Source organism: Haemophilus parainfluenzae (assembly GCF_003252755.1).
Lineage (GTDB): Bacteria > Pseudomonadota > Gammaproteobacteria > Enterobacterales > Pasteurellaceae > Haemophilus_D > Haemophilus_D parainfluenzae_N.
Map to the genome: position 1 here is coordinate 286,083 of NZ_QEPT01000002.1, position 54,458 is coordinate 340,540.

The window sequence follows — 54,458 nt, forward strand, 5'->3', positions numbered from 1 at the left end:
ATGTGCGTGGTGTTGTGAAATTTATTCAGGAACGTTGCCCGCAATTTAAACAAGGCGCTGATTTGGTGATTTCCGGAAATGTGCCCCACTCTTCTGGTTTAAGCTCTTCCGCCGCCCTTGAAGTGGCGACTGGAAAATTCTGCCAACAACTCAGTGATTTACCTTTAACTCATACAGAAATTGCTTTAATTGGTCAAAAAGCTGAAAACAAATTTGTAGGTGCGAATTGCGGGAATATGGATCAATTAATTTCGGCTTTAGGACAAAAAGATCATCTCTTAATGATTGATTGCCGTAGCTTAGAAACACAGCCAACGCCTGTGCCGAAAGATGTTGCTGTCATTATTGTGAACTCAAATGTACCCCATGATTTGGTCACGGGCGAATATAACACACGCCGTTGGCAATGTGAAAAAGCTGCAGAATTCTTTGGCGTAAAAGCGTTACGTGATGTGTCAGTAGAAGAATTCCAAAAAAGAGAAGCAGAATTGACCGCACTTAATGCTTTAGTGGCTAAACGTGCACGCCATGTGGTGACCGAAAACCAACGCGTACTTGATGCTGTTAAAGCATTAAAACATAACGATTTAACAAAATTAGGCGAATTAATGGGGCAATCTCACGTGTCAATGCGTGATGATTTCGAGATTACCGTGCCACAAATCGATTATCTTGTTGAACTCGCTCAATTAGTCATTGGTAAAACCGGTGGCGCGAGAATGACTGGCGGTGGTTTTGGTGGCTGCATTGTTGCCCTTGCTCCTCATGATAAAGTTGAAGAAGTGCGTAAAATTATTGCCGATAATTATGAAAAACAAACGGGCTTAAAAGAAGATTTCTACGTTTGCACAGCCTCACAAGGAGTGAGCCTATGCTAGAAAAAACGGCGTTCAATGCACCAGATGGACAGCCTTATCAACTTGTTCAACTCACCAATTCAAATGGCATGACAGTGCAATTTATGGATTGGGGCGCCACTTGGCTTTCTTGTAAAGTCCCTGTGAATGGTGAGGTGCGAGAAGTGTTACTCGGCTGCAAAGTGGAGGATTATCCTCATCAAACTGCTTATTTGGGTGCAAGCGTAGGACGCTATGCAAATCGTATTGCTAACGCCCAATTTGAATTAGGTGAGCGAACAATCCAGCTAGTCGCTAATCAAGGCAAACATCAATTACATGGTGGTAAAGAAGGCTTTGATAAACGCCGTTGGAAAGTCGAAGAGTGCGGTCAGAATTTTGTGCGTTTTTCCCTTGTGTCTCCCGATGGTGATCAAGGTTTTGAAGGTAATGTACAAGTCAATGTGATTTATACATTAAACGATGAAAATAGCGTAAAAATTGAATATGAAGCAGAAAGCGATAAAGATACCGCACTTAACTTAACGAACCACGCTTATTTCAATTTGGAAAATGCTGAGCAGGGTAGTGATGTGAGAAATCATACATTACGCCTCAATGCGGATTTCTATTTACCGGTTGATGGTGAAGGCATCCCAAATTCACCACTTAAGCATGTGGTGAATACCAGCTTTGATTTTCGTGTTGCAAAACCAATCGCACAAGATTTTCAGCAAGGCGATCAAGCGGTGATAAAAGGTTACGATCATTCCTTTATTGTCAATAAAGCATGGCAAAAGCCTTGTGTATTATTGACTTCCCCTAATGAAGATTTAAGCCTTGAAGTGCTCACATCCCAAGCGGCATTACAGGTTTATACGGGAAACTATCTTGTCGGCACTCCAACTCGTAAAGGTGGTACTTATCAAGATTTCAGCGGCATAGCCCTTGAAACCCAATGCCTTCCCGATACCCCTAACCACCCAGAATGGCAAAATTATGGCGGTATTCAAAAAGCTGGTGAACGCTATTACCAGTGGACAGCGTTTAGGTTTAAATAGGTAATCTTTGAAAGTGCGGTTAAAAACTATTGTGTTTTTAACCGCATTTTTTATTCTTATGAATAGAGTATTTAATGTATATTTGAATGTATTAGGTAATAGCTTATCGATAATCTCAGCATACTAATGCTCATTCGTTGATATGTTAGTTTAATTGGGAAATAAAAATGATCAGATATAGTGAACAAGACTTTATAAATGAAATTAGAACCATGGTAAGTAATAATGCATCAGAACAGGAGATTTCTTATAGAGCCTTAGAATTGATGAATTCATCAATTGATTGGAGAGAGGAGTTTCGTGATTTTGCATTAGATTTGATTAGTATAATAGAACCAGGTTTCTATATGACAAATGATGAAATATTAGAAAATATTAATTTGTTGGGTAAAAAATATTATCCATAAAATGAATATTGGAAAACATCCCACCCTATGTAGAAGTAAAAGGATACAAAGAACCTAAAACTGCAATTTATCCAGTTATGGGAGACAAGTAAGTAGCATATGATAAATGTTAAGTTTAGTTGGATAGATATGTGGAAAGATGGATCTTTAGAACCACATTGCTCTATTCTAAATATAAATGAAGATTTAAATATAACTCATTTTTTAATTGATGATGAGGGATTAGGTATAGGTCATTTGCAAAAGTGGATAAAAAATGGTCTTGAAGAGATTGATAAAATATCTAAAAAAGAAATTTCTGAATATGATATGTGGGGACAAACTTTAGGTGCGCTAATCTCGTTAGATAAAGTAACTATTTATTGGGGGGATGAAGAATATCCGGATGATTATCTTGAGTTTGACCAATTTAAGATCATTTTATCTAATTAGTATGACTTCTTATTATCTGAACCCAATATAAGCAATGAAGTTTATTTTTCAGTTTAGAGTAGAGGTATTTTGTGGCAGTCATGATCGGTGGACATTCTCCCCCAGCGCGCGTCTCCTGACGCGTGCTTGTATCTATCAAAAAATAAACAAACTGAAGCTGTTAATAAAAATAGTGAAAATTTGAATTAAACGAAATTGATGTTTTAGGCACGCGTCAGGAGACGCAGGCCATCACGGGAGAGACAAAAAATGGAAATAAATGAAATAAGAACAATCTTTTTAAAATATTGGGATCCTATTCTAATAGGTGATAATGAATTGTTAATTGATGAATATGATAATTATGTTAATAGTATGTTTGGTTACTTAAAGAGAGATAATATTGATATTGATGATATTGTAGATTTATTAATTTTATTTGAAAATGAGATGGGAGTGGAAACAGATCTATATACCAAGAGAAATGTTGCTAGTAAATTGATTAAATAGTAAAGCATATGAATACTAATTCTTAAAGGTAATTTTTTAAAGGGGACATACTCATACTACACTCGGAAATGTAAAATTGGAAAAAGTAATTAAAGAATATGCAAACGGTGTTTATGAGACTAAAGTTTCTATTCCAAATCCTAGGGCTTTAAAAGACCCGAATGCGAAACCATTCTTAGAAAAAGCAGGTAGGGAAAAAGACCGTGTATCAACAATGTTTCCAAGATCTTGGACTCAGGATAGATTGAGGGTTGAATTGGAGCATGCATTTAAAAATGCTAGCAAAGTTCCTAGTACTAAGTCTAAGTGGAAAGGAGTGACAAAATCAGGAGTTGAAGTTCGTTGGTATGTTAAGGAAAATGGAAAAATCGACACTATTAATCCTAAGGCTCCTAGTTATAATTAGGAAAAGTATATGAAATTATTATTTAAGTTTGATGATTCAAGTTTTTATAAATCAACTTGTGTGTTTTTAAATGATGAAAATCACTCCTGGAGAGATGAATATGTACGTATATATTTAGATACTTTAAAATTTGATAGTAGTATCAAATTAGCTGATTTATCTATAAATAAAGATTATGTTAGTACGGATGTGATGGATGCAGTAATAGATAAAGATAAGGTATATTTGGGATTTTCCTTGTATTTACCCGAAGATAGACCAGCAGATTATAATCCTAGTGAGGAAAAGTATTATATTGTAGATAGAGAGGAATTAACGTATTTAGCTAGACGGTGGTATCGTTTCATTCAAAGACCTGTAGAGTTAAAGCAGCCAGATTACCAAGAAATTATTGATTCAGAGGATGCTTATAAATAAGCGTGAGTTATGGAAGCTCCTTCTACCTGCAGAAGGAATCATAACAACAGTTAAAATTGAAGTACGGTTAAAAATTGTTATGTTTTTAACCGCACTTTATTTTCAGCCATTTAGCTTAAGTTTTTTGCGATTTTTGTCAAAATATGCTACTTTTTACACAGTCAATCCGACAGTAACACATTTAATTTTATGAACGAAGAACATTCGAGTAATCAAACTGAAACAACTAAAAAATCTTTTTTTCAATCGCTTATTGGCCGCTTTTTCCAAGGTGAGCTGAAAAACCGTGAAGAACTCGTGGAAGTGATTCGCGATTCAGAACAAAACGATTTAATTGATCAAAACACTCGCGAGATGATTGAAGGGGTAATGGAAATCGCCGAGCTTCGTGTGCGCGATATCATGATTCCTCGCTCGCAAATCGTATTTATTGAATCGAATCAAGATCTCGATGCCTGTTTGAATACGATTATTGAATCCGCTCACTCTCGTTTTCCTGTGATTGCAGATACGGATGACCGCGATAATATTGAAGGGATTTTGCACGCGAAAGATTTGCTTAAGTTTTTACGTGAAGATGCAGAAGAATTCGAGCTTTCCAAGTTGTTACGTCCAGTTGTGATTGTGCCGGAAAGTAAACGTGTCGATCGTATGTTAAAAGAGTTTCGTTCTGAACGTTTCCACATGGCGATTGTGGTGGATGAGTTTGGAGCTGTATCAGGTTTGGTGACCATTGAAGACATTCTCGAACAAATTGTGGGTGATATTGAAGACGAATTTGATGAGGAAGATGTCGCAGATATTCGTCAGCTTTCTCGTCATACTTATGCGGTGCGTGCACTAACAGATATTGATGATTTTAATGCGCAATTCAACACGCATTTTGATGATGAAGAAGTGGATACTATTGGCGGTTTAATCATGCAAGCCTTTGGGTATTTGCCTAAGCGTGGTGAAGAAATCACGTTAGAAAATATTCAATTTAAAGTGACCTCTGCCGATAGCCGTCGTTTAATTCAGGTGCGTGTAACTGTGCAGGATGAACATTTATCGGATATGGAAGGCGTGGAAGAACAAGCTGAATAAGGCATATCGTTTCGCTGTATTCTAAGCCCCCTCTTTGCTAAAGAGGGGGAATATTTTTTTATAGTATGGATAAAATGAATAAATTAGTGATTTATCTTATTGCCCTGATTTCTGGTGTGATTGGCGTATTTGCCTTTTCACCGTTTGATTATTGGGGATTGGCCTATGTATCCTTAGGCGGATTGCTGTTTGTGGCGAAAAATGCCCAAAAATCAACCGCACTTTTGGCCACTTTTTTGTGGTCGATGGGCTTTTTCTGTTTTGGTGTCAGTTGGTTAAATGTCAGTATTCATCAATTTGGTGGGGCATCCCTTGGCGTGAGCTATCTCTTGGTGGGCTTACTTTCTGCTTACCTTGCACTTTATCCAATGCTTTTCACTTATTTAGTGCAATGTTTTAAGGTGCAAAGTGCGGTCATTTTTGCCGCGATTTGGACATTGACTGAATTCTTGCGTGGATGGGTGTTTACCGGTTTTCCGTGGCTACAATTTGGTTATACCCAAATCGACAGTCCATTTTTCGGCATCGCCCCGATCTTTGGTGTCACGGGGCTAACATTTTTTACCGTTTGGGCAAGTGCGGTCATTTTTAATCTTGTTTTTTCACTATCGAAAAAACAATGGAATTTAGTCGGTGTTAATGTATTGCTATTATTGGTTGTGGGTGGATTAAGTGCTTATGCCGGTAAGGTGAATTTTGTCCAACCAAAAGAAGAGAAAGGTCTCACCGTTACACTTGCACAAGGTAACATTGAGCAAAATTTAAAATGGGATCCTGAATATCTTTATGCCACGGTAGATATCTATCAAAAACAAATTTTGGCACATTTAGGCAAGTCTGATTTGATTATTTTGCCTGAGTCGGCATTGCCAACTTTGGAAAATGCGATTACGCCATTTTTTGAAGCCTTAGATAAAGTCGCAAAAGAGAAAAACACGGAAGTGATGATTGGCACCGTGTATCGTGATGAGCAAAGCGGTAAATTATTAAATTCCATTGTGACAGCAGGGAATCCTGATTTTCCTTATGAGTTGATGACAAAAAATCGTTATAGCAAATATCATCTCGTGCCATTTGGTGAGTACGTGCCATTAGAAAGTTTGTTGCGTCCACTTAATTCTGTATTTAATTTGCCAATGTCTGCGTTCCAAAGTGGCGATGCGGTACAGCCATCATTTATGGCAAAACAACATGCTTTTGCACCGGCTATTTGTTATGAAATTATTTTCGGTGAGCAACTTCGTGAAAATCTGAAAAAAGAGACGGATTATTTGCTGACTATTTCCAATGATGCGTGGTTTGGCGACAGCATCGGCCCTTGGCAGCATTTACAAATGGCTAGAATGCGGGCGCTTGAATTAGGCAAACCATTAATTCGGGCAACTAATACAGGTATTTCAGTGTTTATTGATGCAAAAGGCAAGATTGAAGCGCAAGCACCGCAATTTGAGGAAACTACACTGACACATAAAATGGTGCCAACAGAAGGCAAAACGCCTTATGCGGCACTGGGTAATTTACCTATTTATGTGTTGTCATTGATTTTTGTGTTATTACGTGGCTTCACGACGTTATTAAAACGCCACTTGAACCTTTCACAAAAATAGCAGTCAAAACGACCGCACTTTTTTAACGTGAGAGGAAAATAAATTTCCTCTTGTAAAACCAATGAGATTTTAATGAATAAAAATCTAATCGAAGTCAAAAACCTGACCTTTAAACGAGGTGAGCGTGTGATTTACGATAACCTGAATTTGAAAGTCCAACAGGGTAAAATTACGGCCATTATGGGGCCATCAGGGATCGGGAAAACCACGTTACTGAAATTAATCGGTGGTCAGTTATATCCTGAACAAGGCGAGATTTTGTTTGATGGACAAGATATTTGTCATCTTTCAAATCGCGAGCTTTACGAAGTGCGTAAACGCATGGGAATGTTATTCCAATCAGGCGCATTATTTACGGATATTTCCACGTTTGATAACGTGGCATTTCCGATTCGCGAGCATACCCGTTTGCCGGATAGTCTAATTCGTCAAATTGTGTTGATGAAATTAGAAGCAGTGGGCTTACGCGGTGCGGCAGATTTAATGCCTTCTGAGCTTTCTGGTGGGATGGCGCGTCGTGCCGCATTGGCGCGAGCGATTGCACTTGATCCGGATTTAATTATGTTTGATGAGCCGTTTACGGGGCAAGATCCAATCAGCATGGGCGTGATCGTGAGCTTAATTAAACGTTTGAATGAAGCACTGAATTTAACCTCTATTGTGGTTTCCCATGATGTGAATGAAATATTAAGCATTGCAGATTATGCCTATATCATTGCGGATAAACATGTGATTGCCGAAGGAACATCAGAACAACTGCTCGCGAGCCAAGATCCTCAAGTTGTGCAGTTCTTGAAAGGTGAAGCAGATGGTCCGGTAAAATTCCATTATCCGGCAGGTGATTATGTGGAGGAATTATTTAAATGATTGTTGATATGATTTCTTCACTTGGACGAAGCGTAATCAAATTTTTCCGCGCATTAGGCCGCTCAGGCTTTATGTTGTTCGGTGCGCTCGTAGGTAAACCGCAAGTTCGTAAACATTTTCCTTTATTAGTGAAACAGTTACACGTATTAGGTGTACAGTCTTTATTAATTATCCTGCTTTCAGGTTTATTTATTGGAATGGTGTTGGGCTTACAAGGTTATGTGGTCTTAGTTGATTTTTCAGCAGAAACCAGCCTTGGACAACTTGTAGCGCTGTCTTTATTACGTGAATTAGGCCCAGTAGTGACCGCACTTTTATTTGCGGGTCGTGCAGGTTCAGCGTTAACGGCTGAAATTGGCTTAATGAAAGCCACAGAACAACTTTCCAGCCTTGAAATGATGGCAGTCGACCCATTACGTCGAGTGATTGCACCGCGTTTTTGGGCGGGCTTGATTGCAATGCCAATTCTTGCGCTTCTCTTTACCGCGATTGGTATTTGGGGCGGTGCGCTTGTTGGTGTAGATTGGAAAGGTGTCGATGCAGGTAGCTTCTGGTCAGTGATGCAAAATGCCGTCAGCTGGAGCTATGACATTTTAAATGGATTTATTAAAAGCGTATTTTTCGCCATTGCAGTGGTGTGGATTGCGTTATTCAATGGTTATGATTGTATTCCAACATCTGAAGGTATCAGTCAAGCCACAACCAGAACGGTTGTCCACGCATCACTTGTGGTACTTGGGCTCGATTTCATCTTAACTGCTATTATGTTTGGGGCAGGTTAATAGGGTATTTTTATGAGACAAACAATTAAATATGAATTTTGGGTAGGCTTATTTTTACTACTCGGTATCGCAGCGTTAGTATTTCTAGGCTTACGTGTAGCAAATGTGCAAGGTTTTGGTGAAACAAAATCTTACACAGTCACTGCAACTTTTGACAATATTGGTGGACTAAAGATCCGTGCGCCACTTAAGCTAGGAGGAGTGGTAATCGGTCGTGTTTCTGATATTACGTTAGATGAAAAATCTTACTTGCCAAAAGTAAGCATTGCGATTAATGAAGAATATAAAGAAATTCCGGAAAACAGTTCGTTATCGATCAAAACATCGGGATTATTGGGCGAGCAATATATCGCCTTAACAATGGGCTTTGATGATGGTGAAACCGCGATGTTAAAAAACGGTAGCCAAATTCAAGACACAAAATCCGCAATGGTATTGGAAGATTTAATCGGCCAGTTCCTTTACGGTGATAAAAAAGCAGACGGTAATGCTGACAAAGCAGAATTAGATGTAAAATAATAATCTTTATTTAGGAGATTTATGATGAAATTTACTCAGTTTAAAAAATGGTTTAGCGTAATGGCATTTGCAGTGACAGCACTTTTTGTGACTCAAACTGTACGTGCAGAAACGAGCCCTTATGTGTTGATGCAACAAGCATCAGATAAGTTATTTGCCGATATCAAAAACAATCAGGCAAAAATTAAAAAGGATCCAAACTATTTACGTACTATCGTGCGTAACGATTTATTACCTTACGTGCAAGTAAACTATGCAGGTTCTTTGGTGTTAGGTTCACACTTTAAATCAACCACACCAGAACAACGTGAAAAATTCTTTAAAGCATTCAGCGATTTTATCGAACAAGCTTATGCACAAGTATTAACCGCTTATACCGATCAAAATATTCAAATTGAACCGGCTAAAGAAGTGGGCGACAAAAACCTTGTAAGCATTCGTGTAAACATCATGCAAAATAGTGGACAAGCGCCAATCAAATTAGATTTCAAATGGCGTAAAAACAGCAAAACCGGTGAATGGCAAGCTTATGACATGGTTGCAGAAGGCGTGAGCATGGTTGTCACCAAACAAAACGAATGGAGTGGCATCTTACGTCAACAAGGTATTGAGGCATTAACAGCTCAAATTCAAAAATCTGCCGCAGCACCTGTGACATTGAGCAAATAAGCGAATGACTGCGTTAAAGTGGGATTTAATCCAAAATAATGATAAGATAGCTCTCCAATTATCGGGGGAGCTATCCCGCAACACGTTGTTACCATTATGGCAGCAACGTGCTTCTTTTTTATCAGAAAAGCTAGCGAATCAAAGTATCATTGAATTTGATTTAACGAATATTAAACGAATTGATTCTGCTGGTTTTGCATTATTGTGCGATTTTCTACATGATAGTGAGCAGTTACCAAATAAAAAAGTGCGGTTGATAAATCCGCCGGAACAGTTATTAACCCTTGCTGATTTAGTGAATTTATCTCATTGGATTGGCACTTTTATTGATCATCATTAAAACGGAAATCCTAATGGAACTGCAAGAAATTGAACGTATTTTAAAAGAAAGCCTGAATGTAGATGAGGTTTATGCTCAAGGCGAAAATGCACACTTTGGTGTGATTGTAGTGAGCGATGAGATCTCGGCACTTTCTAAATTAAAACAGCAACAAACCATCTACGCGCCATTAATGCCTTACTTTCAAACTGGCGAAATTCACGCTTTAACTATTAAAACCTATACCACTGAAAAGTGGAAAATGGATCGTTTATTACATCAAGCTAGCTAGGATTTTCTATGGAAAAATTTCGTGTTTATGGCGAGCAATCTCGCTTAAGTGGTACTGTAACCATCTCTGGTGCAAAAAATGCTGCACTTCCCATTCTTTTTGCCGCAATTTTGGCCACTGAGCCGGTTAAATTAACAAATGTACCGGAACTCAAAGATATTGATACCACCTTAAAGATCTTACGTAAACTTGGCGTGGTAGTAGAGCGTGATGCTGAAGGTGCAGTATTACTAGATTGCTCTAAAATTGATCACTTCGTTGCGCCGTATGAATTAGTAAAAACCATGCGTGCCTCTATTTGGGCATTAGCACCGTTGGTGGCTCGTTTTCATCAAGGTCAAGTTTCTTTACCAGGTGGTTGTTCAATTGGTGCACGTCCGGTTGATCTTCATATTAGTGGCTTAGAAAAACTCGGCGCAACTATTGAGCTTGACGAAGGTTATGTAAAAGCAGTTGTCGCAGAGCGTCTTGTAGGTACACGTATTGTGATGGAAAAAGTGAGCGTTGGTGCGACTTTATCTATCATGATGGCGGCAACGCTTGCTGAAGGTACAACAACCATTGAAAATGCCGCACGTGAGCCTGAAATTGTCGATACAGCTGATTTTCTCAACAAAATGGGGGCAAAAATTACAGGTGCAGGTACCGATCACATTGTGGTTGAAGGTGTTGACCGCTTAACAGGTTGCGAGCACAGCATTGTGCCAGATCGTATTGAAACTGGTACATTCTTAATTGCAGGTGCTATTTCTGGTGGTCGCGTGGTATGTAAAAATACCAAAGCGGATACCATGGATGCGGTAATTGATAAACTTCGTGAAGCAGGCGCGGAAGTTGAAGTCACAGAAGATAGCATTACATTAGATATGCATGGCAATCGTCCGAAAGCTGTCAATATTCGTACTGCACCACATCCAGGTTTCCCAACAGATATGCAAGCGCAGTTCACTTTGTTAAACATGGTGGCAGAAGGCACAAGTATTATCACTGAAACCATCTTTGAAAACCGCTTTATGCACATTCCAGAATTAATTCGTATGGGTGGTAAAGCTGAAATCGAAGGTAACACCGCGGTTTGTCATGGTGTTGAGCATCTTTCTGGTGCAGAAGTGATGGCAACAGATTTACGTGCATCAATCAGCCTTGTATTAGCGGGTTGTATCGCAAGTGGTGAAACCATCGTAGATCGTATTTATCATATCGATCGTGGTTATGAGCACGTTGAAGATAAACTTCGTTGCTTAGGTGCGAAGATTGAACGTTTCTCTGAAAAGAGCGAAGAAGTTTAGTTAAATCCAGATAAAAAAGAGCGGTCAATTTTGACCGCTTTTTTATTTTCTATTCATTATTTTTTCGAATAATCTCTCGCCCCAAAAATGGCTGTGCCAATACGCACCATGGTCGAGCCACATTTAATGGCAGTTTGCATGTCATCGGTCATCCCCATAGAAAGCGTATCAATTTGCTGATGAGGGAAAGCGACTTTAAGCTGCTCAAATAATTGTTCCATTTGGCTAAAGGCCGCTTCTTGTTCAGCAACATTATCTGTTGGAGCAGGGATCGCCATTAATCCACGCAAACGTAAGTGCGGTAGATTTTCGATGTGTTTTGCAAGCTCAATCATTTCACTCGGTTGAATACCTGATTTACTCGCTTCATCACTGATATTAATTTGAATCAAAACATTCAAAGAGGCTTTATTCGCAGGACGTTGTTCGTTTAAACGATCAGCAATTTTGGCACGTTCTAACGTTTGCATCCAATCGAAATGTTCTGCTACAAGACGGGTTTTATTAGATTGCAATGGGCCAATAAAATGCCATTCAAGTTGAATATTCTGTGCTTCGAAATACTGAATTTTATCTACGCCCTCTTGAACATAGTTTTCCCCAAATGCTTTTTGTCCGGCTTGATAGGCTTCTAAAATCGCTTCATTGGGTTTAGTTTTAGAAACGGCTAATAAAGTGACCGCACTTTCAGGACGATGAGCAAGTTGAGTGGAGACTTGAATTTTTTGATGGATGGTTTCGAGTGCTTGTTGAATTGTCATCATTTCCTTCCTGACCAATATGAAACTCTCTTCATTCTACACCAAAGCGATGATTTTTAGAAAAAATCTTCACTTTTTTGATTTTGTGTTTGACAAGCCCGCGCTTTTTCGGTATTTCTAATCACATCTTTTTTTCAAGCTTAAAACACCATGAAAAATAACCGCACTTTCACGATTACCACCATTATTATGACCATTACGACAATTAATGGGGCGGGTTAGTGCGTAGCAAACAGGATCAGGAAAACCCGCATTCAGTCTAGTGCGGGTTTTTTAATATTTAAAAATCACAACATCTGAGGATATTATCATGCGCGTATTAAAATTTGGTGGCACTTCATTAGCCAACCCAGAGCGTTTCTCGCAAGCAGCTCAATTAATCGAAAAAGCTCATTTAGAAGAACAAGCAGCCGGTGTGTTATCCGCTCCTGCTAAAATTACTAATCATCTTGTCGCCCTCTCTGAAAAAGCCGCATTAAACCAACCAACCGATACCCACTTTAACGAAGCCATTGAAATTTTCTATAACATCATTAATGGTTTACACGCTGAAAATAATAAATTTGATCTTGCGGGGACTAAAGCCCTCATTGATGCAGAATTTGCTCAAATTAAAGGATTACTAGAAGAAATCCGCCAAGCTGGCAAAGTAGAAGATAAAGTTAAGGCGACCATTGACTGCCGTGGTGAGAAATTATCGATTGCCATGATGAAAGCGTGGTTTGAAGCACGTGGATACAGTGTTCACATTGTTGATCCGGTTAAGCAATTATTAGCACAAGGCGGTTACTTAGAATCTTCAGTTGATATTGATGAATCGACAAAACGCGTTGATGCGAAAAGTATCGGTAAAGATAAGGTTGTTTTAATGGCAGGTTTTACCGCATGTAATGATAAAGGTGAATTAGTACTATTAGGTCGCAACGGTTCTGACTATTCAGCGGCCTGTTTAGCGGCTTGTTTAGATGCGTCTGTTTGTGAAATTTGGACTGATGTGGATGGCGTTTATACGTGTGACCCTCGTTTAGTGCCAGATGCTCGTTTATTACCAAGCCTTTCTTATCGTGAAGCAATGGAGCTTTCTTATTTTGGTGCGAAAGTGATCCATCCACGTACAATTGGTCCATTATTACCAAAACAAATCCCTTGTGTGATTAAAAACACTGGTAATTCATCTGCGCCTGGTTCAATAATTGATGGTCATGTGAAATCTGAAGGGTTACAAGTGAAAGGGATCACTAACCTTGATAACGTAGCAATGTTCAATGTTTCAGGGCCTGGTATGCAAGGTATGGTAGGGATGGCTGCTCGTGTCTTCTCAGCTATGTCAAAAGCAGGGATTTCAGTTATTTTAATCACTCAATCTTCTTCTGAATACAGCATTAGTTTCTGTGTGCCAGTGAAATCCGCAGATGCAGCGAAAGCGATTTTAGAACAAGAATTTGCGACAGAATTAAAAGCCCATGACTTAGAGCCTATTGAAGTAGCAAAAGATCTTTCCATTATCTCTGTTGTGGGTGATGGTATGAAACAAGCTAAGGGTATCGCAGCTCGTTTCTTCTCTGCATTGGCTCAAGCGAATATTAGCTTAGTGGCAATTGCACAAGGTTCTTCTGAGCGTTCAATTTCAGCGGTAGTGGCGCAAAATAAAGCGATTGAAGCCGTGAAAGCCACTCACCAAGCGCTTTTTAATAACAAAAAAGTTGTTGATATGTTTCTAGTAGGCGTCGGTGGTGTTGGTGGTGAGCTAATTGAACAAATTAAACACCAAAAAGAATACCTCGCAAAGAAGGACATTGAAATCCGTGTTTGTGCCTTAGCGAATTCAACAAAAATGCTTTTGGATGAAAACGGGTTGAATTTAGATAATTGGAAAGCGGATCTTGAAAATGCAACCCAACCTTCTGATTTCGATGTTTTGTTATCTTTCATTAAGTTGCATCACGTAGTGAACCCAGTCTTTGTTGATTGTACAACGGCTGAATCGGTCGCAGGGCTTTATGCACGAGCGTTAAAAGAAGGTTTCCACGTAGTAACCCCAAACAAAAAAGCGAATACTCGTGAATTAGCCTATTACCACGAATTACGTCGTAATGCCCAAGCAAGCCAACATAAATTCTTATATGAAACCAACGTAGGGGCAGGCTTACCGGTTATTGAAAATTTACAGAACTTATTGGCAGCAGGTGATGAGCTTGAGTATTTTGAAGGCATTTTATCCGGCTCACTTTCTTTCATTTTTGGTAAATTAGAAGAGGGACTTTCTCTTTCAGAAGTGACCGCACTTGCACGTGAAAAAGGGTTTACAGAACCAGATCCTCGTGATGATTTATCAGGACAAGATGTGGCACGTAAATTGCTTATTTTAGCGCGTGAAGCAGGGTTAGAACTTGAGCTTTCCGATGTAGAAGTTGAAGGAGTATTACTGAAAGGCTTCTCTGAAGGTAAATCTGCTGATGAATTTATGGCAATGTTGCCACAATTAGATGCGGAATTTAAAGCACGCGTTGAAGCTGCGAAAGCAGAAGGCAAAGTATTGCGTTACGTAGGACAAATTAAAGATGGTCACTGCAAAGTATCAATCATCGCTGTGGATCAAAATAATCCATTGTATAAGGTGAAAGATGGTGAAAATGCACTTGCATTCTACACTCGTTATTATCAACCAATTCCGTTGTTATTACGTGGTTATGGTGCGGGTAACGCAGTGACAGCAGCCGGTATCTTTGCTGATATTTTAAGAACATTACACCACTAAAAGGGACATAATATGTTAAGAATTTATGCGCCAGCATCGAGTGCCAATATTAGTGTAGGGTTTGACACATTAGGTGCAGCCATTTCACCGATTGATGGTTCATTATTAGGTGATGTCGTACAGATTGAGTCTATTCCAAGTGGTTTTGAGCTAGAAAGTGCGGGCTATTTTGTGCGTAAATTGCCAAAAGAGCCACAAAAAAATATCGTGTATCAGGCCTATGTACTGTTTAGTGAGCAATTAAAATTACGCAATGTGAGAGTTAAACCATTGCGTTTGACCCTTGAGAAAAATATGCCGATTGGTTCGGGATTGGGTTCAAGTGCGTGCTCTATCGTGGCTGCATTAGTGGCATTAAATAAATTCCACGATGAACCATTTTCAAAAATGGAACTGTTAGAAATGATGGGGGAGTTGGAAGGTCGTATTTCAGGTTCAATCCATTATGATAATGTGGCACCTTGTTACCTAGGCGGTGTGCAATTTATGGTACAATCCCTCGGTAACATTTGCCAAAAACTGCCATTTTTTGATAATTGGTATTGGGTCTTAGCTTATCCAGGCATTGAGGTTTCAACCGCTGAAGCGCGTGCAATTTTACCGAAAAGCTATACGCGTCAGGATGTAATTTCTCATGGTCGTCATTTAGGTGGCTTTGTGCACGCATGTCACACGCATCAAGAAAACCTTGCAGCGATGATGATGAAAGATGTGATTGCAGAACCTTATCGTGAGGCTTTATTACCAAACTTCGCAGAAGTGAAACAAGCTACTCGTGATTTAGGCGCGTTAGCGACGGGTATTTCAGGCTCTGGCCCAACGATTTTTTCCATTGCACCTGATTTACAAACCGCAACAAAACTGGCGACTTATTTAGAAAATCATTATTTACAAAACAATGAAGGTTTTGTGCACGTTTGTAAGGTCGATAATGATGGCGCGAGAGAGCTAGGTTAAACAACAAATCACTTTTATCCCCTCTTTTGTAAGAGGGGAATAACATTTTATTAAAACTCTATAATTAACGGATATACAATGAATTTGTACAATATCAAACACCCTGAAGAACAAGTGAATTTTGCGCAGGCAGTACGTCAAGGGCTTGGCAAAGATCAAGGTTTGTTCTTTCCAGAAACGATCCCCGCTTTAACTAATATTGATGAGTTATTAGCCTTGCCATTGGTGGAACGTAGCCAAAAGATTCTTGGCGCCTTAATCGGTGAAGAATTGCCGAAAGCCACTTTGGATGCGATGGTGAAAAATGCATTTACTTTTCCAGCACCATTAGAAAAAGTAGAAGACAATATTTATGCCCTTGAATTATTCCACGGTCCAACTTTAGCATTTAAAGACTTTGGTGGTCGTTTTATGGCGCAAGCGCTTGCTGCAGTGCGTGGTGATGGAAAAATTACTATTTTAACAGCGACATCTGGTGATACCGGTGCAGCAGTTGCTCATGCATTTTACGGGTTGGAAAATATCAATGTCGTGATTTTATATCCGAAAGGCAAAATCAGCCCATTACAAGAAAAGTTATTCTGTACTTTAGGTGGGAATATTCGCACTGTTGCGATTAATGGTGATTTCGATGCGTGCCAAGCATTAGTTAAACAAGCGTTTGATGATGCAGAGCTACGTCAAGCGATTGGTTTAAATTCAGCAAACTCTATCAATATTAGCCGTTTATTGGCGCAAGTTTGTTATTACTTTGAAGCCGTAGCTCAATTACCAAAAGAAAAGCGTGATAATGTCGTGGTTTCTGTACCAAGTGGTAACTTTGGTAACTTAACCGCTGGTTTAATTGCAAAAACATTAGGTTTGCCAATTAAACGCTTTATTGCTTCAACCAATGCGAATGATACTGTGCCACGTTATTTAGAATCAGGTAACTGGGCACCTAAAGCGACTGTAGCCACGCTTTCTAATGCGATGGATGTCAGTCGCCCAAACAACTGGCCGCGTGTAGAAGAGTTATTTAAACGCAATGGCTGGAATTTAAGTGATTTAGGTTCAGGTATGTTAAGCGATGGCGAAACAGAAGAAACCTTAAAAGCGATGTACGCAAAAGGTTATTTATGTGAACCACACGGTGCGATCGCCTATCAAGTATTGAAAGACCAACTTAAAGCGGATGAAACCGGTATTTTCTTATGTACGGCACATCCTGCGAAATTTAAAGAGTCTGTGGAGCGCATTCTTTCGTTCGATCTTCCATTGCCAGAAGCGTTAGATAAACACAACAAATTGCCATTACTTTCTGATGAAATGGATGACGATTTTGCACAATTACGTGCATATTTGTTGAAATAATAAAAAAGTGCGGTTGATTTTGACCGCACTTTTGTTTTGTCATTCAAAAGGGCGGGATAAACGCCCTTTATTTTTTTGGGGCATTGGTGCGTGGCGGATTTCCTTTTATAATGCAATTAAAGTGATATGTTTATTTATTATTTGTATGACAACTTTTATTGCCTACGCCAATATTCAACAACCTTTTCCTTTTGATGAAATTCCTAGGGAACTAATCCCTGAGAATTTGCATACGGAACCGCAGGGAAATTCTCGGATAACGCAACGACGTCAATGTCGTCGATTGGCACATTTTTTGCTTTGGCAGTTGTTAAAAACAGCGGGAACATCAACCGCACTTTTAGGACAAATTTATCGTACACAAAGTGACAGACCACAATTTCCTGTCGAGAATATTGATTTTAATATTAGTCACTCTGGTGATTGGGTCGCCGTATTGCTGCATATTAATGAATCAGAAAAAAGTGCGGTCGGTATTGATATTGAATTTTCGAAAAAACGGAATTTTTCTGCACTCATGGCTCATTTTGCGCCACAAGCAGAACAAGATTGGTTTGCTAAACAACCTGACGAAGAGCAGGCTTTTTATCGTTGTTGGTGTTTGCGTGAAGCCGTGTTGAAATCACAAGGCGTAGGAATAGTGAAGTTATCAAGTGTGATGCACTTGCCAAAACAACTGCAGATCTTTTCAGATTATTGCCCGAAAGGTGAGTTGATCTTTACGGATGAATTGCCTTTTTACTTTGCAGCATTTATAAATCAGTCAAAAATCCAACCGCACTTTTATCACTGGGATAGAAAAAAATTACTCGAAAAAAATATAAAAAAATCCTTGATTTACCAAGTAAATGAATAAAAGAAAATCCTTGAAAATATTCAAGGATTTTTTATTTTGTAATAATTTGCATTGTCACTTGTATTTTCATAGACTAACCCCATTTATTTCGTTAAACTCACTAAAAATTTTAGACAAATGGAGAACGTAATGTCGCAAAACGGTTCAGATCAAGATCCTTGGGGTAAACCGGGACAGAGTAGCGGTCCAAAACAGTCAGATAATTCATCAGATAAGCAAAATGAAAATGGCTGGGGCGCGAGAGACAATAAGAATCAGGAGCAATCACCGCCAGATATTGAAGAGGTATTCAATAATCTGTTGAAAAAATTAGGTGGAGGGAATAAAAAAGGCGGTTCAAATAATACTTCGCCTAATGTGCCTTCATTTAATTTAGGTAAAATTTTACCGATCGCCGCAATAATCGGAGGGATTATTTGGGGCGCAAGCGGTTTTTACACCATTAAAGAAGCAGAACGTGGCGTGACGTTACGTTTTGGTGAGTTTCATTCTATTGTTCAACCAGGTTTAAACTGGAAACCAACCTTTATTGATAAAGTGATTCCAGTAAATGTGGAACAAGTTCGTGAGCTTAAAACACAAGGTGCGATGTTAACCAAAGATGAAAACATGGTTAAAGTGGAAATGACCGTGCAATATCGCGTGCAAAATCCTGAAAAATACCTGTTTAGCGTGAGTAATGCGGATAATAGCCTTGGACAAGCGACGGACAGTGCACTTCGTTATGTGATTGGTCATATGACTATGAATGATGTGCTGACAACCGGTCGTGCTGTGGTGCGTGAAGATACTTGGAAAGCGTTGAACGATATTATCAAACCTTATGATATGGGACTTGAAGTGATTGACGTGAACTTCCAATCCGCGCGTCCGCCAGAAGAAGTGAAAGATGCTTTCGATGATGCGATTAAAGCACAGGAAGACGAACAACGTTACATTCGTGAAGCAGAGGCTTATGCGCGCGAGAAAGAGCCAATCGCTCGTGGTGATGCGCAGCGTATCGTGGAAGAAGCAACGGCTTATAAAGATCGTGTTGTGCTTGATGCGCAAGGGGAAGTGGAACGTTTACAACGTCTTCTACCTGAATTTAAAGCGGCACCTGATTTGTTAAAAGAGCGTCTTTATATTCAAACCATGGAAAAAGTGATGGCAAACACACCTAAAGTGATGCTAGATAGCAATAATGGTAACAATTTAACCGTATTGCCATTAGAGCAATTGATGGGTAAAAAGACGACTAAGCCAGTGACCACTACTTCAGAAAGTGCGGTCAGTTCTGTGCCTGTTTCAACACAGGAACGTCGTGTAGAAACACAAGCGGCTCAACCGGTTCAATCAAATGAAGGCATTCGCCAAGGGAGATTTAACTAATGCGTAAATTTTTACTTCCGATTATTGTGGTGATTGCTGCGGTGCTATATTCCAGCGTCGTGGTTGTAACTGAGGGCACGCGTGGCATTATGTTGAGTTTTAACAAAGTGCAACGTGATGCAGAAAATAAAGTGGTGGTGTATGAGCCAGGTTTGCATTTCAAATTGCCTTTAATTGATAGCATTAAAGTGCTTGATGCGCGTATTCGTACCCTTGATGGTTCAGCTACTCGTTTTGTGACAGTCGAGAAAAAAGACTTGTTGGTGGATTCCTATGTAAAATGGAAAATCAGCGATTTCGGTCGTTTCTATACTGCAACGGGTGGTGGCGATTATAACCAAGCTGCAAGCTTATTAAGCCGTAAAGTGAATGACCGTCTGCGTTCAGAAATTGGTACACGTACGATTAAAGATATCGTTTCAGGTACACGTGGTGAATTAATGGCGGGGGCGAAAAAAGCGTTAAATTCAGGGCAGGATAGTACCTCTGAATTAGGGATTGAAGTCGTCGATGTTCGCGTAAAACAAATCAATTTACCGGATGAAGTTTCTTCTTCGATTTACCAACGTATGCGTGCAGAACGTGATGCCGTTGCCCGTGAACACCGTTCTCAAGGTAAAGAAAAAGCGGCCTTCATTCAAGCAGACGTGGATCGTAAAGTCACCTTGATCTTAGCGAATGCAAATAAAACTGCACAAGAATTACGTGGTAATGGTGATGCGGCAGCAGCGAAATTGTATTCTCAAGCTTTTGCTCAAGAACCACAGTTTTATAGCTTTATTCGTAGCTTAAAAGCCTATGAAAGTAGCTTTGAAGGTTCAGGTAATATGATGATCTTGAAACCAGATAGTGATTTCTTCCGCTTTATGCAAGCGCCAAAGAAATAAACGAGAGATAATAAAACGTAAAGTGCGGTTAGAAATAACCGCATTTTTTATTGCTGAATTTTAGGGAGATCTCTATTTATAAGTTAAAAACACCTGTAATGCAATCAATCACATCCATAGCCAAATCAAATCAAATCCACATAAAATGTAAGCCAATTTTTTGGCATAATCACCTTGCTTTTTAAGCTTTTTCTTTCTTTTTATATTTTATTGATCATTTGGAGGATTAGATGAAAAAACTGATTATTGGCGGAGCAGCCATTGCAGTATTGGGTTATTTGGGGGTTGTGGGGTATCTACATCAATTTGATAAAGAGAACGCGACCCAACTTTTAATGGAAAATCGCTATACGGGCGAACAAGAAAAAGTGGCAAAAGCGTTGTTTGATAACAGCTGCCAATATTGCCACAGTCAAAACACACCTCTTCCATTTTATTCAAAATTCCCGATTGTGGGTGACCAAATGCAATCGGATATTCAGAATGGGCTTAGAGCCTTCCGCCTAGATCGTTTAGTTGAAGGCTTAAAAGATCCGAGCAAATTATCCCAAGCTGATTTAGCAAAATTACAACGTGTACTAGAAAATAACGAAATGCCAATTGCTAAATTCAGACATCTCCACTGGGGAAGCAAACCAGATGAGCAAGAAAAAGTAGCGTTGCTTAACTGGATTCGTGAAGCACGTAAAATGTCTTTACCAAAAGAAACACCAAATGTTGATGCCGATCGTTTAGTTCAACCGATTCCAGACAGTATTGCGACTGATGAAGCAAAAGTCGCGTTAGGTCATGATCTTTACTTTGATGGACGTTTATCAGGCGATGGTTCTATTCAATGTCATACTTGTCACCAATTAGACAAAGGTGGTGTGGATAGACTTGATACTTCAACAGGTATTGATGGTAAAAAAGGCCCAATTAACGCACCAACTGTATTCAATGCTGCATTCAACTTTGTTCAATTCTGGGATGGTCGAGCGGCAGATTTAGCGGATCAAGCGAAAGGTCCTCCAACAAATCCAGTAGAAATGGGCTCGCACTCTTGGGATGACATTGTGGCACGTTTTGAAATGGATGAAGAGTTTAAAAAAGAATTCTTAAAATAATATCCACAAGTGACGAAAGAAACCTTAACTCACGCGATTGGTGAATATGAAAAAACATTAATTACACCAAATAGTGATTTCGACCGTTATTTGAAAGGGGATAAAACAGCCTTGACTGAGCAACAAGTTCGCGGTTATGAGTTATTCAAACAACATAAATGCGATACTTGTCATACTGGCGTAGCAATGGGCGGACAATCTTATGAATACATGGGACTTTACGGCGATTACTTTAAAGATCGTGGTACGCCATTAACTGATGCAGATGAAGGTCGCTTTGCGCAAACTAAAGATCCATTCGATATGCATCGCTTCAAAGTGCCAACTTTACGTAACATCGCACTTACCGCACCATATTTCCATGATGCATCAGCAAAAGAGTTAAAAGACGCTGTGAGCGTAATGTTGAAATACCAAAGTAATGTGAAACAGCCTGCTCAAAAAGATGTAGAGGACATCACCTCTTTCTTAGAAAGTTTGACCGGTGAATTTAAAGGTGAAAAATTAAAATAATCCTTTAAGCTGTAAATAGAAATGACCGCAAGTGCGGTCGTTTTTTTATGAGCGTTGTTTAGCAAAGAGGAGGAGGGGAAATTCAATAATATGAGCTTATCTTATTTTAGACTAAGTATTATCCTTTGAATTGGTAATGAACTAAAACGTGATTCACCGTCTGACAATGTTTTACCGTGCACGTCAAACCATTCTTGCACGTAAAAACTTAGCGTCGGCAAGTCGTTTGATTCCAAAACTGTCACTGAATCAACCGCACTTTGCGCACCATCTTTGGCTTGATTGTAAAACCGCAACGCATCGCCTTTAGTTAAAAACCACTTACGTGACCGTTTGCCGTTTGCATAAACTTCCGCAAGCCATTTCCCGTTTTTTGTGTCTTTACGAACTGCCATCTTTACCTAGGATAATATTCTCACATTCTGCACCCAATGAAATAATGTCACCAAATATAGTAGTGAGCTTACTTTTATCAGTTTCTTTCTTGATAAATAATTTATGAAGCTCAATCTCAAAATCATCAATTTTTTTGATTAAAACATCACTTAAATTAGGATCAAAAAATTTTAATGATTTAAAACCAATATCAATAATTGACACATGACGAAGTATTTCTACTTTGCTTTCAGGTAAAGAATCTAAATATTTTTGAGGATTATCGTTATAAATAAAACATACTCTTCCAAAATCAATAAGGTCATCCAGTAGTTTTTTCTTTAAATCCGGTGCTTTTTGTTGTTTCCAAGATTGAGCAACACGCCAAGCAACATAAACACCTATTACTGTACTTATAGCCGAAATCCAATCCGTAACTTTAGAATCCAACCCTTTAACCAAAGATTTCCAATCAGCAAAACCGATACCAACTAATAAGCCAATAATAAGTCCTAAAAGTAATCCTACATAGATTTGCCAATGTTCTTTTAATGCGTTAAATAGATGTCTCATTACGGTAAATCTTCCCCACCGTTAGGATATTTACAACGTCCTAAACGATTTAACGCCATTTTCCAACCTTTCCAAAAACCGTATTTCTGTAAGGCTAAAATGGCATAGTTTGAACAACTAGGCGTAAAACGACAAGCACCACGAAGTTCACGCGGTGCTATTCGTTGATAAAACAAAATGAATTGAATGCTAAGCCAAACCATTACACTGGTTTTCTAAATGTGATCACGTAATAATTTACAGGAAATGATTTTTGTCCAAATAGCGCAGCTAAACAGCCTGGTTTTTCTTGTACACCAATTTCATCTACATGTAAAAACTCCCAGCCATCCTCAGCGTATTCATTGACAACATTTTGCAAATAGTAGGCCGCTGCATTGTGTTTTTCTTTTTTATTCACTTCAATATTTGGTGGAATTTGAACCATTTTATAAGTGTAAGCCATAAGAATTTTCCATTTAAATATTTAATTAAAACTATCTTCTACAAATTTGTTTAGAACGAGAAACCGATCCATCATTACAAATAAACTTGCCACCGGAACAATGCGAAACGCCGCCTTTGCTGCCGGAACAAGGTTGGCGGCCACGTGCATCTGCCATATTTGCAACCATAAAGAATGCGCTTGCAATTAAAACTGTTGAAATTAATTTTTTCATTACATTTTCTCCATTTTAAGAATCACCTTCCCCACCACATCAATATCACTCAATTCACATTCAAAACTGAACTTGCCGCCGTCCACACGGATTTTTCCTGCAGGTAGCACAGTGATATAACGGATAAGATGGGAGTTTTCGACGATGACGAAGTATTCGCCATCCACTAGATTGCCGTAATCGCTAGTGGCAAAGTAGGTGTGATTGTCTTCATCAATACGAAACACTTTGTCATAACTTTCACGGCTGTCTAAATTCGGTAAGTAAGGCAAAAGAAAGGGTTTATTTTCCATTATGAAAGATTTTCCGCTTTATAGCTTTATTGTATGAAAATATTTCAGGTAGTCTGAATTATCGAAAATCGGTTCATTTCCATAGGCCACATAATCTAATCTTGCGCCCGTTTCTGACACGCAGCGAATGACTAATTCCGCAGGGAAAAAACTACGAGAAACCCAAGTACTAAACGTGCTGTGAGGCGTTCCTAGATGTTCATCAAGAAGTTTTCTCTTCGCAAATCCGTAAGCCTTGACTATCCACTTATAATTCAATGAACACAGATCGATAATAATTGTGTCAAATGACACAATATGGATATATGCCAATATTTACCAATTAAGGAGTTTAGACAATGAGCAATCAAAATACAATTTGTATAAATGTACAGATTCACGCGCCTTACGTGACATTGAAGAAATATGTCGAGTTATCGGGCTTTCGTTAAACGTCCTTCTTTTGTTTTTGGTGCTGGAGGCATTTTAGCGTATTTGGGTTTCATACTTGGGCGACCTTTGGTTTTTTTGGGAGCCAATTTATACCGTTTTTCCGAAAGGTTATTTTAGTTTCTAGTTACGTTTTACTCAGCAATATCCTGGTGAAGCCCTTGTCCAGTGAGTTCGTCAGTCACAACAAAAGATGAATTAATGGCAGAAGTCGAAAATGAAACACGCCAGCTAAAGAAAAAAGAGTTTTTCCCCTATAAGATCATGGGAACGCTCATTTTTTCATTGCTACTCAGTATTGTAATTGAATGGGGGGCATTGCCTTTCAATATTGGGATCCGCTGGGCTATTTACATAGCAAACTGGTGATGCAAAATAAATTTGATTGGTTCTCCTCTGAATTTCAAAAAAAGCCTGCTTTACAGTGCGCCGGCATAATTTATTGAATGGGTCATTATTCAAACCCATCATTGGCTTTTTGTGCAGACTGGCATTCAAAGTTGGCTTGATAACCAGAATAATTCTGAATGGGGGGCTTGGATTTATCACTATTTGCGTGATTACATTGAATCGGTTCTTTATGTCATCATCACCTTTATTATTCGATTGATGATTATTGTGCTCATTAGCCCCTTATTTTTACTTGTTGCCCTTGTAGGGGGGGGAGATGGATTGGTTCAGCGCGATTTACGTCGTTTCGGTGTGGGGCGTGAATCTGTGTTTAAATACCATCATGCCAAAAGAGTGGTCTTTCCGGTCATGCTTTTGGCTTGGGGGCTTTATTTGTCGATCCCTTTTTCTATTCATCCTAACTGGATTCTTATTCCATCAGCGATTTTCTTTGGTTTGACCATTTCATTTACTGCTTCAAGCTTCAAGAAATATTTGTGATCAGAGATGTCTTATCTTTACTTCAAGGCTTTACAAGCATAGAATAAACTCGACTAGATTTGTATATTTATTGTTGAGAAAAGATGAAAACTGATTTACACATTCAAAACTTTGGCAAGGTGAAGTCCGCAGATATTCACCTTCGCCCTTTTACTGTCATTGTCGGGCCTAACTCGAGTGGTAAAAGTTTTATTACGAAAGCTCTGTACAGCATCTTTCATTCAATGAATAAGGATTTTGGTACTGATTTTCTCATTAGTAGTGTTGAAGATTCGTTTCGTTGGACATACATAATTGAAAATAGAATTCCTAGAATTTCACAAAAAGATATTTTGCTTTTTACTGAGTTACGCTCTATTTTATCAAAGCTTCAGTTTTTTATTAATGATATTAATGAAGACATAACAATATTAGATACATCACGTATCGCCAGTATTATCAATGAACTTTATATTCCTATTCAAGACTCTTATGCGGCAATTAAAGACCAACTGAATACCGGAGTAGGTTCAAAGTTTAAGGCTGTCGAAGACGAAATGCGTCTTTTAGAAATGGATATTAAAAATATTAAACTTTTTGTTGATGAAGGAGATAGCGTTTATATTTCTCGTTTTAAAAATGATTTAAAGCAAGAATTTTTAGAAAACTTTCAAGTTCAATCTCTTTCTGCACTATATTCGCAGAATGAAGAAAATATCTTTGATTTTTCCGATTTTGGACGGATTCAATTAAAAAATCAAAATATCGATTTTAATTTACATAGAGACAGTATTGCTGAATTACAACAACTCTATAATGTCGTTTATTTAGAATCTCCGATTTATTTTAAATTAAAAAATGCCTTAAGAGGCGTGAGATTATCAAATGCGAGTTTTAGACGAAAAGGTTTTTTGAATCAAGTTCCTAAATACTTTTATGATGTAGACCAATTACTTGAAGCTAAAATATCGGGCGATCTTAGCAATGAGTTTAGTGCGATTTTGAATAAGATTGAAAATTGTATTCATGGTTCGTTAAATATTAGTAATGGTGAAATTTCCTTTGTTGATAAGGATCGAATAGATGTTGAAATCCCATTAAATATGGTTTCCTCTGGTATCTCTAATTTAGGTTTGATTGGATTATTAATAAAACAGAATGTGCTATCTAAAGGAAGCTACTTATTTATTGATGAACCTGAAGTAAATCTACACACCGCATGGCAGCATGATATGTTGGATGTATTGGTTGATTTGAGCAAACAAGGAGTAATGGTTGTTATCGCCACTCATAGTCTTGATATGATATATCGCTTTGAACACGTTGTAAGTCAGGAAAAGCAGCTTGTAGAAAGAGAGCACTTTAGCTTAAATCGCTTAACTCAAGAAGGTACATCGATACCTTCAGAAGGATTAATCACTGATATCCGTCGAGCAAAAGAAGGTTTGGGACGTCCTTATGTTGAATTACTAAAAGCGAGACTTCCTTAATGACAACAAGAGATTGGGACTCTTTTAGAGAAAAATTAGAGCATGAAATCAATTCATGCCCTATTTCTATAGATGCACAGGGATATCGGGTTGATGCTAAGAAGGGTAAGCCGGAAGGTATTAGAGATCATTGTTGTCCCGAAACAAAAGATAATCCTAGACTAAAAAGTTGTGATTATTTTTATTTACACGAACAAAAATTTTTCTGCATTGAATTTTCAGATCTACACCGTCAATATATTGACCGAGACGCCAAGTTCCAAAAAATAAATGGCTTGGCAAATCGATTGCTTATTGAACAATTACCTCGTGAAGATCGGAGAGAGCTTCTAAAAGAAGTGAAAGGACTAAAAGTCTTTACTCAAGTAAAACGTGTAATACAGCAATTACGCAGCGTTCCACTATCAAAGGAAGATGAGCATTCATTTTTACAAGGAATTAGAGAAGCGGAACCCTTAGCGATCATTCTAAATGAAATTGTTAAAAAATTTCAGGATACAGATTTGCTATTAAAAACGATTTATCATCCTGAATGTGACAAAATTTGTAATTTACCAGACCGCGCTATGTTTCGCTATTTCTTCGTTGTTTGGCATCCTCACAATCAAACTAAACTTAAGGAACTGTACGATAACGATGTCCTATCAGAAATTGATATCGGTAGATTATTTGACCCGATTCAGGACAATCTTAGGGACACACTTCGTCAAAAATCGTTTGAATTATTAAATAGTGAGCAAATTTTTTTACTCCCCTTATTCATGTTTAAAACAAGGTATTGTTCCCACTAATCTCATCTTAAGGTCGGTATCTCACATTATCGACCTTCGTCATAAACTATCCCAGTTCTCAATAGGATTTCTCATTACAATCTTTTCCTAAATTTTGCATTATTTCTTCACAATAAAATTAACCTTTGGAGCAAGAAATTCATGCGTAACTCAGCCTTTGTTTTTCTCTTTCTCTTTTCATTCGTGTGTTCAACGGCTGCTTATGCCGATGAAACCAGTGAATTAGAACAAGCCATGAGACAACTAGAATCGGCTAAACAAGCCTTAGTTCGCGCGCAAAAAAGTGCGAATGCCAGGCTGAAAATCCGTTGTTGAAAGTCTGCGGAAACTTTTCACTGAAAGTCACGACGCTTATATGGAATTGCTTGATTTAGCTATTCCTGCACGCGTTGCTTACCGTGAAGCGGACAGTCTTGCTCTTCCTGTCCATCGTCATAACAAAGATGAAAAAGAAAATATTCGCAATCTGTGCACCTCACTATTTCCACAATGGGTAGATAAATTTCAAGCGCTTTAATTAGTGGTGAAAGATGAATAATCAACCTTCAGTGATTTTGTAATATTGAAGCTGAGCAATCTGTCATTGGCGGATTGTTCCTCGAACGAATTCAAGGGCTGAAAGCAATTCAGGTTTGAGTGGAAAGATGACTAAATCACTAGCTAATACAGACATATCAACAGTGATTCCCTTTGTGCCTCTTGTATCAACCAAAATTAGGTCATAGTTTTCTAAAGAACGCACAAGGTCATTGAAGCGTAACATCCCATCCAGGGAATTACGTAAATGTGTTGTAATTGCATCCGTAGGATCGTAGATCGGATAATATCGAGATTTTGATATTCGGTTTTTGAAATGACTGATCAGGGTTTGTATTACTTTGAATGAGAAATTTAAAGAGTCCCTGTGGAGCAGTGTAGTCGAAGGTATAGTAAGTAGGTAAAGTTGGTTGAACATCAGTGTCAATCATTAATGTTCGTAAACCACAATCAGCACAGAATGCACTAATATTGGCCATATTAGTTGATTTTGTCACGCCACCTTTAGTGGACATAACAGTAACGATAAATACTGAATTTTGAGATGAATTTTCCATATCAAGACTCCGTTGTCAAGAGCAAGACTATGAAAAATACTGGAGATTAATTTGAGTATTTGACAAGGATGGTGCCCGAAGCCAGACTTGAACTGGCACGCCTCGAAAGGCGAGGGATTTTAAATCCCTTGTGTCTACCGATTCCACCACTCGGGCATCGAGTGATTAACTAACTGCGTGGTTATGGAGGCGTGTCCCGGAGTCGAACCGAGCTACATGGATTTGCAATCCAGTGCATAACCGCTTTGCTAACACGCCGTTAGTTTGGAGCGGGAAACGAGGCTCGAACTCGCGACCCCGACCTTGGCAAGGTCGTGCTCTACCAACTGAGCTATTCCCGCATACGCTGTTAGTGCGGTGCATTTTACGGGAATTTGAAATTCTGTCAATCGAAGATCTGAAAAAAAAATTCAAATGTTGAAAAAATCTTCGTTTCGGTTGAAATTACAGCAAAATTTAGCACAAGAATATAATTTTCACAGAGTTTTCAATTTCTACTTTTATCGTGAGTGGCTTTATGACAAAATTGGAGCGCTTTGCTCGCCATTAAATAAAGAAAAGTGCGGTCAAGTTTTTGCATGTTTTAGAGGTAAATTATGACACAACAATATTCTATCGATACATTATTAGCCCAAGCGGGAAATCGCAGTGATGAGCGCACAGGTGCAGTTTCTACGCCAATTTATCTTTCAACAGCTTATGGCCACCATGGGATTGGTGAAAGTACCGGGTTTGATTATACGCGTACGAAAAACCCAACGCGTACTGTTTTGGAAGATACCGTAGCAAAATTAGAAAATGGTGATCGTGGTTTTGCCTTTTCCTCTGGCATGGCAGCAATCCAAGTGTTAATGAATCTATTCAAAGGCCCAGATGAATGGATTGTGTCAAGTGATGTATATGGCGGGACTTATCGTTTATTGGATTTTGCCTATAAAAATAACAACAGTGTAAAACCCGTTTATGTGAATACTGCTTCTTTAGCTGAAATTGAAGCTGCGATTACAGCGAATACAAAAGCGATTTTTATTGAAACGCCATCTAATCCATTAATGGAAGAGTGTGATGTGGCAGAAATTTCAAAATTAGCGAAAAAACACAACTTGTTAATGATTGTAGACAATACTTTCTTAACTCCTGTGCTATCTCGACCATTAGATTTAGGCGCGGATATTGTAATCCACAGTGGCACGAAATATATTGCAGGTCATAATGATAGTTTAGTTGGCTTGATTATTGCAAAAGGGCAAGAACTTTGTGATCGTATCGCCTATATTCAAAATGGTGCAGGTGCAGTACTTTCGCCATTCGATTCTTGGTTAACTGTGCGTGGAATGAAAACCCTTTCATTACGTATGAAACGCCATCAAGATAATGCGAAGGCGATTGCGGAATTTTTACGCGAACAGCCACAAATTGATAGCGTGTTATATCCAAACAAAGGCGGAATGCTATCTTTCCGTTTGAAAGATGAAAATTGGGTAAATACGTTCTTAAAATCAATCAAATTGATTACCTTTGCGGAAAGCTTAGGCGGTACAGAAAGTTTTATTACCTATCCTGCGACCCAAACCCATATGGATATTCCTGAAGCGGAACGTGTTGCTCGTGGTATTACAAACACATTATTGCGTTTTTCTGTTGGCTTAGAAGATGTAGAAGACATCAAAGCCGATTTATTACAGGCATTTGCACGGCTTAAGTAATTAGTTTTTATCAATCGGACTAATCTGTGCAATCCAATATACCTTGTGTTATTATGCACAACATTAATTAACGTTAGGTGTTGATTCGTCAGCGCCATTCAATAAGGAAACAAAAATGAGCGAAGTATTACATATTAATGATGCAGATTTTGAAACAACCGTTGTGCAATCTGATATCCCTGTATTAGTGGATTTTTGGGCACCTTGGTGTGGCCCTTGCAAAATGATTGCGCCAATTTTAGATGAAATTGCACCTGAATTCGCAGGTAAAGCAAAAATCGTTAAAATCAACGTAGATGACAACCAATTAGTGGCAGGTCAATTCGGTGTACGTAGTATCCCAACTTTACTACTTTTCAAAAATGGCCAACTTGTTGCAACACAAGTCGGTGCGTTACCAAAAAATCAATTAGCGGCGTTTATTAATCAACACCTATAATTGAGTTATTAAATCTAAGAGCGGTCAAAATAGCGATATTTTTGACCGCTCTTATTTTTTTTCTCGCCAATAAGTGGCAAAACGAGGTTTTCCAGAATTAGTTAATCCACGATATTTGTAGGTAATCGTGCTACCAATAGGTGGTGGATTTTCGCGCTCACTCAGATTAAATCCTGAACCGATTTTGAATTTTCCACGATGATTTTCACAGGTAAGCGAGCCGAGTATATTCTCAAATTGGCCTTTCCCTTTGTGATGTGCTATCACGGTACATTCTTCATCATAAGTGCTTTTTAACTTTAAAATTTGTGTACTGCGTTTTCTTTCGTAAGGCGCATTAGGATTACGCAACACGATCCCTTCACCTTTTTTCGATTCTACTTCATGCAAATACTCGAATAAATGTGTTTTATCTCGAATTGGAATTTGCGGAATAATCTTGATATAAGGCGTAGAGTGTTCTTTCAAATAATCTTCTAAGGTTTTGAGACGTTCAAAAAGGTTGCCTGAGGCATTAGGCACATCGAAAACATAAAGTGTTAATTTTGCCCAATTATCTCCTTTAAAGGATTTTGTGATAGAGGCAATTTCTTCAAATTGATTACGTTGACTAAATAGTTCACCATCAATGGCAAAAGGCGGAAATTGAGCCGTAAAGTATGCTGGAGCAGGCAAGGGTAATCCTTGACGACTTAATAACGTTTTGCCATCCCAATAACCTCGTACTCCATCTAATTTTTCAGACATCACCCAACCCTGGATATCTTGGTTTTCATAGGTACCTAATAGCATTAAATCACTATCGTTCGCCCAAGTTATTTGACTGAATAACATACAAAGTAATAAATAAACTACTCGCATAATCTCTCCTTTTAAATTGTTTGAGTTTAAAAAGTGCGGTCATTTTTTAAAGTGTTTTTAATTGAATCTGTGATTAGTATCGCAAAAGAATGAGAAGTAGGCTGGAAAATAGAGAGATAAGAAAGAGCGCTAGATTATTTGAAATGAACGCTATACAATGCCAACGCTATTTCGAATTTTAATTTTTAAGGAGAATAAAATGTATTTTGATCAAATTAAAGCAGAGCTTATGGAAGCTCAAGACGTATTAAACAAGTTTGTTTCAGATGATGACAACATCAAACTTATTGAAAAAGCAGCTAAATTATTAGCAGAAAGCTTTAAAAATGGCGGTAAAGTATTATCTTGCGGTAATGGTGGTTCTCACTGTGATGCTATGCATTTTGCCGAAGAACTAACTGGTCGTTATCGTGAAAACCGCCCAGGTTATCCTGCGATTGCGATTTCAGATGTAAGTCATTTAAGCTGTGTAAGTAATGACTTTGGTTATGAATATGTATTCTCTCGCTTTGTTGAAGCAGTGGGTAAAGAAGGCGATGTTTTATTTGGATTATCGACATCAGGCAATTCTAAAAATATCTTAAATGCGATTGAAGCGGCAAAAGCAAAAGGCATGAAAGTGATTGCAATGACAGGTAAAGATGGCGGTAAAATGACAGGTTTAGCGGATGTTGAAATTCGAGTGCCACACTTTGGTTATGCAGATCGCATTCAAGAAATCCACATCAAAGTGATTCATATTTTAATGATGCTAGTTGAATTTGAGATGGCGAAAGAGGCCTAATTCGTAATAAGTGCGGTTTAAAATTCAATGATTTAAAGATCCCAAAAAAATTTTTGGGATTTTTTATAAAACACTTGCATAATTAATCATTTAAAAGTAATATTTATTCATTCTTAGAAATCGAGAGAGGGTAACAGTAAACTTAGTATGGCGATTAGTGTTAAAAATTTGAATTTCTTTTATGGTTCATCACAGGCATTGTTTGATATCAATCTTGATGCACAAGAAGGCGACACCGTGGTGTTACTTGGACCAAGTGGTGCAGGAAAAAGTACGTTAATCCGTACATTAAATTTATTAGAAGTACCAACCTCTGGCGAATTGCATATTGCGAATAATCATTTTGATTTGTCTCAGGCGAATAATAATCCAAAAGCTATTCGTCAACTTCGTCAAGATGTGGGCATGGTATTTCAGCAATATAATCTTTGGCCACATTTAACGGTGATTGAAAACCTGATTGAAGCGCCGAAAAAAGTGTTAGGCATTAGTGAGGAAGAAGCGAAAAAAGATGCATTAGAACTTTTAAAACGTTTACGTTTGGAAGAGCATGCCGATCGTTTCCCGCTTCACTTATCTGGCGGTCAGCAACAACGTGTAGCCATTGCTCGAGCATTAATGATGAAACCGCAAGTGTTGTTGTTTGATGAACCAACGGCAGCACTGGATCCTGAGATTACAGCTCAAGTTGTTGATATCATTAAAGAACTTCAACAAACAGGTATTACTCAGGTGATTGTGACCCACGAAGTGAACGTGGCACAAAAAGTGGCGACTAAGGTCGTCTATATGGAGCAAGGTAAGATTATTGAAATGGGCAGTGCAGATTGCTTTGATAATCCAAAAACCGAACAATTTAAACAATATCTTTCACACTCAGAATAAGGAAACACAACATGAAAAAATTACTTTTAAGCGCAATGTTAATGGGCTCAGCTTTTGCTGCGAATGCACAAGAAATTACTTTTGCGATGGAGCCGAGCTACCCGCCATTTGAAACAACAAATGAAAAAGGTGAAATTGTCGGTTTTGATGTGGATGTAGCGAATGCAATTTGTAAGGAAATCCAAGCGACTTGTCATTTCAAAAGCCAATCTTTTGATGCATTAATTCCAAGCTTGAAAGCAAAACGTTTTGATGCAGCGATTTCTGCGATGGATATTACTGAAGCGCGTGCAAAACAAGTTTCATTTTCTAATGCGTATTATGATAGCACAGCAAGTTATGTGGCTCTAAAAGGCAAAGCAGATTTAGCTTCAGCAAAAACAATTGGTGTTCAAAACGGAACAACATTCCAACAATATACTGCCGCAGAAACCAAGCAATATAATGCAAAATCTTATGCAAGCTTACAAGATGCGATCTTAGACTTAAAAAATGGTCGTATTGATATCATCTTCGGTGATACCGCCGTATTGTCTGATATGATTTCTAAAGAGCCTGAAATTCAATTTGTTGGCGAGAAAGTGACTAACAAAAAATATTTCGGTAATGGTTTAGGTATCGCGGTGAATAAATCAAGTAAAGAATTGCTAGAAAGCTTAAATAAAGGTTTAGAAACCGTGAAAGCAAATGGTGAATACCAAAAAATCTATGACAAATGGATGACAAAATAATCTATGTTTTATGATTATCTTACATTAATTGGACATGCAGCCCTAATGACCTTAGGGCTTGCTATTTGCTCGTTAATTGTCGGTTTATTGCTCAGTATTATTTTTACCGCCTTAGAAGCGAATAAATATGTCTTTATTGCGAAACCAGCTTCTGTTGTGATTGCTTTATTGCGTGGTTTACCGGAAATCTTGGTGGTTCTACTGATTTATTTTGGTTCAACCCAAGTCGTGGAAATGCTAACGGGCGAGTATATTGAATTCAGTGCCTTTGGTTGTGGTGTATTTGCATTGTCTTTGATTTTTGCCTCTTATGCCTCACAAACCTTACGTGGTGCGATTCAAGCTATTCCAAAAGGACAGTGGGAATCAGGTGCAGCGTTAGGATTAAGCCGTCCTTATACCTTCATCCATTTGATTATGCCACAAGTATGGCGACACGCTTTACCGGGCTTAAGCAATCAATGGCTCGTGTTATTAAAAGATACGGCATTGGTGTCATTAATTGGTGTTGATGATTTAATGCGTCAGGCTGGGTACATCAATACAAATACTCATGAACCTTTTACTTGGTATGGTATTGCTGCGTTGATTTATTTAGTGATTACGTTGATCAGCCAAGCGGGTATTCGCAAATTAGAATTACGTTTCACTCGATTTGAACGGGGAGTCGAATAATGTTTCAAGAGTATTTAGCAGTGATTGCTCAAGGCATTCCGACTAGCCTGTTGCTTACAGTCGTATCTTTGTTTATTGCCTTTTTCTTAGCATTGGGACTAACCTTCTTGCTTTCTATTGGCAATAAATTGGTGAAAAGTGCGGTCAATTTATTCCTTGTTTTATTTACAGGGACCCCGCTTTTAGTGCAGTTTTTCTTAATTTATGCGGGTCCAGGACAATTCCAATGGTTGGTGGACAGTCCATTATGGGGATTATTCTCCAACGCATGGTTCTGTGCAGCGTTAGCTTTAGCCTTAAATAGTGCCGCTTATTCAACCCAATTATTCCATGGGGCAGTAAAAGCGATCTCTAAAGGTCAATGGGAAAGCTGTGCAGCATTAGGGTTAAGTCGTCTGCAGACGTTAAAAATCCTAATTCCTTATGCATTAAAACGTGCTCTCCCTTCTTATACCAATGAAATTATTTTGGTATTTAAAGGTACAGCATTAGCTTCTACCATCACGATCATGGATATTATGGGATATGCCCGCCAACTTTACGGTACCGAATATGATGCACTCACTATCTACGGTATCGCAGGTGGAATTTATCTCATCATTACCGGCATTGCCACTTTATTACTTCGTCAGTTAGAAAATAAAGTGTTGTCATTCGAACGTATTGATACCGTAAAAGCATAAAGTGCGGTCAAAAATAGAAACTAATCGGGCAGTTTAAAAATTGCCCGATTTTTTATATGATTAAAGAAAATATTTTTATTTATGAGGCAATTATGTCCGAATCATCTTCCCTAAAATTTCACCTCGAACTATTACGTTTAATTCCGAAAAACTATTCCATTAGCTCATTAGAATTGCGAGAGAAATTGCTCGCATTAGGTATTGAGCGTGATTTACGTAGTATTCAGCGTGCACTAAATACGTTATGTGAGCAGTTTGAAATTGATTGCAATACTAATGATAAACCGTATAGCTATCGCTGGAAGCCTGATGCTAAAGGCTTGGATATGCCTATTTTAAATGAACAACAATCGTTAGTGTTGATGCTAGCAAAACAATATTTAACCGGTATTTTGCCAACCAATATTATGCAATCGATGGACGGTTTTTTTAAACAGGCTGAATATAATTTGGCTTATGGCAAAAATCAGAAAAAGGAAGCCTCTGAGTGGTTGAATAAAGCCGGGATTGCTCCAACTAGCCAGCCATTATTACCAGCAAAGATTGATCCTGAAGTATTCAATAAAGTAAGTATTGCTCTTTATCATAATAAATACATTAACATGAGCTATCGTAAGAATGATGGAAATATACGTGATGCTCAAGTTAAACCCCTTGCATTAGTGCAGCAAGGTCCAAGTACTTATTTGGTGGTTCAATATGAGAGTGGAGCGATTAGACATCTTGCATTACATCGATTTATTTCAGTTGATGTCAGTACGATGCAATTTGAACGCCCGAAATTTAGCCTAAAATCGCATATAGAAAGCCAAAACTTTGGTTTTAGTTCTGGTAAGAAAATACGCTTAACTTTCCGCATTGATAAACAAACGGGCGGATTTTTAACAGAAACACCATTATCAACTGATCAAACGGTAAAAGATTGTGGCACAGAATATGAAATTTCCGCTACCGTGATTGAGAGCGCTATGCTGGAATGGTGGATTGCCCATTTTGGTGAAGATTACCAAGAAATTGACCGCACTTATTTAGACGAAAATGCCTAACGACATAAATTGTCGCTTCATCTTTTATCATTAAGCCATCAACAGAGAGGGCATTAAAATGAAGAAAATTGTTTATATTGATATGGATAATGTGATGGTTGATTTCCCGTCTGGAATTGCAAAATTAGATGAGAAAACCAAGCAAGAGTATGAAGGTCGATATGATGAAGTTGAGGGCATTTTTAGCTTAATGGAGCCGATGCCAAACGCAATTTCTGCCGTTCATAAATTGATGAAGAAATATCATATTTACGCACTTTCTACCGCTCCTTGGCATAATCCATCCGCTTGGAGCGATAAAGTTAAGTGGATTCAGCATTATTTCGGTGAAGAAAAAGGCTCGGCATTATACAAGCGGTTAATTTTATCTCACCATAAAAACCTGAACCAAGGCGATTATTTAATTGATGATCGCACTAAAAATGGAGCAGATAAATTCGAAGGCAAACACTTACATTTTTGTACTGAACAATTTGCTAACTGGAACTGTGTACTATCTTACTTAGATTGCGGGCCTTTTACACCAAGTGATATTTTGCAAGATTGCTTGAAAAAGCCGACCGCACTTGTGCAAGTTGAAAATGAGGAGCAAAGTCGAATCATTGGTGCTTTTGCAGATCGCTATAAATGGCAAGTGTTTAATTTGTCATGTGTTTATACGGATGAAACAGCAACCGAACAGAAAACGGTCTATTTAATTATCAGCCCTTATCTCAGTGATGAATTTAAAATGCGTATTGAAGCAATGTGTGCTCATATTCAAGCCGAATATGATGTGTTATTACGCTCAAAATCACAGCTAAAACAATATTTCCAACGCCTTTCAGAGAAGCCATTCTTGCATATTGAAAGCTATACTTATCAACCCCTTTATAAAGCAGGGAATATTTTAGGTATGATGGGAAGAGATAGACAGGTTGATGAAATTTTAGAACAAAAAGGAGCCTGAAAAATGACAGAAAAAAATAAACCAATTTGCGTGGTATTAACGGGCGCTGGAATTAGTGCCGAAAGTGGTATTCCTACTTTTAGAGCGGAAGATGGCTTGTGGGCTGGGCATAAAGTAGAAGAAGTTTGCACGCCCGAAGCCTTAAAGAAAAACCGTGCAAAAGTATTGGCGTTTTATAATGAACGACGTCGTAATGCTCAAGCGGCAGAGCCTAATGCAGCACACTTGGCGTTGGTTGAATTGGAAGCGTTTTATGAAGTTCATATAATCACTCAAAATGTAGATGATTTACATGAGCGAGCGGGAAGTACTAACGTACTCCATTTACATGGAGAATTGAATAAAGCTCGCAGCAGTTTTAATACCGATTACATTGTTCCATGTTTGGGTGATCAACTGTTAGAGGATAAGGATAATCACGGTCATCCAATGCGTCCACATATAGTCTTTTTTGGGGAAAATGTACCTATGTTTCCTAAAGCAGAAAAGTTAGTGAAAAAGGCAGATATTGTGATTGTTATTGGCACTTCATTACAAGTTTATCCAGCTAATGGATTGGTAAATCTCGCTCCATATGGTTCACTTATCTATTTGATCGATCCAAATCCCAATACAGGATTTGTTCGTAAGCAAGTGATTGCCATAAAAGAAAAAGCAGGCGAGGGGGTACCTAAGGTTGTGGCAGAGTTATTAGAGAACATCAAAAACTCATAGAAAAATGACCGCACTTTTTTACATAAATAGCGACTTCGGTCGCTATTTCATTGCTAATGAATTAATGAGAAACGTATGCATCCAGTAATTGAATTTTATTTAGAACAAAGAAAAAGCCAACATAATTTATCTTTGCAAGATATGTGGGCAATGCCAAAAAGAATGGTTGGTGATGCTTATTTATATATTCCTTGGCTTTTACCCGTTACTGAAAGTTCCAAATGGAATCGTTCAGTGCCAGTTTTTAATGAGAAAGACCGAATATTTTTTATTGAAAATGAAGCTATTCAAAAGAAATTTTTACATTCTATTGATTTTATTCTGGATTACTTCTGTTTATACCGTGAGTGTAATAAAATTTACCCTAAACCTGAATTAACTGAACGTAAAGTTTGGCTACGAAATATTGGGCATGAAAGTAAGAAGATTTCCCGCATCATTCGTAGTTTAAATTATTGCGGTCATCCTGAGTTGGCTAAAAGTTTACAGCAACTGGCAATAAAATTAGGTCAAGAAAAAGGTATAATTCAAGAAGAAACCATAGGGATTTGGACAAATCTACTTAAATAATGAGGATAAGAATAATGGTAACAGAAGAATTTAAAAAAATAGCGGTGTCTTTCGCAGGAGGCGATGGTGGAAATCCTAAATCAGAAGTATGGTTTTGTGGATTAGAATGGGGAATAGGTGATGAAAGCTCGCCAGATGATTTTTATGAGAAATTTAGTTTAAGTCCTAAATTAATACCGCATTCTTGGGTAGAGGATGATTTTGATGGTAGTTGGACTACTCAATATAATAGAAAAATATGTTGGTTTTGTGGTACTACTACAATTTAGATTGGAAAAATGGAGAAAGTGCGGAGCATTTTGTTAAAAAATACGATGTGCTTTATCCACAAGGTATTGGTTTCAAATTAAATATGCTACCAATCAATTTTAAAAATAGATCATCAATTAAATGGAATGATCAATTCATTAAGATGACAGGATTTGAAACATTCAATGAATATAGAGAGTGGTGCGTTGAAAATCGTGGTGCTTTTTATCGTCAACTTATAGATGAATGTCATCCTAAAGTTATTATTTGTACGGGAGTCACTGAAAAAGATAACTTCTTTAAGTTTTTTACTGGAGAAGCCGTATATGAAACTAAAGCGTTGAAAGAATTTAATATCTTCTATCGCAAGTACAATGATACTTTAATTTGTGTTTGCCCATTTTTTGGTGGCCCAAGTGGCATCAATTCTTACGACAAAATGGAAGCATTAGTAGAGTCAGTAAAAGAATTATGTAAATAATTTTTTATTAAGTTTAACGTTGATAGATAAATAGCGACTTCGGTCGCTATTTATCTTTCTCTTGCTTTAGCATATACATAATGAGATCCTTAGATAAACTACTAATCTCTAAAAAGGGTCATCTACATTATAATGTTTAACCCTGTCTTTTCATCCTTTCATTAAACTATCCGGAATTTCCGGATAATTGATTCTTTTAAGCTCTTTATTATCAAATCTATTCTAGATTTGTGAAGATTTTCTAAAAATAACCGCTTGTAATATTCGCAGCGACACGAACTGTCGCTTCCTTCCATATAATTTTTTCCATAAAAGAGAGATTTTTTACTTTTTACAAGGCTCTTAAGCCCTTTCTATATAAACAACACAGGAGCAAACTTATGGCAATGAAAGTGACTTTTAAACGCGATCCGCTTTTTGAGGATGTAAAAAAATTCGTGCAACAAGAAAAATTTACATCTGGTTCACGGATTCAACGCAAATTTAGTTTAGGCTTTAATCGAGCTGCGAGAATTGTAGAACAACTAGAAGAAGCTGGAATTATTTCACCAATGAAAAATGGACAGAGAAAAGTATTATGAAAAATGACTTAAATTATGCAGTGGAACTTATCCGCAAAGCGGATGGTATTTTAATTACTGCAGGAGCGGGAATGAGTGTAGATTCAGGGTTACCAGATTTCCGAAGCGTTGGCGGATTTTGGAATGCCTACCCAATGTTTAAAGGGCAAAATATCAATTTCCAGGATATTGCGACACCATTGGCTTATGAAACCCATCAAGAGTTAGCTTATTGGTTTTATGGGCATCGCTTATCGCAATATCGCGCAACAATCCCGCATGAGGGCTACCAAATTTTAAAACGTTGGGCAGAAAGCAAACTGCATGGTTATTTTGTTTTTACAAGCAATGTGGATGGGCATTTTCAGAAAGCGGGGTTTGAAGAAGGGCGCATTTATGAAGTTCATGGCACATTAGAGCGTTTGCAGTGTGCGCATAATTGCCGCGATTTAAGTTGGTCAGCAAAAGAATTTCAACCAGTGGTGGATAACGAAAACTTACGCTTATTGAGTGAGCCGCCTCGTTGCCCTTATTGTCAGCGTTTAGCAAGACAAAATGTGCTTATGTTTGACGATTATTTTTACAGCAGTAATTATCAAAATTTAAAACGAAATAAGCTCGATTTATGGTTAAAAGAAGTGCAAAATCTCGTCGTCATCGAACTTGGTGCGGGGAAAGCCATTCCAACTGTGCGTCGATTTTCTGAACGTACGGCGAAAGCAAAAAAGGGTGGATTTATCCGTATTAACCCACAAGATGCAGGCGTGCCGAAAATGCACTTTTTAAGTCTCGAAATGAAAGCGTTAGATGCGCTAAAAGCGATTGATCGCCTTCTAAATCTTTCTCAACAAGCGGTTGAATAATGGAAAATTTTTGCGAAATAACCTTTTGCCAACAAATTGGCAGCAACAAGCGACACAACCAAGATGCTCTTTTTAATGGCGAGGCGGTGTTTCAATATAAACTCAAAACGGCTGAAAAACGTCTTGAAAACCGACCGCACTTTATTGTGGGCGTGGCAGATGGTATTTCCAATAGCAACCGACCTGAAAAAGCGAGCAAGTTGGCAATGCAATTATTAAGCCAAATGGAAAGCATAAGCCGTCAAACGATCTACGATTTACAATCCAGTTTATCAGCAGAATTAGCGGAGGATTATTTTGGCTCAGCAACCACTTTTGTGGCAGCAGAGATTGATCAAATAACCCGTAAAGCCAAAATTCTCAGTGTAGGGGATAGCCGTGCTTATTTGATTGATGCCCAAGGAAACTGGCAAAAAATTACGCAAGATCATTCTATTCTTTCTGAATTATTGGCTGATTTCTCCGATAAAAAAGAAGAAGACTTTGCCACGATTTATGGCGGCGTTTCTTCTTGTTTAGTCGCGGATTATTCCGAATTTCAAAATAAAATTTTTTATCAAGAAATTGAAATTCAACAAGGGGAAAGTTTATTACTGTGTTCTGACGGATTAACAGATAGTCTTTCAGCAGAAATGAGAGAAAAGATTTGGAAACAATATGATAATGATAAATCTCGATTGACGGTGTGTCGTAAATTAATTGCGAAACAAGGATTTTATGATGATTTATCTGTGGTTATTCTTAAATGAAACTTTTATAATTCACTTTGTGATTTAACATTCTAATAAGGAAAAATTATGTCTTACCAAGGAATCTCCATTCGTGAAGTTTTAGATAAAATTAATGCCAATACAAACGGTTGGTATTTGCCAGAAGTGCAACGCCAGTATGTTTGGGGAAATCGCAATAATTCTGAAGATTATGTGTGCTTATTATTAGATTCTTTATTGCAAGGTTATCCTATCGGTGGGATTGTTGTATGGGAAAATTCAGCTAAAGTACCTTTCCGACTATTCTTAACTGATTACGCATCAAATAAATTCAATAAGTCAGTTGAAGAAGGTAGATGGGGGCAAAGTAAATCGTTAGTTTATGATGGGCAGCAACGATTACAAACTTTATATTCTGTACTGAAATATACATTTAATGATCGGGTTTTACATTATTGTAAGCGCGCAAATTTATTTGCATAAACCAGTATTTTTATTTGCATAGATTTATTTTTTTCACCTATGCAAATAAAGATGCAATTATATAAGATAACGCTACGTCAAATCTAAAAATAAAGACCTGCTATTAACCGCTAATTTTTACGTACAATCACTGTACCTTAAAAACAAAAACGGCAACATCAAAATGCCACCGTTTTGTCTGCCTGTCAGCAATGAGTCGTGCAATTTAACGACTATTTTTAAAAGCCCCTTAAACTATGTTTAAAGGGCTTTGAATTATCTCTCCGACATTAATGTCGGCGACATCAGAATTTGTACACCATATTGTCCTCATACTCGCCTTGGTAGTTAAGAGCCGCCTTAATTGCTACCCGCTGCGCGCCATCGAACGCCTGCCAGTTATCCACCTTATCTTGTTGCATGTACTCAATAAACCGCACAAACTCGCTCTTAGTGGACGAGAAGAAGATATACGGCGGGCGGGTGATGTTGACTAATCGTAAGAAGTCGATTAAATCAAAGTAGTGCGCTTGCTTGTAGCTCTCTTGTTTAGTGCAAAGATAGGGCGGGTCAAGTACAAATACCGCCTGTGGGTCGGCACTAAAGCGTGAGAGCAACGTGTGAAACGACTCGGACACCACCTCAACGCCGTCCAAATAACCGTCTGCAGATGGGTAGTCTGACTGGCGTAAACAATGCCAAAAGTCCTTGGCACATAACTCCTCAAACGTGCCGACCTGTTGCCCAGAAAACAACAGCCAGCTAGTTAGCGTGGCAAGGTCAACATAGCCGTCAAACGCTTTAATGGTGTCAATAATCTGCGCCTTGAGCGCTTTATTGGTGATGCGCTTTTGACGTGGGATATCCACTAACAACGCCGCAATTTGCGCCCGCAAGCGGTTAATGTCGTCGATATGCTTAATGCGCTCGGCGTAACCGTCGAAGTCGTTGTAAATCACGCGGGCGCGCGGTTTGAGTTGTTTTGCAGTATGACTAAGCAAGCCTGAGCCACCGAACGTATCAACAATCGTCCAGCCCTCACCATCACCCGGAATCTGCTCGTTTAAAATCGCTTTAAAGTGATTTAAAAAGTTGCGCTTTTGACCGACAAACGGTAATGGGGCTTGCTTAAAGTTTCTTTTAGCTTGATTTGCCATAGTTTTTTCCTCCTTATCTATGGCGTTCCGGTGTTCTTGACACTCCGACACTCAAATCAAGTTAATTAATATGGTTAATGGTTTTACAGCGACTACATTTGATTTCTAAATGTTTCACTGTGCCGACTTTTGCCAATAATTTGTTGCAACATTGGCAACGGATCTCTTTTAAATTCTGCATATACTTTCCCATTTTTAGCGGTTTTGTTAAAATACCGCCTGCCTCGCGAGGTAGGCGGCATATAGCTATATGCAGGCTCATTCTGCTTAGCTGGCATTATCCGTGTTCCCGCACAGATAGTGTCGCCGTCTTTATTCCTGAACTACATCTAAATCACTTGTACAATCTGCATAAAACGTACCATCCGCATTATGCCAATGAGTTGGTGGTAACTCATCACCGTTATGCTCAACGATTAATAATTTGCCAAATGGGCTCTCATAGACGATAGTGCCAGCATTGCCGTTACGTAATTTTATTGTGTCACCGATTTTCATGTTATTTATCCTCTTTTAAAAATCACTGCCAAATCATTCGGACTAAATCGCCATCCGTCTTGGTTACCTTGATTTAATGCGTTATAGCACCATTCAGAACAAAAATATTTCGACCGTTTTTGTTTGATACCAAGTACTATACCGATAGCACCACACCAGTCGTATTTCATGCCTTTTGTCCAGTCGAAATAATTCACAATTTGATTTGGATCTACGTTGCGTAGTTCGATTAAATCCCACTTGCCGTCCATAACGTCAATTTCTTTGCGACGAACACCACCATCTTGCACAGATGATGAAAAACACTGGTATATTGTCTCGTATTCGTAGTGATGACCAGTAGTGAAGTTAATCTGTGCAATAACCAGCTCGCAATGGGAGTATTTACCTTTTGTTAGAAAGCGCGTTACTGCATCTGCGATCGCTTTAAGCGGTTCTTTAAGGAAAGAGCGTTTGTGTTTGTAAAGTGCTAAATAAACCTTATCAGCCATTGTTATACGCCTCCATTAAGTGATCCATTTGTTTGATGATGTCATCATAGATTGACTGCATTTGCTCAAGTTTGAGATTAGGTGCTTTGAGCTCATACTTGCGCATGCGCTGGTTAGCCAGCTCAACCAGTAGTTTCTCCAGCCCAGCAGCTTGCATTAAGATAAGATTTGTCGCAGCCTTATTATCCAACCCAGCACGTAGAGCAAAATCGGTGATATAACGACTACAGTCCCCTTCATAATTTGCGGATTTGTAGGCTTCAGCTGCTGCTTGACGTTCACGGTATTCGCTTTCAAACCGTGTCCAAGTGCTATAAATTGCTGCCGCGTGGCTGTCAATTTGCTCGATTAGGCGGTTGCGCTTTTCTGTTAAAAGTGCGGTTTGTTTTTCGCCTGAAATTTCCCACGTCAGCGTATCAAGATTTAATTCATGTGCGTCACTTGGTTGTGGGTCAACTAAAACTGGATTACCTTGCTTATTGGCAATAATTTGCTTACCGGCGGCTTGTCCATCTAATAAAGTGCGGTAGGTTTCTTCGCTAATTCCCGTCGCGCCTTGAGGAATTTCGTGTAAACCCTCTATATAGAATCCATTTGTGGTTTTGTCGTAAAAATACATTTTTTAAACCTCATTAATATCCAATAGCAAACCAATCCGCCGATGAATCAATAGGCAAAGTGGAATTAATTTTGAATGTGAATTTTGAATTAGTTACATTAAGCGCTGCCAAGTGTGTGGCATGTGCTGCAACGGTACGCATTTGATTTTCGGTCAACTGAATATTTAAAACCTTATTCGGGAATGCGATTGGGAAAACAATATCGGTGCTATTTTCATCATGAATTACTGGTGTCTTCCCCCATTGTAAAATTAGCCCATTAGGCAATTTAACCCATCCTGTCTGTCCCCATTGAGAGCGATAATCACTGAGCTGTACGGCAGTATTTAAAGACTTACCACTCGATGTTCTAATATCACCGGCAGAATAAAAGTCGCCATTATGTTCGAAGCCCCAATTTTTACTTGTACCGTTATCTTCAATGAGATTAATAATTCCTCGCCCAAAGCCATCACCTGCACCTTGTTTAGTTGTGTAACCAAAAGAAAACCCTGCGCCATAACGTCCTTTTGACCGCACCAACCCTTTGACAAATGGATGATATGTATCACGGTTTTGCGACCCTTCGGCGTTAACTAAAAACGGGGCACCGCTTGTATATTGATGAGCATAGTCGCCATACCCATAATGTTTGGACGAAATGCCCACGGAATACAAAATACCAGTCATAGAATCACCGCTTTTAAGAACTACATCATCAATATAAGCGATTGTGCCATTTTTTTTGGGAAAACCTACGGAGGCTATGTTGGCGCCTTGTGGTGTTCGATAAACAAATGTCAATAAGTTATTGGCATTGTGAGGATTACCCTCAAGTCGAGTATAATAGCCATCATTGTTGTATACATTAAGGCCACTATAATTGCCTTGTTTAAGAGACAAATTGCCTGTCATCGTATCGCCCGATTTGGCTACGCGGTCGTTAGCGTTATCATTCGCCATTTTAACAGCCGCACTTGTTGCCACTGTGTCTGAGCTATTACTGTTAACGGCTGATGATTTTTTGCTGTTGGGGATGTAATTTGTCAAACTACGTACAACCGAATCAATAAAGCCTTTCAGGATTTTAATGACCTTAGGTGTAGCAGCCATTTCTTCTGATTCCGAATCATAGCCGGAATAAAGTTGCACCTCGCCTTTTTGCGTTGTGCTGGCGGACTTTCTGTTATCATCAATGATTTTCACAATCGCTTGATATAACTGCGTTTGTGTTTCTGCCTTCGGGGTAAATCCCGCTTTTTGTAACACATAATGCGCTTCCGCTTGCACGTCTCGCACACGGTTTTGAACGTCGTTAAGCCACGTGTCTGTCACGCGTGTGCCTTGCTCACCTGTTGCGGGATTACCGGCATGAAAGCGCTTGTCAGCGGAATTAATTTCGGGTAGTAACGTTTTCATTTTTTTTGGTCTCTATTGATATGCAAAGTAACAGTATGTATGAGCGGGTTTTAAGTCTCTGAAGAACTCTTCAATTATCGGATCACCAAATTCGACTAGGTGATCACCGGCAAACGAACTTCCAGCGCGGAAATACACAATATTGTCGTCACCGTTTAACACTGTCACCCGCCACATATAAATCAAGCTCTCGCGGGGCTCATTGCGAAATTGCACCAGGTCACCAGGATTAGGCAGGTCCTTTTGTAAAGGCGAAAACTCTTTGATTTGAATCTGATAACCGATACTTTCTGCAATGCGCGTAAAGTATGGAATAGACAATCCACCTACGGCATTAAGCTGCACGATGACGCGTTTAACCCGTTCTTGATAAGATTTCGTTAAATCCGTTTTAATCCCGCAAATACGCTCCCAATCGGATAACATTTGGTTTGAGGTGGCTGGCTCAATTGCGGCCAATACCTCTTCTGCACTTTGTTGTAAGCGGTCAAATGCACTGCCGTCCACTTCACATTGTGCGATAAAGTGTTTACCATTGATGTTGTAACTCACGGGCGGATAAAGCTGTTTCAATACATTAGCGTGCTGCATTAAGCCATCTCCGTCACGGTGATTTCGCCCAAGCGGAACCATTCAATTTTGTTAATCACATCAGCTTTGCGGTTGGCATTCGGGGCAATAAAACGGCGGTCAACCACGCCAATTAAATCGCTTACAACAGCTTCGCACTGCGACACAATCAAATCATCGCCCGGAATCAAACCGTTAAAATAATCAGTCAGGGCATTGCTAATCGCGATTTTGATGTCATTTAATGCCACACCGCTGATTTTCACCTGAATATTAAAATTGATTTTCGTCACGTCAGGTTTAACGACTTTGCTTTCTTTTGCGGTTACCGGGCGCTCTTGGTCGATATATTCTTGGGCGCGACGTACCGTGTCATCACTTGGCACGCCATTATCGGCCGTAATCGCAATATCTACTGTGCCAAGCCCACGGCGTAGCGGGTAAACATACGCTTGTTCAACGCCATCCACCTCTAACGCCCAGTCTTTGTAATCGTATTTATTGCCACCTGCTGCGGGTCGGCGGATTTTATTAAGCAAACGCTCCAACAATGAGCTATCGCTTTCGGCATTGGTCGCCCCCACCACGTCATTTAATACAACATCCGTGCTCACGCCAACAGGCGCTGCCATAAACGATCCTTTTGTAGCCGTTTTAATATTTTGCGCTGCCCCCGTAGCAAGGGAGCGCACCGCAACAATCACCGAACCACTAGCGGGAATTACCGCACTTTCGGTTGTCTCATAAAAACGTCCATCTTCGGTTTTGATTTGTAGCCCTACGGCAATCACTGCATCAGGATTACCACTAACAGTAGCGCCTTTACCTGCTGCATAAGTGGCGTTTCGTCGGCGCAAACCGCGTAACCCTGCGTGTTTTTCTAAAAATTCAGTGTCAGCTGTGTCGGGGAAAAACTGTTTAATTAGCCATTTTTGATGGGCGTAAATCCCTTCAGCGCATGCGGCCAAACTACTGGCACGGGCATAAGCGTCACTGTCTTCGGACGTGTCGGCATTGGGATAATACGTTTGATAATCGCGCAACAGACTGGCGCGGATTTCTTCAAGGTTTGGCACAATAAACACGATTTAAACACCTTTTAAATGACGTTTACGGGGTGTTTAAACGTGTATTGTTCGCCCCGGCTGTCGGTCACAGATATTGAAAGAAGCACTTTGCCGTTGTGCGGTTGTTCATGCGTTACAATGATTTCACGTGCGCGACCGTCATCAATTAACGGCTGTAACGCCTCTTCGGCATATTGTTGCGCCAACATGCCAACACGGCTTAAGTCTTTTTCCCGTTGAATAGTATGGAGCAGAGAACCTACACGCCCATTTGCCCACCACGAGCCTAAAGGTGTAGTCAGTCTGACATACACAGCATTTTGCAGTGTACTGATATGCGAATTTGTATAGTCCCCGGTAAGCGGGCTGATTTCTCTGTCCATGCTGACAGAGTAAAAGAAAGGAGGAAGAAAAAGGCGGGGAGAGAGTTCCACACCGCCTTTCATTTGGGATTATTGAGGTTTCCCGGTTACGCCACCGCTATCACCGCGGTGAGTGTGATTAATAAGGGATTTACCATTAGCAGTCACGTCGCCATCAGTAGTAAAGCTACCTTTTGTTTGCGTTACGTTACCGGTAAATGACGCGCCAGAACCGCCTTGAACGGCCATGCCGCCATTTCCGTTGATTTGCCCTTGTGCAGTAAACACATGGTCTGTCTCTACAACTGGGCTACTAATTTCAACTTTTGTGGTAGCGGTTATTTTTAATATATCACAATCAATTTCGATTAATCGACCTTGTTTTAAAATAATCGTGCTTCCGCTTTCATCATAAACGGCAGTTTCGCCCGATTTCAAATTTTTAACCCGAAAAGATCCATTTTCGGTAGCGATAACGATAGAATGTGTCGTTTCCCCACCCATGGGCAATACTACCACTTGCGTACCAGCAGGCGGCACAGACGTTAAGCCAAATTGTTGCATCAATTCCACGTCTTGTAAGGTTTCGTCCGCTAATCCGGACACCTGTACTTTTTGGATATTGTCCGCGCTTTTGACTAAATTCAACTTTCCGCGAAAGGCTTGGCGTACTGCACCCAAGGCGCTTTCTGTGTGTTGTCTTATTGCTTGTCCCAATCGTCTCATACTAATCCCCATCCAATACAATCAAATCGCCTTTCTTTTTCTTGCCTTTTTTACCTTTTCGCTTGCGTGCTTCTTTCGATTTGTTCGCATAAGCGTCAGGCGTCCACACACCATCTTGTTTTAAGCGCAGTTCTGTGGTTGTGCCGCCTTGTCGGCTCAAGGCAAAACGACGGCCCATCAAAAAGAAAATCGCGTCAATGTCGTATTCCTCACAAATCACATGCACACGTTGCCCTGGCGTCCATAACACACCGTCCTGCGTTTTATGGTCAGGCACGGTAATCATCAGAGTAAAACTGTTTAAAATACTGTCCGCAATGTACTTTTTCGCCCATTTTTTCATGGCTTCCAAATTTTCCACGTCGGATACAATCACAGTTTTCGGCTTGTAGGTCTCAACAGCATCATCTTTAAACACCCATTTCAGGTCGTTCTTGTTGTCATCACCTGTGCGCCCGTGCCGTTGTGCAAGAAACGTAATTTCCGAAAAACTTTGCGACACATCCGTGGTTAGGCTTGCCTGCGTGAAATTGTTGCGCTTGCCGTCTTTCATGCAACATAACGTCGCCACCGGCGGTGTGCTGTAATCCGCACCGCCCACAATCAACGTGCCGGCAGGGTCAAACCATGCGTGCAACCCCGCCGAATTGGCGCAACGGATAAGCGCATTCCAGGCGGTTTCGCCTATGTCGATGTCAACTTTATCTAACGTCGGGTTAGATTCCGCTCGCAATTCGACTTTTTTAATGCCTAGCGGCTCTACAATTTTTTTAATCGCATCTAACACCGTCAAGCCTTTCACGTTGGTAATCGGCGCGGAGCAGTCCACCAAAATAGAGGCTTTATCGCGCCCGTTCAGGCTAAAAGTGCGGTCGTTTTTGGAAATGGAATGCTGTGTGGTGTCAACAATGCCGGTTAGCACCAATTCGCCGTTAATCAGTACTTTTGCCGTTTTGCCGGAATAATCCGCCAGCACGGTATTGTCTGACGGCACACCAATGCTGAAATTGAACGCGTCCGCAGGAATCAAGAAATCGCTGTCAATATCGTAGCTTTTCCAGTTTTTGTGCTGTTTGCCGTCAATCTCAACGACAATCTCATTATTAAACAGGTAGCCGTTATTTTGCGTAGCCATTAAGTACCTCACCTCGTGCAATAAAATTCGGGTAACGAATGTGCGGATTCAGGCGCAACAGCTCACCTGCGCGGGTGTAGTCACCATAAAACGCATGCGCGACTTGCTGAATCGTGCTATCAAATTCCACGGTGCGAATAATTAAAGGTGGCTTGCGGTTAATCGCTGCCAACGCAAGCTGGGTCAATTTGTGGCTTTGTTGGCGCAGTTTTTCCGCTGTGTTGTAAGCCTGTGTATAAAGCCCCGTGTTCGGTGTTTGCAGTTGTCTTGCGCCTGTTTGTTTTTTCACACTTAATGACATCAAACCAAAATCATCTTTGACGTAATGTAATGTCATCGCGTTTTGCTCCGCTTGCACTAACGCACGCAAGGTGTTAAGCGTTGCTAATGCTTGTAAACGAGATTCCGTCACAATGTAATCAATTTCAGACGGAATCAACGAATCGTCCTCAATAAACTGCGTAGCGATTTTCAACACAGTCGCCGTCGCCAACAACTGCACGGCGCAGAAGATTTCCTTGGTGTCCTGAGCAGTTAAAGATGAGGTTAATGATTTCAATTTGTTAGACTTGCTGTTTTTACCATTGCTTAAATTTGGTGCGATCTCAAGCAGACTTTTCACGGCGCGGGTAACCTCATCAAATCTTGCACGCACGGTTAAGTCGTCACGGTTGGCAATAGCCGTTAAGCCGTCGCGAATCATGCTCGCCATGTCGCGCACAGCCTTGCCACCTTGTTGTTTAAACGCCTCTTTTGAAGTCGGTGTATTAGCAGAAATCACGTGCTTTTTTTTGTCCATGTCAAACATATCGCGCACCTGCTCAAAACAGCCGTAAAGCGCGCCAAACGAGCCTAATAAGCGTGATTTGACATTAGCGACAAAAGAGATCCCCTCCATAAAGGTGCCATATAGCTCCAATACATCATCTACCAAGTCTTCGAGCTTGGTTAATAGCTCATCAATCAGCCCAAAAACAGAAAAATTAAACAGAAAGATCGGTTTTGCTGGTGTAGCCTCTTGAAAGCTAAGACTAACTGTCACATAGTCCACAAAATCCGCTTCGTGGTGAAAATAAGCCGAGGTGCAAAGCATATTTTGCAAGCGACCACGAATCGGATGCACTAATACCGCCGCACCTTGTTTTTCCAGGGCGGATAAAAAGCGTTTAAAATCGGTGTAATACCCCTCACCATAAAACACCGCTTGCAGTTGGATGGTGAGCGGATTTAAACCTAAATCCTCAATATCGCCCCCGTTTACGAATGGATACGCATGCGTAATGGTGGCGCGCTCTAAGTTATCATCCACACTTACCACATCAAACCGCACGCCACGATAAGACGCCTGCTGGATTGGCATTGTCCAACCTTTCATTTTTACCCCCGTTTAATTTCTCGGTATTGTTTTTCGGACGTATTTTCCGCAATCGTCCGTCCGTCTAAGTCCACGCGGATTTGATTCTGAATAGTAAAGTTCTGACTTTCCACCGCTTGTTTCATCCCTTCGCTGATGGTTGTGCCTAATTGCTGAAATTCGGCTTTGTAGTCCGGCACTTGCACACGACGGTTATATTCCTCTTGTGTTAATGTGCCTCGCTTTAAGCGTTCGTCGGCAATCTCTTTTCGTTTAGCGGCATCACCAAGTGCATAACCGCCACTCGCTAAAGACCAAACTGACTTTTCAGGCGCGGGAACAGGCGGGGCATACTGAAACACCGATTTGCTTGGATAGGCTGCTGCGTAGAACTTCTGTTTTGCGTCTTTCGTTGCGGCATCCAAGGTTTCTTGTCGTTCTTCTTGTTTTGCCATATAAGGCGCATAATTTTCCGACCCTTCGAGCATTGCGCCGAACACCAACAACGGCAAGCCGCCTCGCCCAAACTTAGCAAGACGCCCCATTTTTGTCGTACTCGCCGCAGTTGCAACGCCACCAGCCGAACCGGTTACACCCGCACCTTTACTCAAGACATCACCCACACCAAGCCCTAAACTGCCTTTACCGCCCAATAACCGCAAAGACCCGGCTGCCGTAATGGCGGCTGCACTTAGAGATGCAACTACTGTGCCTGCAGTAACAATTTTGCCTGTTAAGTCAGGATAAGCTTTGGCATATTCAGCAATTTTCACACTCACATCACCTAGCGCGTCATTAAAGCCCTTCATGCCTTCCATTTGTGCGAAATCTACGTTATTTTTTGCGTCTTCCAGTTTATAGCTGTTGGTATCTTTAATCACCGCATGAGAGGTATCCACCGCACCTTCGCTTTTATCCAGGCTTTCTTTTACTTCTTTTCCGAGGCTCACGTTGTTACGGATACCCAATAACGCCATTAATGCTTGGCGATCTGAAATGATTTGCCCGATTGCCGTGCCTTCCACCAAGTTAGTCATTTCGTTTAAGACTTGAGCTTGATCTTCTTTTTTTGCGCTTTTAAGTTTTTTTTGCAGTGCTTGGTACTTACCATCCTGACCAATCACCTGATCCATAATGCTCATAAAGGCTTCGATGGAGTTTTTACCTTTTTTCTTTTGAGCTTCCATTGAGGCGATAAAATCCACCCCGTGGTCTTTACCATCCTTGCCTTTTATGTCGAGTTTTCGAAAGCGGTCTGAGGTTTCTTTTGATGTTAATTTTGCAAGTAAATTGACTAAGTTATTTCCCGCTTCATCTGATGTTCCGGCAGTTACACGCGCCTGTTGGTTGGCGACCAATAATGCCTCAAACCCCGACATACCTTTTAAGCCGGCAGATTTACCCGCTGCCATTTGTTGAGGCAACCAGCGCGCCATATCCGCCAATTCAAAATTACCTGCCTGACCTGCCGCTACGGCTTTGTCTAACACTTCGCCGATTTGGTCTTCTCCGATGTCAAACTGTTGCATTGCCGAAATGGCGATTTTCGCCAAGTCGTCGGTATTTGCGCCTGTTGCGGTGGCTCCTTTTTGTAATGTTGGCAACAATTTCATGGCGGTATCGGCTTTCACCGCACCGGAGGCCAACATGGTATCTAACGCACCCAAGGCGTCTTCCTTGGTGCCGCCACCAATTTCTACCGCACTTTTTACGGCATTATTCAGTTCTGCTTTACCGGCAATACGTCCCGCCACATCACGCTCTGCGAATGCGGTGTTGGAGGTCATCGCAAGAGAGCGGTCATAATCCATTTGTTTTTTCATGGGTTGTGCCAACACCATGCCAGCAGCGGTCGCACCTGCCGCTAAACCGGCAATACCTCGCCCAATATTGCCTAAACGTTGCCCCATGGAGACTTTGCCTATTTCCGCGTTCAGCTCTGCAATGCGGCGTTTAGTCGCCACAGCGGCGCGGTCTAATTCGCGCCCGGAAGCAATGCCACTGCTTTTTAATTGGTCGTATGCCGCACGGGTGCGGTTGATTTCGGTTTGGATACTGCGCTCACTACGCACACCCAGCATTTCGCGGTTGCGTGCCGCTTGTTGGATTTGGCGGTAGCTTTGCTCCGTTACTTGTGCCGTTTGACGCATCGCTCTTTGTTGCGTGGTGGCACTGCGTTGGGCTTGATTTTCGATATTCTTGGTTGATTTGCTAACACTGTTTTCAACGCTTTTTACTACGCTACTGGCGTAATCTTTCGCCTTGAGTATTAATGAGACATCCATATTTGCCATTTTTAAACCTTGTTAAAACGTTATTTAAAGCAATAAAAAAGGGGCTTTACGCCCCCTTATTTTTACGACGCTTAAATGTATAGGACGTCGTAGATTCGTCGGTATTATGTTGGGTTTTCGCGCCTTGACTCGCTAAATAGCTGTTAATCCATGCGCTGACTTCCGCGTGACACATATTCCAGACGGCTTGCGCAGTAAATCCAAACTTACCCAGTAAAATCGTTGCTGAGCGGTAGTTTTCGTACGCTTGCCACACTTCGTTGACATTGCGTTTTTTTACGCTTCGCTTGCCGTCTCCGGGTTTTCCGAAACGCCCGTGCGCTTTTTTCGCAATTGATTGATTGCATAGTTAATCAACACATAATCATCAGTGGCAAGGTTATCCAACAAGAATGCCGGAGTCACCGCCTCACGCGGAATACCATCAAACTCGACTTGCTGTGCCAGATACGCTAAGTCAACCAGCATTTGTTCCGATGTGTTTAACGTTTCTTTTTCGCTTAACCCAAGGTCACTGATAACTTCCAACGCTTGGCATTCACCACCCACGGTCAAAATTTTGACTAACACGTCATGATGTAGCGTGCCGTTATACAGCACGCCAAGTTTCAAACGAATTTTCATTATTCCTCAACCTTGTCTAACGCTACCATTTGCAAATCGCGCACTTCTTCACTATCTACGGTATAGCTTGTGCCGGTTTCGGTGGTAAAACAGCCGATGTATGAGATTCGTTTACCGTTTTCTTCTTCCACCGTAATTTTGGCATCTGTCACGTTATCCCAATCAGGCTCTGCCGCGTTT

The 54,458-nt window shown here is 39.8% G+C and carries 68 protein-coding genes, 3 tRNA genes, 3 pseudogenes and 1 other annotated feature (2 of these 75 cut by a window edge); of the genes and pseudogenes, 46 read left to right on the forward strand and 28 right to left on the reverse strand.

What is annotated here, in order from left to right; translation table 11 throughout:
• From galK to murA, 16 genes are all read left to right on the forward strand, one after another.
• Positions 1–878, forward strand: partial view of a galactokinase gene (galK, locus tag DPV95_RS03725; protein ID WP_049366729.1) — the 3' portion only. The gene continues 277 nt to the left of window position 1, outside the view; only the last 878 of its 1,155 coding nucleotides appear in the window; its start codon lies off the left edge, out of view; the stop codon is at positions 876–878.
• Entirely contained in the window at positions 872–1,897 is a 1,026-nt protein-coding gene (gene galM / locus DPV95_RS03730; protein WP_049366728.1) for a galactose-1-epimerase, read from the forward strand. The genes galK and galM overlap by 7 nt, the downstream gene beginning before the upstream one ends.
• Before the next feature lie 167 nt (positions 1,898–2,064).
• Positions 2,065–2,304, forward strand: coding sequence for a VHS/ENTH/ANTH domain-containing protein (locus tag DPV95_RS03735; RefSeq protein ID WP_049366727.1), 240 nt, complete (start codon positions 2,065–2,067; stop codon positions 2,302–2,304).
• Between the two features lie 129 nt (positions 2,305–2,433).
• Positions 2,434–2,736, forward strand: a complete 303-nt coding sequence (locus DPV95_RS03740) for a hypothetical protein (RefSeq protein ID WP_133253131.1) — start codon at positions 2,434–2,436, stop codon at positions 2,734–2,736.
• Positions 2,737–2,985: 249 nt separating this feature from the next.
• Positions 2,986–3,225: a hypothetical protein gene (locus tag DPV95_RS03745; protein WP_049367851.1), complete on the forward strand. Its 240-nt coding sequence runs from the start codon at positions 2,986–2,988 to the stop codon at positions 3,223–3,225.
• A gap of 76 nt (positions 3,226–3,301) precedes the next feature.
• Positions 3,302–3,631 (forward strand): EndoU domain-containing protein, encoded by a 330-nt coding sequence (locus tag DPV95_RS03750; RefSeq protein WP_049367850.1) that lies wholly within the window; start codon positions 3,302–3,304, stop codon positions 3,629–3,631.
• A gap of 9 nt (positions 3,632–3,640) precedes the next feature.
• The gene (locus tag DPV95_RS03755; protein ID WP_049367849.1) at positions 3,641–4,048 is read left to right on the forward strand and encodes a DUF5376 family protein; all 408 of its coding nucleotides are present in this window, start codon (positions 3,641–3,643) and stop codon (positions 4,046–4,048) included.
• 189 nt (positions 4,049–4,237) lie between these two features.
• Entirely contained in the window at positions 4,238–5,134 is an 897-nt protein-coding gene (gene corC, locus DPV95_RS03765) for a CNNM family magnesium/cobalt transport protein CorC (RefSeq protein ID WP_049367847.1), read from the forward strand.
• A gap of 74 nt (positions 5,135–5,208) precedes the next feature.
• Entirely contained in the window at positions 5,209–6,741 is a 1,533-nt protein-coding gene (gene lnt, locus DPV95_RS03770; protein WP_049367856.1) for an apolipoprotein N-acyltransferase, read from the forward strand.
• Between the two features lie 72 nt (positions 6,742–6,813).
• On the forward strand, positions 6,814–7,608 hold the full coding sequence (gene mlaF, locus DPV95_RS03775; protein WP_049367846.1) for a phospholipid ABC transporter ATP-binding protein MlaF: 795 nt from the start codon (positions 6,814–6,816) through the stop codon (positions 7,606–7,608).
• Complete coding sequence (gene mlaE, locus DPV95_RS03780) at positions 7,605–8,390, forward strand: lipid asymmetry maintenance ABC transporter permease subunit MlaE (RefSeq protein WP_005696644.1); 786 nt, start codon at positions 7,605–7,607, stop codon at positions 8,388–8,390. The genes mlaF and mlaE overlap by 4 nt, the downstream gene beginning before the upstream one ends.
• A gap of 12 nt (positions 8,391–8,402) precedes the next feature.
• Positions 8,403–8,909: an outer membrane lipid asymmetry maintenance protein MlaD gene (gene mlaD / locus DPV95_RS03785; protein ID WP_049367845.1), complete on the forward strand. Its 507-nt coding sequence runs from the start codon at positions 8,403–8,405 to the stop codon at positions 8,907–8,909.
• 21 nt (positions 8,910–8,930) lie between these two features.
• Positions 8,931–9,578, forward strand: a complete 648-nt coding sequence (gene mlaC / locus DPV95_RS03790; protein ID WP_049367844.1) for a phospholipid-binding protein MlaC — start codon at positions 8,931–8,933, stop codon at positions 9,576–9,578.
• A gap of 4 nt (positions 9,579–9,582) precedes the next feature.
• Positions 9,583–9,918 (forward strand): STAS domain-containing protein, encoded by a 336-nt coding sequence (locus tag DPV95_RS03795; protein ID WP_049367843.1) that lies wholly within the window; start codon positions 9,583–9,585, stop codon positions 9,916–9,918.
• 13 nt (positions 9,919–9,931) lie between these two features.
• Positions 9,932–10,189, forward strand: coding sequence for a BolA family protein (locus tag DPV95_RS03800; protein ID WP_049366349.1), 258 nt, complete (start codon positions 9,932–9,934; stop codon positions 10,187–10,189).
• A gap of 8 nt (positions 10,190–10,197) precedes the next feature.
• On the forward strand, positions 10,198–11,478 hold the full coding sequence (gene murA, locus DPV95_RS03805) for a UDP-N-acetylglucosamine 1-carboxyvinyltransferase (RefSeq protein WP_049367842.1): 1,281 nt from the start codon (positions 10,198–10,200) through the stop codon (positions 11,476–11,478).
• Between the two features lie 56 nt (positions 11,479–11,534).
• Here murA and DPV95_RS03810 read toward each other — a convergent pair whose 3' ends face one another.
• Positions 11,535–12,239 carry a YggS family pyridoxal phosphate-dependent enzyme gene (locus tag DPV95_RS03810; RefSeq protein WP_049367841.1) on the reverse strand — a complete coding sequence of 235 codons (705 nt, stop codon included), beginning with the start codon at positions 12,237–12,239 and terminating at the stop codon, positions 11,535–11,537.
• A gap of 163 nt (positions 12,240–12,402) precedes the next feature.
• Positions 12,403–12,517: a sequence feature (Thr leader region), on the forward strand.
• A gap of 32 nt (positions 12,518–12,549) precedes the next feature.
• Here DPV95_RS03810 and thrA point away from each other — a divergent pair.
• From thrA to DPV95_RS03845, 7 genes and pseudogenes are all read left to right on the forward strand, one after another.
• Positions 12,550–14,997, forward strand: a complete 2,448-nt coding sequence (gene thrA / locus DPV95_RS03815) for a bifunctional aspartate kinase/homoserine dehydrogenase I (protein WP_111406657.1) — start codon at positions 12,550–12,552, stop codon at positions 14,995–14,997.
• A 12-nt stretch (positions 14,998–15,009) separates the two neighbouring features.
• Positions 15,010–15,954, forward strand: a complete 945-nt coding sequence (gene thrB / locus DPV95_RS03820; protein WP_005697139.1) for a homoserine kinase — start codon at positions 15,010–15,012, stop codon at positions 15,952–15,954.
• A gap of 78 nt (positions 15,955–16,032) precedes the next feature.
• Entirely contained in the window at positions 16,033–17,307 is a 1,275-nt protein-coding gene (gene thrC, locus DPV95_RS03825; RefSeq protein ID WP_111406658.1) for a threonine synthase, read from the forward strand.
• Between the two features lie 145 nt (positions 17,308–17,452).
• Positions 17,453–18,163 (forward strand): 4'-phosphopantetheinyl transferase family protein, encoded by a 711-nt coding sequence (locus tag DPV95_RS03830; protein WP_111406733.1) that lies wholly within the window; start codon positions 17,453–17,455, stop codon positions 18,161–18,163.
• Positions 18,164–18,292: 129 nt separating this feature from the next.
• Positions 18,293–19,534 (forward strand): FtsH protease activity modulator HflK, encoded by a 1,242-nt coding sequence (hflK, locus tag DPV95_RS03835; RefSeq protein WP_049367836.1) that lies wholly within the window; start codon positions 18,293–18,295, stop codon positions 19,532–19,534.
• Positions 19,534–20,421 (forward strand): protease modulator HflC, encoded by an 888-nt coding sequence (hflC, locus tag DPV95_RS03840; RefSeq protein ID WP_111406659.1) that lies wholly within the window; start codon positions 19,534–19,536, stop codon positions 20,419–20,421. Before hflK ends, hflC begins: the two co-directional genes overlap by 1 nt.
• Positions 20,422–20,651: 230 nt before the next feature.
• Positions 20,652–22,040 (forward strand): annotated as a pseudogene (locus tag DPV95_RS03845) (cytochrome-c peroxidase).
• Positions 22,041–22,174: 134 nt separating this feature from the next.
• On the opposite strand, the pseudogene DPV95_RS03850 reads toward DPV95_RS03845, so the two are convergent.
• From DPV95_RS03850 to DPV95_RS10680, 6 genes and pseudogenes are all read right to left on the reverse strand, one after another.
• A pseudogene (locus tag DPV95_RS03850) lies at positions 22,175–22,435 on the reverse strand (site-specific integrase); the annotation flags it as partial.
• Positions 22,422–22,988 (reverse strand): hypothetical protein, encoded by a 567-nt coding sequence (locus tag DPV95_RS03855; protein ID WP_053087332.1) that lies wholly within the window; start codon positions 22,986–22,988, stop codon positions 22,422–22,424. The gene DPV95_RS03855 and the pseudogene DPV95_RS03850, both read right to left, overlap by 14 nt.
• Positions 22,988–23,191: a membrane protein insertion efficiency factor YidD gene (yidD, locus tag DPV95_RS03860; RefSeq protein ID WP_041174884.1), complete on the reverse strand. Its 204-nt coding sequence runs from the start codon at positions 23,189–23,191 to the stop codon at positions 22,988–22,990. The genes DPV95_RS03855 and yidD overlap by 1 nt, the downstream gene beginning before the upstream one ends.
• The gene (locus DPV95_RS03865) at positions 23,191–23,433 is read right to left on the reverse strand and encodes a DUF4177 domain-containing protein (protein ID WP_049367833.1); all 243 of its coding nucleotides are present in this window, start codon (positions 23,431–23,433) and stop codon (positions 23,191–23,193) included. The genes yidD and DPV95_RS03865 overlap by 1 nt, the downstream gene beginning before the upstream one ends.
• Positions 23,434–23,464: 31 nt before the next feature.
• On the reverse strand, positions 23,465–23,647 hold the full coding sequence (locus DPV95_RS03870) for a YdcA family protein (RefSeq protein WP_049367832.1): 183 nt from the start codon (positions 23,645–23,647) through the stop codon (positions 23,465–23,467).
• Positions 23,647–24,219, reverse strand: a pseudogene (locus tag DPV95_RS10680) (helix-turn-helix transcriptional regulator). Before DPV95_RS10680 ends, DPV95_RS03870 begins: the two are co-directional and overlap by 1 nt.
• A 351-nt stretch (positions 24,220–24,570) precedes the next feature.
• On the opposite strand from DPV95_RS10680, the gene DPV95_RS10605 reads away from it, so the two are divergent.
• From DPV95_RS10605 to DPV95_RS10410, 6 genes are all read left to right on the forward strand, one after another.
• The gene (locus DPV95_RS10605; protein ID WP_239660983.1) at positions 24,571–24,738 is read left to right on the forward strand and encodes a hypothetical protein; all 168 of its coding nucleotides are present in this window, start codon (positions 24,571–24,573) and stop codon (positions 24,736–24,738) included.
• A gap of 84 nt (positions 24,739–24,822) precedes the next feature.
• Positions 24,823–25,260 (forward strand): TIGR03747 family integrating conjugative element membrane protein, encoded by a 438-nt coding sequence (locus DPV95_RS10610; RefSeq protein ID WP_347792619.1) that lies wholly within the window; start codon positions 24,823–24,825, stop codon positions 25,258–25,260.
• Between the two features lie 83 nt (positions 25,261–25,343).
• Positions 25,344–26,729: an AAA family ATPase gene (locus DPV95_RS03890; RefSeq protein WP_049367831.1), complete on the forward strand. Its 1,386-nt coding sequence runs from the start codon at positions 25,344–25,346 to the stop codon at positions 26,727–26,729.
• Complete coding sequence (locus tag DPV95_RS03895; protein ID WP_049367830.1) at positions 26,729–27,520, forward strand: hypothetical protein; 792 nt, start codon at positions 26,729–26,731, stop codon at positions 27,518–27,520. The genes DPV95_RS03890 and DPV95_RS03895 overlap by 1 nt, the downstream gene beginning before the upstream one ends.
• A gap of 141 nt (positions 27,521–27,661) precedes the next feature.
• Entirely contained in the window at positions 27,662–27,835 is a 174-nt protein-coding gene (locus tag DPV95_RS10405; RefSeq protein ID WP_160309369.1) for a hypothetical protein, read from the forward strand.
• A 40-nt stretch (positions 27,836–27,875) separates the two neighbouring features.
• Positions 27,876–28,037 (forward strand): hypothetical protein, encoded by a 162-nt coding sequence (locus DPV95_RS10410; protein WP_160309368.1) that lies wholly within the window; start codon positions 27,876–27,878, stop codon positions 28,035–28,037.
• Positions 28,038–28,296: 259 nt separating this feature from the next.
• Here DPV95_RS10410 and DPV95_RS10615 read toward each other — a convergent pair whose 3' ends face one another.
• The 4 genes from DPV95_RS10615 to DPV95_RS03915 all read right to left on the reverse strand — a co-directional run bounded on the left by DPV95_RS10615 (position 28,297) and on the right by DPV95_RS03915 (position 28,955).
• The gene (locus DPV95_RS10615) at positions 28,297–28,614 is read right to left on the reverse strand and encodes a nucleotide-binding protein (RefSeq protein WP_049367829.1); all 318 of its coding nucleotides are present in this window, start codon (positions 28,612–28,614) and stop codon (positions 28,297–28,299) included.
• Positions 28,615–28,683: 69 nt separating this feature from the next.
• Positions 28,684–28,770, reverse strand: a tRNA-Leu gene (locus tag DPV95_RS03905).
• 28 nt (positions 28,771–28,798) lie between these two features.
• Positions 28,799–28,872, reverse strand: a tRNA-Cys gene (locus tag DPV95_RS03910).
• 7 nt (positions 28,873–28,879) lie between these two features.
• Positions 28,880–28,955, reverse strand: a tRNA-Gly gene (locus tag DPV95_RS03915).
• 255 nt (positions 28,956–29,210) lie between these two features.
• Between DPV95_RS03915 and DPV95_RS03920 the strand changes: the two genes are divergently transcribed.
• Positions 29,211–30,320 (forward strand): methionine biosynthesis PLP-dependent protein, encoded by a 1,110-nt coding sequence (locus DPV95_RS03920; RefSeq protein ID WP_111406660.1) that lies wholly within the window; start codon positions 29,211–29,213, stop codon positions 30,318–30,320.
• Between the two features lie 115 nt (positions 30,321–30,435).
• On the forward strand, positions 30,436–30,759 hold the full coding sequence (gene trxA / locus DPV95_RS03925; protein WP_005696559.1) for a thioredoxin: 324 nt from the start codon (positions 30,436–30,438) through the stop codon (positions 30,757–30,759).
• A 51-nt stretch (positions 30,760–30,810) separates the two neighbouring features.
• On the opposite strand, the gene DPV95_RS03930 is transcribed toward trxA, so the two are convergent.
• On the reverse strand, positions 30,811–31,620 hold the full coding sequence (locus DPV95_RS03930) for a DNA ligase (RefSeq protein ID WP_049367827.1): 810 nt from the start codon (positions 31,618–31,620) through the stop codon (positions 30,811–30,813).
• A gap of 199 nt (positions 31,621–31,819) precedes the next feature.
• Here DPV95_RS03930 and lpcA point away from each other — a divergent pair, with 199 nt between their 5' ends.
• The 15 genes from lpcA to DPV95_RS04000 all read left to right on the forward strand — a co-directional run bounded on the left by lpcA (position 31,820) and on the right by DPV95_RS04000 (position 42,003).
• Positions 31,820–32,404: a D-sedoheptulose 7-phosphate isomerase gene (lpcA, locus tag DPV95_RS03935; RefSeq protein WP_049367826.1), complete on the forward strand. Its 585-nt coding sequence runs from the start codon at positions 31,820–31,822 to the stop codon at positions 32,402–32,404.
• Between the two features lie 147 nt (positions 32,405–32,551).
• The gene (artP, locus tag DPV95_RS03940; RefSeq protein WP_005696556.1) at positions 32,552–33,289 is read left to right on the forward strand and encodes an arginine ABC transporter ATP-binding protein ArtP; all 738 of its coding nucleotides are present in this window, start codon (positions 32,552–32,554) and stop codon (positions 33,287–33,289) included.
• A gap of 11 nt (positions 33,290–33,300) precedes the next feature.
• Positions 33,301–34,020 (forward strand): arginine ABC transporter substrate-binding protein, encoded by a 720-nt coding sequence (locus DPV95_RS03945; RefSeq protein WP_005696555.1) that lies wholly within the window; start codon positions 33,301–33,303, stop codon positions 34,018–34,020.
• A gap of 3 nt (positions 34,021–34,023) precedes the next feature.
• On the forward strand, positions 34,024–34,695 hold the full coding sequence (gene artQ / locus DPV95_RS03950) for an arginine ABC transporter permease ArtQ (RefSeq protein WP_005696554.1): 672 nt from the start codon (positions 34,024–34,026) through the stop codon (positions 34,693–34,695).
• On the forward strand, positions 34,695–35,378 hold the full coding sequence (artM, locus tag DPV95_RS03955; RefSeq protein WP_049367825.1) for an arginine ABC transporter permease ArtM: 684 nt from the start codon (positions 34,695–34,697) through the stop codon (positions 35,376–35,378). The genes artQ and artM overlap by 1 nt, the downstream gene beginning before the upstream one ends.
• Before the next feature lie 89 nt (positions 35,379–35,467).
• Positions 35,468–36,424, forward strand: a complete 957-nt coding sequence (locus tag DPV95_RS03960; RefSeq protein WP_192830372.1) for a helix-turn-helix transcriptional regulator — start codon at positions 35,468–35,470, stop codon at positions 36,422–36,424.
• Positions 36,425–36,482: 58 nt separating this feature from the next.
• Positions 36,483–37,373, forward strand: a complete 891-nt coding sequence (locus DPV95_RS03965; protein WP_049367824.1) for a 5' nucleotidase, NT5C type — start codon at positions 36,483–36,485, stop codon at positions 37,371–37,373.
• A gap of 3 nt (positions 37,374–37,376) precedes the next feature.
• Positions 37,377–38,087 carry an SIR2 family NAD-dependent protein deacylase gene (locus DPV95_RS03970; protein WP_049367823.1) on the forward strand — a complete coding sequence of 237 codons (711 nt, stop codon included), beginning with the start codon at positions 37,377–37,379 and terminating at the stop codon, positions 38,085–38,087.
• A gap of 75 nt (positions 38,088–38,162) precedes the next feature.
• On the forward strand, positions 38,163–38,657 hold the full coding sequence (locus DPV95_RS03975; protein WP_049367822.1) for an opioid growth factor receptor-related protein: 495 nt from the start codon (positions 38,163–38,165) through the stop codon (positions 38,655–38,657).
• A 14-nt stretch (positions 38,658–38,671) separates the two neighbouring features.
• A complete protein-coding gene (locus DPV95_RS10620; RefSeq protein WP_165818921.1) occupies positions 38,672–38,926 on the forward strand; it encodes a hypothetical protein in 255 nt (84 codons plus the stop codon).
• Complete coding sequence (locus DPV95_RS03980; protein ID WP_165818922.1) at positions 38,896–39,387, forward strand: hypothetical protein; 492 nt, start codon at positions 38,896–38,898, stop codon at positions 39,385–39,387. The genes DPV95_RS10620 and DPV95_RS03980 overlap by 31 nt, the downstream gene beginning before the upstream one ends.
• Before the next feature lie 380 nt (positions 39,388–39,767).
• Positions 39,768–39,968, forward strand: a complete 201-nt coding sequence (locus DPV95_RS03985) for a DNA translocase FtsK (RefSeq protein ID WP_049364440.1) — start codon at positions 39,768–39,770, stop codon at positions 39,966–39,968.
• On the forward strand, positions 39,965–40,810 hold the full coding sequence (locus DPV95_RS03990; RefSeq protein ID WP_049367820.1) for an SIR2 family NAD-dependent protein deacylase: 846 nt from the start codon (positions 39,965–39,967) through the stop codon (positions 40,808–40,810). Before DPV95_RS03985 ends, DPV95_RS03990 begins: the two co-directional genes overlap by 4 nt.
• The gene (locus tag DPV95_RS03995) at positions 40,810–41,559 is read left to right on the forward strand and encodes a PP2C family protein-serine/threonine phosphatase (RefSeq protein WP_049367819.1); all 750 of its coding nucleotides are present in this window, start codon (positions 40,810–40,812) and stop codon (positions 41,557–41,559) included. The genes DPV95_RS03990 and DPV95_RS03995 overlap by 1 nt, the downstream gene beginning before the upstream one ends.
• A 48-nt stretch (positions 41,560–41,607) precedes the next feature.
• Positions 41,608–42,003 (forward strand): DUF262 domain-containing protein, encoded by a 396-nt coding sequence (locus DPV95_RS04000; RefSeq protein WP_243583151.1) that lies wholly within the window; start codon positions 41,608–41,610, stop codon positions 42,001–42,003.
• A 284-nt stretch (positions 42,004–42,287) separates the two neighbouring features.
• Here the strand turns inward: DPV95_RS04000 and DPV95_RS04005 are convergent, their stop codons facing one another.
• The 16 genes from DPV95_RS04005 to DPV95_RS04080 form a co-directional block, all read right to left on the reverse strand.
• Complete coding sequence (locus DPV95_RS04005) at positions 42,288–43,139, reverse strand: hypothetical protein (protein WP_111406661.1); 852 nt, start codon at positions 43,137–43,139, stop codon at positions 42,288–42,290.
• A gap of 61 nt (positions 43,140–43,200) precedes the next feature.
• The gene (locus DPV95_RS04010; RefSeq protein WP_081281225.1) at positions 43,201–43,320 is read right to left on the reverse strand and encodes a zinc finger domain-containing protein; all 120 of its coding nucleotides are present in this window, start codon (positions 43,318–43,320) and stop codon (positions 43,201–43,203) included.
• Positions 43,321–43,451: 131 nt separating this feature from the next.
• Positions 43,452–43,637, reverse strand: a complete 186-nt coding sequence (locus DPV95_RS04015; RefSeq protein ID WP_111406662.1) for a hypothetical protein — start codon at positions 43,635–43,637, stop codon at positions 43,452–43,454.
• A 5-nt stretch (positions 43,638–43,642) separates the two neighbouring features.
• Positions 43,643–44,128: an enoyl-CoA hydratase gene (locus tag DPV95_RS04020; protein WP_111406663.1), complete on the reverse strand. Its 486-nt coding sequence runs from the start codon at positions 44,126–44,128 to the stop codon at positions 43,643–43,645.
• Complete coding sequence (locus tag DPV95_RS04025; protein WP_111406664.1) at positions 44,121–44,747, reverse strand: hypothetical protein; 627 nt, start codon at positions 44,745–44,747, stop codon at positions 44,121–44,123. Before DPV95_RS04025 ends, DPV95_RS04020 begins: the two co-directional genes overlap by 8 nt.
• Positions 44,748–44,760: 13 nt before the next feature.
• Positions 44,761–46,146: a phage tail protein gene (locus tag DPV95_RS04030; protein WP_111406665.1), complete on the reverse strand. Its 1,386-nt coding sequence runs from the start codon at positions 46,144–46,146 to the stop codon at positions 44,761–44,763.
• 12 nt (positions 46,147–46,158) lie between these two features.
• Entirely contained in the window at positions 46,159–46,737 is a 579-nt protein-coding gene (locus DPV95_RS04035; protein ID WP_111406666.1) for a YmfQ family protein, read from the reverse strand.
• Entirely contained in the window at positions 46,737–47,801 is a 1,065-nt protein-coding gene (locus DPV95_RS04040; RefSeq protein WP_111406667.1) for a baseplate J/gp47 family protein, read from the reverse strand. Before DPV95_RS04040 ends, DPV95_RS04035 begins: the two co-directional genes overlap by 1 nt.
• Before the next feature lie 14 nt (positions 47,802–47,815).
• Entirely contained in the window at positions 47,816–48,166 is a 351-nt protein-coding gene (locus DPV95_RS04045) for a phage GP46 family protein (RefSeq protein ID WP_111406734.1), read from the reverse strand.
• A gap of 69 nt (positions 48,167–48,235) precedes the next feature.
• The gene (locus DPV95_RS04050; protein WP_111406668.1) at positions 48,236–48,871 is read right to left on the reverse strand and encodes a phage baseplate assembly protein V; all 636 of its coding nucleotides are present in this window, start codon (positions 48,869–48,871) and stop codon (positions 48,236–48,238) included.
• A gap of 1 nt (position 48,872) precedes the next feature.
• A complete protein-coding gene (locus DPV95_RS04055) occupies positions 48,873–50,006 on the reverse strand; it encodes a phage baseplate assembly protein (RefSeq protein ID WP_111406669.1) in 1,134 nt (377 codons plus the stop codon).
• Positions 49,990–51,381 (reverse strand): DNA circularization protein, encoded by a 1,392-nt coding sequence (locus DPV95_RS04060; protein WP_111406670.1) that lies wholly within the window; start codon positions 51,379–51,381, stop codon positions 49,990–49,992. Before DPV95_RS04060 ends, DPV95_RS04055 begins: the two co-directional genes overlap by 17 nt.
• A 2-nt stretch (positions 51,382–51,383) precedes the next feature.
• On the reverse strand, positions 51,384–53,654 hold the full coding sequence (locus tag DPV95_RS04065) for a phage tail tape measure protein (protein ID WP_111406671.1): 2,271 nt from the start codon (positions 53,652–53,654) through the stop codon (positions 51,384–51,386).
• Positions 53,655–53,700: 46 nt separating this feature from the next.
• Positions 53,701–53,910: a hypothetical protein gene (locus DPV95_RS04070; RefSeq protein ID WP_111406672.1), complete on the reverse strand. Its 210-nt coding sequence runs from the start codon at positions 53,908–53,910 to the stop codon at positions 53,701–53,703.
• A gap of 20 nt (positions 53,911–53,930) precedes the next feature.
• Positions 53,931–54,278: a hypothetical protein gene (locus DPV95_RS04075; RefSeq protein WP_111406673.1), complete on the reverse strand. Its 348-nt coding sequence runs from the start codon at positions 54,276–54,278 to the stop codon at positions 53,931–53,933.
• Positions 54,278–54,458, reverse strand: the 3' portion of a protein-coding gene (locus DPV95_RS04080; RefSeq protein WP_111406674.1) for a phage tail tube protein. The gene runs 188 nt beyond the window's last position; the window shows 181 of its 369 coding nt (coding positions 189–369); its start codon lies beyond the right edge, outside the window — the gene reads right to left on this strand; the stop codon is at positions 54,278–54,280. Before DPV95_RS04080 ends, DPV95_RS04075 begins: the two co-directional genes overlap by 1 nt.

What these genes read in the sequence shown, in the direction of transcription:
- galM (WP_049366728.1), top strand. Translation starts at nt 872, where the DNA reads ATGCTAGAAAAAACGGCGTTCAATGCACCAGATGGACAGCCTTATCAA.
- DPV95_RS03735 (WP_049366727.1), top strand. Translation starts at nt 2,065, where the DNA reads ATGATCAGATATAGTGAACAAGACTTTATAAATGAAATTAGAACCATG.
- DPV95_RS03740 (WP_133253131.1), top strand. Translation starts at nt 2,434, where the DNA reads ATGTGGAAAGATGGATCTTTAGAACCACATTGCTCTATTCTAAATATA.
- DPV95_RS03745 (WP_049367851.1), top strand. Translation starts at nt 2,986, where the DNA reads ATGGAAATAAATGAAATAAGAACAATCTTTTTAAAATATTGGGATCCT.
- DPV95_RS03755 (WP_049367849.1), top strand. Translation starts at nt 3,641, where the DNA reads ATGAAATTATTATTTAAGTTTGATGATTCAAGTTTTTATAAATCAACT.
- corC (WP_049367847.1), top strand. Translation starts at nt 4,238, where the DNA reads ATGAACGAAGAACATTCGAGTAATCAAACTGAAACAACTAAAAAATCT.
- lnt (WP_049367856.1), top strand. Translation starts at nt 5,209, where the DNA reads ATGAATAAATTAGTGATTTATCTTATTGCCCTGATTTCTGGTGTGATT.
- mlaF (WP_049367846.1), top strand. Translation starts at nt 6,814, where the DNA reads ATGAATAAAAATCTAATCGAAGTCAAAAACCTGACCTTTAAACGAGGT.
- mlaE (WP_005696644.1), top strand. Translation starts at nt 7,605, where the DNA reads ATGATTGTTGATATGATTTCTTCACTTGGACGAAGCGTAATCAAATTT.
- mlaD (WP_049367845.1), top strand. Translation starts at nt 8,403, where the DNA reads ATGAGACAAACAATTAAATATGAATTTTGGGTAGGCTTATTTTTACTA.
- mlaC (WP_049367844.1), top strand. Translation starts at nt 8,931, where the DNA reads ATGATGAAATTTACTCAGTTTAAAAAATGGTTTAGCGTAATGGCATTT.
- DPV95_RS03795 (WP_049367843.1), top strand. Translation starts at nt 9,583, where the DNA reads ATGACTGCGTTAAAGTGGGATTTAATCCAAAATAATGATAAGATAGCT.
- DPV95_RS03800 (WP_049366349.1), top strand. Translation starts at nt 9,932, where the DNA reads ATGGAACTGCAAGAAATTGAACGTATTTTAAAAGAAAGCCTGAATGTA.
- murA (WP_049367842.1), top strand. Translation starts at nt 10,198, where the DNA reads ATGGAAAAATTTCGTGTTTATGGCGAGCAATCTCGCTTAAGTGGTACT.
- DPV95_RS03810 (WP_049367841.1), bottom strand. Translation starts at nt 12,239, where the DNA reads ATGACAATTCAACAAGCACTCGAAACCATCCATCAAAAAATTCAAGTC.
- thrA (WP_111406657.1), top strand. Translation starts at nt 12,550, where the DNA reads ATGCGCGTATTAAAATTTGGTGGCACTTCATTAGCCAACCCAGAGCGT.
- thrB (WP_005697139.1), top strand. Translation starts at nt 15,010, where the DNA reads ATGTTAAGAATTTATGCGCCAGCATCGAGTGCCAATATTAGTGTAGGG.
- thrC (WP_111406658.1), top strand. Translation starts at nt 16,033, where the DNA reads ATGAATTTGTACAATATCAAACACCCTGAAGAACAAGTGAATTTTGCG.
- DPV95_RS03830 (WP_111406733.1), top strand. Translation starts at nt 17,453, where the DNA reads ATGACAACTTTTATTGCCTACGCCAATATTCAACAACCTTTTCCTTTT.
- hflK (WP_049367836.1), top strand. Translation starts at nt 18,293, where the DNA reads ATGTCGCAAAACGGTTCAGATCAAGATCCTTGGGGTAAACCGGGACAG.
- hflC (WP_111406659.1), top strand. Translation starts at nt 19,534, where the DNA reads ATGCGTAAATTTTTACTTCCGATTATTGTGGTGATTGCTGCGGTGCTA.
- DPV95_RS03855 (WP_053087332.1), bottom strand. Translation starts at nt 22,988, where the DNA reads ATGAGACATCTATTTAACGCATTAAAAGAACATTGGCAAATCTATGTA.
- yidD (WP_041174884.1), bottom strand. Translation starts at nt 23,191, where the DNA reads ATGGTTTGGCTTAGCATTCAATTCATTTTGTTTTATCAACGAATAGCA.
- DPV95_RS03865 (WP_049367833.1), bottom strand. Translation starts at nt 23,433, where the DNA reads ATGGCTTACACTTATAAAATGGTTCAAATTCCACCAAATATTGAAGTG.
- DPV95_RS03870 (WP_049367832.1), bottom strand. Translation starts at nt 23,647, where the DNA reads ATGAAAAAATTAATTTCAACAGTTTTAATTGCAAGCGCATTCTTTATG.
- DPV95_RS10605 (WP_239660983.1), top strand. Translation starts at nt 24,571, where the DNA reads ATGGCAGAAGTCGAAAATGAAACACGCCAGCTAAAGAAAAAAGAGTTT.
- DPV95_RS03890 (WP_049367831.1), top strand. Translation starts at nt 25,344, where the DNA reads ATGAAAACTGATTTACACATTCAAAACTTTGGCAAGGTGAAGTCCGCA.
- DPV95_RS03895 (WP_049367830.1), top strand. Translation starts at nt 26,729, where the DNA reads ATGACAACAAGAGATTGGGACTCTTTTAGAGAAAAATTAGAGCATGAA.
- DPV95_RS10405 (WP_160309369.1), top strand. Translation starts at nt 27,662, where the DNA reads ATGCGTAACTCAGCCTTTGTTTTTCTCTTTCTCTTTTCATTCGTGTGT.
- DPV95_RS10410 (WP_160309368.1), top strand. Translation starts at nt 27,876, where the DNA reads ATGGAATTGCTTGATTTAGCTATTCCTGCACGCGTTGCTTACCGTGAA.
- DPV95_RS10615 (WP_049367829.1), bottom strand. Translation starts at nt 28,614, where the DNA reads ATGGAAAATTCATCTCAAAATTCAGTATTTATCGTTACTGTTATGTCC.
- DPV95_RS03920 (WP_111406660.1), top strand. Translation starts at nt 29,211, where the DNA reads ATGACACAACAATATTCTATCGATACATTATTAGCCCAAGCGGGAAAT.
- trxA (WP_005696559.1), top strand. Translation starts at nt 30,436, where the DNA reads ATGAGCGAAGTATTACATATTAATGATGCAGATTTTGAAACAACCGTT.
- DPV95_RS03930 (WP_049367827.1), bottom strand. Translation starts at nt 31,620, where the DNA reads ATGCGAGTAGTTTATTTATTACTTTGTATGTTATTCAGTCAAATAACT.
- lpcA (WP_049367826.1), top strand. Translation starts at nt 31,820, where the DNA reads ATGTATTTTGATCAAATTAAAGCAGAGCTTATGGAAGCTCAAGACGTA.
- artP (WP_005696556.1), top strand. Translation starts at nt 32,552, where the DNA reads ATGGCGATTAGTGTTAAAAATTTGAATTTCTTTTATGGTTCATCACAG.
- DPV95_RS03945 (WP_005696555.1), top strand. Translation starts at nt 33,301, where the DNA reads ATGAAAAAATTACTTTTAAGCGCAATGTTAATGGGCTCAGCTTTTGCT.
- artQ (WP_005696554.1), top strand. Translation starts at nt 34,024, where the DNA reads ATGTTTTATGATTATCTTACATTAATTGGACATGCAGCCCTAATGACC.
- artM (WP_049367825.1), top strand. Translation starts at nt 34,695, where the DNA reads ATGTTTCAAGAGTATTTAGCAGTGATTGCTCAAGGCATTCCGACTAGC.
- DPV95_RS03965 (WP_049367824.1), top strand. Translation starts at nt 36,483, where the DNA reads ATGAAGAAAATTGTTTATATTGATATGGATAATGTGATGGTTGATTTC.
- DPV95_RS03970 (WP_049367823.1), top strand. Translation starts at nt 37,377, where the DNA reads ATGACAGAAAAAAATAAACCAATTTGCGTGGTATTAACGGGCGCTGGA.
- DPV95_RS03975 (WP_049367822.1), top strand. Translation starts at nt 38,163, where the DNA reads ATGCATCCAGTAATTGAATTTTATTTAGAACAAAGAAAAAGCCAACAT.
- DPV95_RS10620 (WP_165818921.1), top strand. Translation starts at nt 38,672, where the DNA reads ATGGTAACAGAAGAATTTAAAAAAATAGCGGTGTCTTTCGCAGGAGGC.
- DPV95_RS03980 (WP_165818922.1), top strand. Translation starts at nt 38,896, where the DNA reads ATGTTGGTTTTGTGGTACTACTACAATTTAGATTGGAAAAATGGAGAA.
- DPV95_RS03985 (WP_049364440.1), top strand. Translation starts at nt 39,768, where the DNA reads ATGGCAATGAAAGTGACTTTTAAACGCGATCCGCTTTTTGAGGATGTA.
- DPV95_RS03990 (WP_049367820.1), top strand. Translation starts at nt 39,965, where the DNA reads ATGAAAAATGACTTAAATTATGCAGTGGAACTTATCCGCAAAGCGGAT.
- DPV95_RS03995 (WP_049367819.1), top strand. Translation starts at nt 40,810, where the DNA reads ATGGAAAATTTTTGCGAAATAACCTTTTGCCAACAAATTGGCAGCAAC.
- DPV95_RS04000 (WP_243583151.1), top strand. Translation starts at nt 41,608, where the DNA reads ATGTCTTACCAAGGAATCTCCATTCGTGAAGTTTTAGATAAAATTAAT.
- DPV95_RS04005 (WP_111406661.1), bottom strand. Translation starts at nt 43,139, where the DNA reads ATGGCAAATCAAGCTAAAAGAAACTTTAAGCAAGCCCCATTACCGTTT.
- DPV95_RS04010 (WP_081281225.1), bottom strand. Translation starts at nt 43,320, where the DNA reads ATGCAGAATTTAAAAGAGATCCGTTGCCAATGTTGCAACAAATTATTG.
- DPV95_RS04015 (WP_111406662.1), bottom strand. Translation starts at nt 43,637, where the DNA reads ATGAAAATCGGTGACACAATAAAATTACGTAACGGCAATGCTGGCACT.
- DPV95_RS04020 (WP_111406663.1), bottom strand. Translation starts at nt 44,128, where the DNA reads ATGGCTGATAAGGTTTATTTAGCACTTTACAAACACAAACGCTCTTTC.
- DPV95_RS04025 (WP_111406664.1), bottom strand. Translation starts at nt 44,747, where the DNA reads ATGTATTTTTACGACAAAACCACAAATGGATTCTATATAGAGGGTTTA.
- DPV95_RS04030 (WP_111406665.1), bottom strand. Translation starts at nt 46,146, where the DNA reads ATGAAAACGTTACTACCCGAAATTAATTCCGCTGACAAGCGCTTTCAT.
- DPV95_RS04035 (WP_111406666.1), bottom strand. Translation starts at nt 46,737, where the DNA reads ATGCAGCACGCTAATGTATTGAAACAGCTTTATCCGCCCGTGAGTTAC.
- DPV95_RS04045 (WP_111406734.1), bottom strand. Translation starts at nt 48,166, where the DNA reads ATGGACAGAGAAATCAGCCCGCTTACCGGGGACTATACAAATTCGCAT.
- DPV95_RS04050 (WP_111406668.1), bottom strand. Translation starts at nt 48,871, where the DNA reads ATGAGACGATTGGGACAAGCAATAAGACAACACACAGAAAGCGCCTTG.
- DPV95_RS04055 (WP_111406669.1), bottom strand. Translation starts at nt 50,006, where the DNA reads ATGGCTACGCAAAATAACGGCTACCTGTTTAATAATGAGATTGTCGTT.
- DPV95_RS04060 (WP_111406670.1), bottom strand. Translation starts at nt 51,381, where the DNA reads ATGAAAGGTTGGACAATGCCAATCCAGCAGGCGTCTTATCGTGGCGTG.
- DPV95_RS04065 (WP_111406671.1), bottom strand. Translation starts at nt 53,654, where the DNA reads ATGGCAAATATGGATGTCTCATTAATACTCAAGGCGAAAGATTACGCC.
- DPV95_RS04075 (WP_111406673.1), bottom strand. Translation starts at nt 54,278, where the DNA reads ATGAAAATTCGTTTGAAACTTGGCGTGCTGTATAACGGCACGCTACAT.